This window comes from Dermacoccus sp. Tok2021 (assembly GCF_019895135.1).
Taxonomy (GTDB): domain Bacteria; phylum Actinomycetota; class Actinomycetes; order Actinomycetales; family Dermatophilaceae; genus Dermacoccus; species Dermacoccus abyssi.
Genome location: NZ_JAGTHU010000013.1, coordinates 57,672 through 98,154, shown reverse-complemented (window position 1 = coordinate 98,154; position 40,483 = coordinate 57,672). Strand labels below are relative to the sequence as shown.

The 40,483-nt window shown below is 66.6% G+C and carries 43 protein-coding genes (1 of these 43 running past the window's edge); 20 read left to right on the top strand and 23 right to left on the bottom strand.

What is annotated here, in order from left to right; all coding sequences use genetic code 11:
* Positions 1–189: 189 nt before the first annotated feature.
* From K9D12_RS09190 to K9D12_RS09120, 15 genes are all read right to left on the bottom strand, one after another.
* The gene (locus K9D12_RS09190) at positions 190–834 is read right to left on the bottom strand and encodes a hypothetical protein (RefSeq protein ID WP_223060064.1); all 645 of its coding nucleotides are present in this window, start codon (positions 832–834) and stop codon (positions 190–192) included.
* Entirely contained in the window at positions 831–3,749 is a 2,919-nt protein-coding gene (locus K9D12_RS09185) for a LysM peptidoglycan-binding domain-containing protein (protein ID WP_223060063.1), read from the bottom strand. The genes K9D12_RS09190 and K9D12_RS09185 overlap by 4 nt, the downstream gene beginning before the upstream one ends.
* Positions 3,750–3,764: 15 nt before the next feature.
* Positions 3,765–4,163, bottom strand: coding sequence for a hypothetical protein (locus tag K9D12_RS09180; protein WP_223060062.1), 399 nt, complete (start codon positions 4,161–4,163; stop codon positions 3,765–3,767).
* The gene (locus K9D12_RS09175) at positions 4,163–4,684 is read right to left on the bottom strand and encodes a pilus assembly protein (RefSeq protein WP_223060061.1); all 522 of its coding nucleotides are present in this window, start codon (positions 4,682–4,684) and stop codon (positions 4,163–4,165) included. The genes K9D12_RS09180 and K9D12_RS09175 overlap by 1 nt, the downstream gene beginning before the upstream one ends.
* Positions 4,681–5,064 carry a TadE/TadG family type IV pilus assembly protein gene (locus K9D12_RS09170; RefSeq protein WP_223060060.1) on the bottom strand — a complete coding sequence of 128 codons (384 nt, stop codon included), beginning with the start codon at positions 5,062–5,064 and terminating at the stop codon, positions 4,681–4,683. Before K9D12_RS09170 ends, K9D12_RS09175 begins: the two co-directional genes overlap by 4 nt.
* Before the next feature lie 71 nt (positions 5,065–5,135).
* Entirely contained in the window at positions 5,136–5,351 is a 216-nt protein-coding gene (locus K9D12_RS09165; protein WP_223060059.1) for a hypothetical protein, read from the bottom strand.
* A gap of 122 nt (positions 5,352–5,473) precedes the next feature.
* Positions 5,474–6,016 (bottom strand): A24 family peptidase, encoded by a 543-nt coding sequence (locus K9D12_RS09160; RefSeq protein WP_223060058.1) that lies wholly within the window; start codon positions 6,014–6,016, stop codon positions 5,474–5,476.
* 96 nt (positions 6,017–6,112) lie between these two features.
* The gene (locus tag K9D12_RS09155) at positions 6,113–7,018 is read right to left on the bottom strand and encodes a type II secretion system F family protein (protein ID WP_223060057.1); all 906 of its coding nucleotides are present in this window, start codon (positions 7,016–7,018) and stop codon (positions 6,113–6,115) included.
* Positions 7,015–7,890 carry a type II secretion system F family protein gene (locus K9D12_RS09150; RefSeq protein ID WP_223060056.1) on the bottom strand — a complete coding sequence of 292 codons (876 nt, stop codon included), beginning with the start codon at positions 7,888–7,890 and terminating at the stop codon, positions 7,015–7,017. The genes K9D12_RS09155 and K9D12_RS09150 overlap by 4 nt, the downstream gene beginning before the upstream one ends.
* Positions 7,887–9,482, bottom strand: a complete 1,596-nt coding sequence (locus K9D12_RS09145) for a CpaF family protein (RefSeq protein ID WP_223060055.1) — start codon at positions 9,480–9,482, stop codon at positions 7,887–7,889. The genes K9D12_RS09150 and K9D12_RS09145 overlap by 4 nt, the downstream gene beginning before the upstream one ends.
* A gap of 62 nt (positions 9,483–9,544) precedes the next feature.
* A complete protein-coding gene (locus K9D12_RS09140) occupies positions 9,545–10,369 on the bottom strand; it encodes a hypothetical protein (RefSeq protein WP_223060054.1) in 825 nt (274 codons plus the stop codon).
* A 3-nt stretch (positions 10,370–10,372) separates the two neighbouring features.
* Positions 10,373–11,101, bottom strand: a complete 729-nt coding sequence (locus tag K9D12_RS09135) for an SAF domain-containing protein (protein WP_223060053.1) — start codon at positions 11,099–11,101, stop codon at positions 10,373–10,375.
* A 2-nt stretch (positions 11,102–11,103) separates the two neighbouring features.
* Entirely contained in the window at positions 11,104–11,679 is a 576-nt protein-coding gene (locus K9D12_RS09130; protein WP_223060052.1) for a hypothetical protein, read from the bottom strand.
* Positions 11,676–12,653 carry a ParA family protein gene (locus K9D12_RS09125; protein WP_223060051.1) on the bottom strand — a complete coding sequence of 326 codons (978 nt, stop codon included), beginning with the start codon at positions 12,651–12,653 and terminating at the stop codon, positions 11,676–11,678. Before K9D12_RS09125 ends, K9D12_RS09130 begins: the two co-directional genes overlap by 4 nt.
* A 649-nt stretch (positions 12,654–13,302) precedes the next feature.
* Positions 13,303–14,055, bottom strand: coding sequence for an RNA polymerase sigma factor (locus K9D12_RS09120; RefSeq protein WP_223060050.1), 753 nt, complete (start codon positions 14,053–14,055; stop codon positions 13,303–13,305).
* A gap of 303 nt (positions 14,056–14,358) precedes the next feature.
* Between K9D12_RS09120 and K9D12_RS09115 the strand changes: the two genes are divergently transcribed.
* From K9D12_RS09115 to K9D12_RS09080, 8 genes are all read left to right on the top strand, one after another.
* Positions 14,359–14,574: a hypothetical protein gene (locus K9D12_RS09115; protein WP_223060049.1), complete on the top strand. Its 216-nt coding sequence runs from the start codon at positions 14,359–14,361 to the stop codon at positions 14,572–14,574.
* The gene (locus K9D12_RS09110; protein WP_223060048.1) at positions 14,574–15,746 is read left to right on the top strand and encodes a conjugal transfer protein; all 1,173 of its coding nucleotides are present in this window, start codon (positions 14,574–14,576) and stop codon (positions 15,744–15,746) included. The genes K9D12_RS09115 and K9D12_RS09110 overlap by 1 nt, the downstream gene beginning before the upstream one ends.
* A 25-nt stretch (positions 15,747–15,771) precedes the next feature.
* On the top strand, positions 15,772–16,098 hold the full coding sequence (locus K9D12_RS09105) for a hypothetical protein (protein ID WP_223060047.1): 327 nt from the start codon (positions 15,772–15,774) through the stop codon (positions 16,096–16,098).
* 64 nt (positions 16,099–16,162) lie between these two features.
* The gene (locus tag K9D12_RS09100; RefSeq protein WP_223060046.1) at positions 16,163–16,897 is read left to right on the top strand and encodes a hypothetical protein; all 735 of its coding nucleotides are present in this window, start codon (positions 16,163–16,165) and stop codon (positions 16,895–16,897) included.
* A 20-nt stretch (positions 16,898–16,917) separates the two neighbouring features.
* On the top strand, positions 16,918–19,419 hold the full coding sequence (locus tag K9D12_RS09095; protein ID WP_223060045.1) for an ATP-binding protein: 2,502 nt from the start codon (positions 16,918–16,920) through the stop codon (positions 19,417–19,419).
* 1 nt (position 19,420) lies between these two features.
* Complete coding sequence (locus K9D12_RS09090; RefSeq protein WP_223060044.1) at positions 19,421–21,769, top strand: hypothetical protein; 2,349 nt, start codon at positions 19,421–19,423, stop codon at positions 21,767–21,769.
* Positions 21,762–22,430 (top strand): hypothetical protein, encoded by a 669-nt coding sequence (locus tag K9D12_RS09085; RefSeq protein ID WP_223060043.1) that lies wholly within the window; start codon positions 21,762–21,764, stop codon positions 22,428–22,430. Before K9D12_RS09090 ends, K9D12_RS09085 begins: the two co-directional genes overlap by 8 nt.
* Complete coding sequence (locus tag K9D12_RS09080) at positions 22,427–24,145, top strand: NlpC/P60 family protein (protein WP_223060042.1); 1,719 nt, start codon at positions 22,427–22,429, stop codon at positions 24,143–24,145. The genes K9D12_RS09085 and K9D12_RS09080 overlap by 4 nt, the downstream gene beginning before the upstream one ends.
* Positions 24,146–24,163: 18 nt before the next feature.
* On the opposite strand, the gene K9D12_RS09075 is transcribed toward K9D12_RS09080, so the two are convergent.
* Positions 24,164–24,409, bottom strand: coding sequence for a hypothetical protein (locus K9D12_RS09075; protein ID WP_223060041.1), 246 nt, complete (start codon positions 24,407–24,409; stop codon positions 24,164–24,166).
* Between the two features lie 778 nt (positions 24,410–25,187).
* Here K9D12_RS09075 and K9D12_RS14915 point away from each other — a divergent pair.
* The 5 genes from K9D12_RS14915 to K9D12_RS09050 all read left to right on the top strand — a co-directional run bounded on the left by K9D12_RS14915 (position 25,188) and on the right by K9D12_RS09050 (position 29,731).
* A complete protein-coding gene (locus K9D12_RS14915) occupies positions 25,188–27,710 on the top strand; it encodes a DNA translocase FtsK (RefSeq protein ID WP_370633485.1) in 2,523 nt (840 codons plus the stop codon).
* A gap of 105 nt (positions 27,711–27,815) precedes the next feature.
* Positions 27,816–28,031: a WhiB family transcriptional regulator gene (locus tag K9D12_RS09065; RefSeq protein WP_223060040.1), complete on the top strand. Its 216-nt coding sequence runs from the start codon at positions 27,816–27,818 to the stop codon at positions 28,029–28,031.
* Positions 28,028–28,366 carry a hypothetical protein gene (locus K9D12_RS09060; RefSeq protein ID WP_223060039.1) on the top strand — a complete coding sequence of 113 codons (339 nt, stop codon included), beginning with the start codon at positions 28,028–28,030 and terminating at the stop codon, positions 28,364–28,366. The genes K9D12_RS09065 and K9D12_RS09060 overlap by 4 nt, the downstream gene beginning before the upstream one ends.
* 13 nt (positions 28,367–28,379) lie before the next feature.
* Positions 28,380–29,039: an HNH endonuclease family protein gene (locus K9D12_RS09055; RefSeq protein WP_223060038.1), complete on the top strand. Its 660-nt coding sequence runs from the start codon at positions 28,380–28,382 to the stop codon at positions 29,037–29,039.
* 50 nt (positions 29,040–29,089) lie between these two features.
* Positions 29,090–29,731: a hypothetical protein gene (locus K9D12_RS09050; protein ID WP_223060037.1), complete on the top strand. Its 642-nt coding sequence runs from the start codon at positions 29,090–29,092 to the stop codon at positions 29,729–29,731.
* A 216-nt stretch (positions 29,732–29,947) separates the two neighbouring features.
* On the opposite strand, the gene K9D12_RS09045 is transcribed toward K9D12_RS09050, so the two are convergent.
* The 3 genes from K9D12_RS09045 to K9D12_RS09035 form a co-directional block, all read right to left on the bottom strand.
* On the bottom strand, positions 29,948–30,754 hold the full coding sequence (locus K9D12_RS09045; protein WP_370633486.1) for a DUF4236 domain-containing protein: 807 nt from the start codon (positions 30,752–30,754) through the stop codon (positions 29,948–29,950).
* Positions 30,755–31,636: 882 nt separating this feature from the next.
* Complete coding sequence (locus tag K9D12_RS09040; RefSeq protein WP_223060035.1) at positions 31,637–32,068, bottom strand: helicase associated domain-containing protein; 432 nt, start codon at positions 32,066–32,068, stop codon at positions 31,637–31,639.
* Between the two features lie 38 nt (positions 32,069–32,106).
* Entirely contained in the window at positions 32,107–32,853 is a 747-nt protein-coding gene (locus tag K9D12_RS09035) for a hypothetical protein (protein WP_223060034.1), read from the bottom strand.
* Between the two features lie 429 nt (positions 32,854–33,282).
* Here K9D12_RS09035 and K9D12_RS09030 point away from each other — a divergent pair, with 429 nt between their 5' ends.
* From K9D12_RS09030 to K9D12_RS09020, 3 genes are all read left to right on the top strand, one after another.
* Positions 33,283–33,939 carry a hypothetical protein gene (locus K9D12_RS09030; protein WP_223060033.1) on the top strand — a complete coding sequence of 219 codons (657 nt, stop codon included), beginning with the start codon at positions 33,283–33,285 and terminating at the stop codon, positions 33,937–33,939.
* Between the two features lie 12 nt (positions 33,940–33,951).
* The gene (locus tag K9D12_RS09025) at positions 33,952–34,422 is read left to right on the top strand and encodes a hypothetical protein (protein WP_223060032.1); all 471 of its coding nucleotides are present in this window, start codon (positions 33,952–33,954) and stop codon (positions 34,420–34,422) included.
* A 98-nt stretch (positions 34,423–34,520) separates the two neighbouring features.
* Entirely contained in the window at positions 34,521–34,961 is a 441-nt protein-coding gene (locus K9D12_RS09020) for a hypothetical protein (RefSeq protein WP_223060031.1), read from the top strand.
* Between the two features lie 464 nt (positions 34,962–35,425).
* On the opposite strand, the gene K9D12_RS09015 is transcribed toward K9D12_RS09020, so the two are convergent.
* Positions 35,426–35,752, bottom strand: a complete 327-nt coding sequence (locus tag K9D12_RS09015) for an Lsr2 family protein (RefSeq protein ID WP_223060030.1) — start codon at positions 35,750–35,752, stop codon at positions 35,426–35,428.
* Positions 35,753–35,916: 164 nt separating this feature from the next.
* On the opposite strand from K9D12_RS09015, the gene K9D12_RS09010 reads away from it, so the two are divergent.
* From K9D12_RS09010 to K9D12_RS08995, 4 genes are all read left to right on the top strand, one after another.
* A complete protein-coding gene (locus K9D12_RS09010) occupies positions 35,917–36,126 on the top strand; it encodes a hypothetical protein (RefSeq protein ID WP_223060029.1) in 210 nt (69 codons plus the stop codon).
* Complete coding sequence (locus K9D12_RS09005; protein ID WP_223060028.1) at positions 36,123–36,659, top strand: DNA-binding transcriptional regulator; 537 nt, start codon at positions 36,123–36,125, stop codon at positions 36,657–36,659. The genes K9D12_RS09010 and K9D12_RS09005 overlap by 4 nt, the downstream gene beginning before the upstream one ends.
* Positions 36,656–37,429 (top strand): type I-E CRISPR-associated protein Cas5/CasD, encoded by a 774-nt coding sequence (locus K9D12_RS09000; protein WP_223060027.1) that lies wholly within the window; start codon positions 36,656–36,658, stop codon positions 37,427–37,429. Before K9D12_RS09005 ends, K9D12_RS09000 begins: the two co-directional genes overlap by 4 nt.
* A gap of 117 nt (positions 37,430–37,546) precedes the next feature.
* Positions 37,547–38,095, top strand: coding sequence for a hypothetical protein (locus K9D12_RS08995; RefSeq protein WP_223060026.1), 549 nt, complete (start codon positions 37,547–37,549; stop codon positions 38,093–38,095).
* A gap of 233 nt (positions 38,096–38,328) precedes the next feature.
* On the opposite strand, the gene K9D12_RS08990 is transcribed toward K9D12_RS08995, so the two are convergent.
* The 3 genes from K9D12_RS08990 to K9D12_RS08980 form a co-directional block, all read right to left on the bottom strand.
* A complete protein-coding gene (locus K9D12_RS08990) occupies positions 38,329–38,511 on the bottom strand; it encodes a hypothetical protein (protein ID WP_223060025.1) in 183 nt (60 codons plus the stop codon).
* Positions 38,512–38,636: 125 nt separating this feature from the next.
* The gene (locus tag K9D12_RS08985) at positions 38,637–39,341 is read right to left on the bottom strand and encodes a helicase associated domain-containing protein (RefSeq protein ID WP_223060024.1); all 705 of its coding nucleotides are present in this window, start codon (positions 39,339–39,341) and stop codon (positions 38,637–38,639) included.
* A 117-nt stretch (positions 39,342–39,458) separates the two neighbouring features.
* Positions 39,459–40,483, bottom strand: the 3' portion of a protein-coding gene (locus K9D12_RS08980) for an AAA family ATPase (protein ID WP_223060023.1). Its footprint extends 220 nt past the window's final position; the window shows 1,025 of its 1,245 coding nt (coding positions 221–1,245); its start codon lies beyond the right edge, outside the window; it ends in the stop codon at positions 39,459–39,461.

The window sequence follows — 40,483 nt, the reverse complement described above, 5'->3', positions numbered from 1 at the left end:
AGGCCGAGCGACCCCCACCCCCGCTGGCGTGAGACCCACCGCCTCCCCCACCGCCATGAGTGACCGTGATCTGAGCACTGCATAGACCGAAGGTGCACCCGCCGCTGGGACCGTCAGCTGAGGCCGAGGAGGCTCCAATGGTGGCGAGGGCAGCGCCGAGTGTCGCAGTGAGGACGCGCTTCATCATGATCAGCCCTTACTCGGAGAAGAGGGAGATGGTGACGAGGTTGACGCCTGCTCGCAGCCGAGCTTGATCGAAGAGGGCGCGTTGACGTCTGCCTGGTCCACCTTCCAGCTCTTCCCCTTGTCATCGCTCTTGAAGTACAGCGTCACAGGGGCTGTACTGCTGACGTTCTGCTTGCCCTTATCGGTGGTGAGAGACCCCTTGGTGGTACCGCAGGCACGCACAGTCATTTCGTAAGGCCGTGTCGGCGTGTCAAGGAAAATATCCATCCCCTGGTACTTGTCTACCGTGGACTTGGAGAGGTCGAAGCTCTTTACTTTGCCGAGGTCTGTCTTTCCACCAAACCAGTTGTCTTGCGTTTCATTCTGGTACCTGATCATCTTCTCAGTTCCGTACTTTGCGGCCTCAGCGGGCATGTGGCCACCCGTCCCAGGAATGAGCTTCTCGAAGGCGAGGTACGCATCCACGCCTTGCTTGTATCGAGGGTCATTGCCACCCTTGATGTGCTGGGTGGGCGTGCTGGTGGTGGGCGCCGGTTTGGCGGCGTCTTGTCCGCAGCCGGTGAGGAGCGCGGTGAGGGTGAGGGCGCCGACGGCGGCGGTCGTGATCGTGCGGTTCATGGTGTGGCCTTTCGTGTCGGCGGTGGTCATGATGCTTTTCGCTGCTCGTCGCGGCGTTGGAGGTCTGCGAGCAAGTTGAGGGTCTCGTATTCGAGTTCGCCGGCGATTTCTTCGAGCGTTTCGGTGAGTTGCTCGGCGACGGTTTCCACGCGTCCGGGGATCGCGGATTGCCACGCGGCGCGTAGCGCGTCTCGCCACAATGCTTCGTTCGCGGGTTCGACCATGATTCCCTTCGCTGCGGCCCAGGTCGCGGTGCGCGGGTCACCCGCGCGCAGGGAGCGCGTCGCGAGTTCGTGCGCGATGTCGGCGATCATCGCGATGATCTCTTGCCGGTCGACTTCAGCCCACGCCCACGCGCCTCGCGTCTTGCCGGCGACCTTGAGGGGCTGGTCGTCGACGAGGCTGAGCGCACCCGTGAGCTTCTCCGTCGGTGTTTGCGCGATCGTGTCGCCCATGTGGTCGAGGAAGGTGTGCCAGTCCACGGCTGTCTCGTCGGCGAGCGTGTAGCCCGTTTCGGGCGTGTAGTGCGCGAGGTAGGGCTGGCCTTCGGGTGTGGTGCCGAGCCAGGTGCGTGCGGCGGTGACGGGCCCGTTGCGTTTGGTGGCGGTGACGGGCTTGCCGGGCCAGATCGCTTCGTCGAGTGCTTCGGTGGGTGCGGCAGGGTGGAGTGCGAGGTAGGTGATGATCTCGGTGCTGCGCCCGGGAGCTTGGGGGCGTTTCCCGGTGGCGCCTTGGATCTGCACGGTGCCGAGCAGGCGCACGAGGGGCCCGTCATGCGGTTGCGGTGTGGGCGCGATGGGTGGGCCATCGAGCGCGTCGAGAACGTCCTCAACGCCGGGGTGCTCGGGCGCCTGCGTGGTGGTCGTGGGCTCGGGAGCGTCGTCGATCGTCTCGTCGACGGTGACTTCGTCGACGAGCTCGCCGTCGATGGGTGTGTCGTCGTGGTCGACGAGTTCGAGCGGCGCCGGGGCGTGGGGTGCGGGCAGCTGCTCGAGGTCGGTGTCTTCGGCCTGGATGCTCTCGCTGAACGCGGGTCCGGCACTGGGCGCGCTCGTTGTGGTCTCGAACAGGTTCAGCAGCGCCGCGTAGTGCGCGTCGTCGAGGTGTTGGGGGCTGAGGCGTAGCCCGATGGGTGCGAGGGTCGCGGCGTCGGTGCTGGTAGCGTTCAGGACCCACTCGCCGAGGGGGGTGCTGGTGTGGCTGAGGACGGCCACCGCGAGGCGCGGCTGCAGCTGCAGGATCGCGCTGAGCCGCTCACGCTGCGCGGGTGTGGGTTCGTGCGCGAGCAGCAGCAGCTGCGGCGTCCACGTGTCGGGGTGGTCACCGGTGAGGCGAGCAGTGGCTGCGGAGTCGAGGTCGTCACTGGCCAGGGCCTCAGCATGGGCGTGCGCGGCGACTTCGAGGCCGGCCAGGAGGTGGTCGAGGTCACTGGTGTGGGTGATGCGGTCGCTGCCGAGCGCGTCGGCGAGTTCGGGCAGGTAGTCCACGAGAGTCACGCGCAGGTCGTCGGCCCACGCAGAGGTGACGAGCTCGAGGATGATGCCGCGCGCGATGTCGTGGCTGAGCGCGGTGGTGGCCGCGTCGATGCCAAGGGCTTGGATGAGTTCGAGGTTGAGCAGGACCCAAGCGTTCTCGTCGTCGAGGCCGAGGGTGACCAGGCACGGGTAGGGCGCGGGCACGTCGACGAGGTCGTCGTCGGTGAGCAGGTCGGTGCGTGCGATCGTCCAGATGCTGTGACTGATGCGTGTGAACGGTGAAGGCACCTCGTCGGCGTCGGCGACGAGGTAGAGCTCGAGGCGGGTGGGCAGGATCCGGGCGGCGCGCAGGCCAGGCACCGCGACGTGGTGGGTGAGGCAGGTCTTGGCGAGGGTGCGCATGGCCCGGTCGAGGTCGCTGGCGTCGACGGTGTCTGCGTCGGTGAGAAGGTCGTGCTCGAGCTGGTGGGCGTCGCTGTGGGCTTCGGGCAGCGCGATGCGCGTTCCGGGGGTGCGACGTCGTGATTGGTGTCGGCGTCGGGACGCGAGCAGCGCGATGACCCCGGCCGCGGTCAGCGCGGACAGGCCAGTGGCGGTGATCCCGATGTAGTCGTGCTCACTGGTGACTTGATCGCTGTGCTGATCTGGCGCGGGCGTGGTGGCTGCGGGTGCCGGCGCTTGAGCGCGTGACGGCTGCTGCTGCGGTGTGGACGCGTGCTGCTGGGGCGCGGCCGTGTGGGTGGGTGCGCTCGAGGTGCGCGGCGTCGACGCGTGCGCGTGCGGCTTCGCGATCTTGGTGTGGGTGTTCGTGCCGGCCTTGGCCAGGTGGGCGGGCACGGTGATCTTCCACCCGGCCTGCAGCTGGTTGGGGTTGCTCAGGTGAGTGCCCCCGGGCTGGGCCATGGTGCGCGACGCGTCGTACAGGTGCGTCCAGTTCTTTCCCGCGCCGGTGGTGCGCTCACTGATCGACCACAGGTTGTCGCCTTGCTTGACGGTGACCTGCTGATCGTTGGCGCTTTGCTTCGGCGTGGCCGCGGTCGACGTCGGGGTGTGCGTCTCGGCGTGCTGCTGCGCGATGACCGGCGTGCTGGCGGGGGTGGCGGCGCTGGCGACCGTCGCGGCCGGTCCGGCGATCCCGGTCATGCCCAGGACGGCGCTGACAAGGATGCGTGCCCCGTGCTGTTGCAGGCTGAGGGCGGGCAGCGTGGGTGCGCGCACGCCACGTAGTTGAGCGAGCAGTTCGACCAGGACACTGAGCGCGAAGGTCAGCCACGCTGCCCAGGCGACGAACGTGATGATGGTCAAGACCAGCTGCACTCCGCCGGTGGGGTCGTTGAACGCGGCGGTGAGGTTGTCACTGGTCAGTCGCGACAGGGGGTTTCCGGCGAAGGTGATCAGCAGCCAGGGCAGGCCAACGATCGCGCCGGCCAGCAGGAGCAGGGCGGCGAGGCCTTTGGTGATGCGCTGCATGCGAGATCTCCTTCGTCAGGGGGTGACACGCTGGGTGTCGACGGTGGCGTTGCCATGCACCGGGCCGCCGAGGAAGGGCAGCAGGTGGGGGTGCCACATCTTCGTGGTCGTGATGCGGATCGTGGTGCCTTCGACGGTGGCGGTGCCGTTGACGCCGGCCTGGGCGAGGTAGCTCTGCGCGGCCGCGGCACCCTTGCCTGGGTCGACGGTGGAGGCGCGGCCGGTGATGACGTCGGGCGTCAGCTGCTGGCCGGCAGCTCGGCCGGCTTCTTGTGCAGCGCTTTGCGCGTCGTTGATCGCGGACAGCTTGCCGGCACCGTCGAGTAGGAGGCCACACATGAGCAGTACCGCGGCGGCGATGATCGCGATGTACGCGGCTGCGAGCCCGTCTTCGTTGTCTCGAGTGTGGCGCATCAGCGCTCCCGGTAGGTGTCGATGGCGCTGAGGGCGTCAGCGGTGAAGGTGACGCTTCCGGGCATGCCTGGCACGGAGAGGTCGCTCAGGGGCACGGAGCAGGTGACGTGAGAGCGTGCGGTCGCGGCTTGGCCGGGCTGGGTGGTGAAGCCGCTGGTGTCGATGCTCACTGCTGGGGCGCAGCTGACGCCCTTGGATTCAAGGGTCTGCTGTGCTGCTGAGGCTCCGGCGCTGGAGGCTGATCCGGCGTCGCGGGTGTGGGATGCGGCGCGGGCAGCGTTCTGGGCGGCTGCAGTGACGACGGTCTTGGCGGCGCTGGCGCGAGCGAAGCCGAGCAGGAGCAGACCGATGAGCAGGAGCGCCGCGGTGCTGATGGCCACTTCGGCGGCGGCGAAGCCGTCTTCGCGGGCGGTGGTGGTGAAGATGCCGCTGCGGGGCGGGTTGTCGGGGTCGATCCCGAAGGTTTCGCATGGGCAGGTGTCGCCGTCCCACATGGGGCACAGTTCGGCGCGGCAGGTCATCGGGTCACCTCTTCGCTGGCGCCTTGGGCGTGGGCGTGGATGGTTGGCATGGAGAACATCGGGATGATGCTGGCCGGTTGGGCGCTGATGTCGACGCGGGTCGTGGCAGCACCTCGCGAGATGCTGACGCTCGGGGTCCCGCTGAAGATGTTGGGGCTGGCTTGCGAGATGAGGCTGTTCGCGGCCATCTGGCCACTGCCGGCACTGGCGGTCTGGCCGCGCGCGGCTTGCAGCCCTTGCTGCGCGGCCGCGTCGACGACGTTGCGAGCGTGGAAGACGAGACCGGCTTGGAGCAGGAGCATGCCGAGGATGAGCAGCATCGGCAGCAGGATCGCGTAGGTCGCCGGTGACAGGCCGGCTTCGGGGCCGTGGGTGAGCACGCGGGCATGGCTTCGTTTCCACCGTCGAACGACGGTGGAAACGAAGCCATGCCCAGCGCGGGTGGTCATGATCAGGAGCCGCTCAGCTTGTTGCCGTACTTCGTCACGACGGTGGTGATGATGGCGGCGACTGCGATCGCAGCGACGATGCTCGCCACGGCGATGATCGCGACCGTTGCGGCTTCGAGGCCCGATTCGCGGGTGGCGAGGAGCTTGCGGTGGCGAGCGGTGAGGGCCTCGTGAACCTGCGAGGAGGCGATCTGCAAGGTGGTGAGGAACTGCATCATGATTCTTCCCTTTTCGGTGGGCGTTTCGGAAGCGCCGAATGCTTCCGAAACAGGAAATTTTATGCCACTGGAAATAGAACTCTCAGATAATTGATCTCTCAATTACTTTTCGGTAGGACGTTCTAGGCCATATCCACCACCACCGCGGCGATCAGGGCCCCGAGCGCGAGGCTGGGGCCGTAGGGCAGATGGGTTCGTGCGGGCCAGATGAGCTTGAACACGATGGCGGCTACTCCCCCGATGAAGATGGCGAGCACCGGGGACAGCGCGGCGGCGTCCCAGCCGCGGGAGCCGGCGTATATGCCGCACAGCAGCGCCAAGCGCACATCTCCCATGCCGAGGCCGCCGGTCAGGAGGGCGAAGAGGTACCAGCCGGCCATTGTGGCGGCGCCGGCCAGGACGCTGACGAGCAGCGTCGCGGGGTGGCTGGTGAGCACGCTCGTGAGCGCGATGACGCTGGTCAGTAGGGCTGAGGCCGGATAGACCAGGCGGGTGGGAATGCGGTGCGTGGTCAGGTCGATGCCGGAGGCGAGCGTGGCGGGCACGATGTACGCGACGTCGGCCGCCCACCAGTGCTGCGGGTTGGCGGTGAGCATGAGTGCGCTGACTGCCAGAGCGCCGGCGAGTGAGGCGACGTGGTGGCGTTCGAGTGAGTGATGGCTCATCACGTTCTGACCTCCTGCCACGCTCGGGTGTGGTTGACGTGAACTGAAAAGCCCATCGGGGGGCGCGGAATCGGACATGCTCGCCGGATCTTTTTTCTACGTGGTGAACATCGTGATGGAGACCGGCAGCAGGATCGTGATCATGAGCACGATGACCAGGGAGGTGATCGGCAGCGCCATGCGTTCGGTGCGTGACTTGGCGTCGGCTTCTTCTTCGGTCAGCAGTCGGTGCATGAGGGTGTTGGAGCGGGCGAGCAGCTGCTCGACGACTTGCGAGCCCTGTTCGGCGGCCATGCGCATGATGTCGCCGACTTCGGAGATCTCCTGCACGCCGATTGTTTCGGCGAGGTCGGTGAACGCGTCCCAGGGCTGCTGTCCGGCCCAGCGTGCCTTGACCAGGGCGCGGCGTACTTGCAGCATCACCCACGAGTCGGAGATCTGCGCGGCGCTCATGACGGTGTCGGTGGGTGCGCCACCGGAGGCGCGTTTGATGGCGACCAGCTGCAGGTAGGCGACGATGAAGTAGCGCCATTCCTGGCGGGCTTCGGCGGCCTTGGACTTGATCTCGAGGTCGGGCAGGAACCAGCCGGCGACGGCCAGGGGTAGGCAGATGACGGCGGGGATCATGGGGAAGGTCCAGCCGGTCAGGAGGCTGAGCGCGACGAGGGTGGGCACCAGCAAGAGGGCTGCGGTGGCGTAGGCGGCTTTCTCGCCGTAGTAGCTGGCGTGGGTGCGCTCGAGGAGGGCGAGGTCTCGTTCGGGGGCGCCGAATCCGACACGGTGACCGAGGGCGCGTTCGACACGAGCCCCGAGGCGTGTGGTGAGGCTGCTCGCTCGGGGTTGGTCGTCGACCTGCTCGAAGGTGGGGGTGGTGATGCGGGCGCCGGACAGGCGGTTGAGGGCGGGCCCGAGTGCCGGGCGTGGGCGGATGAATGCTGCGCTGAGGCAGACCAGGCCCACACCGATGAGGGCGCCGCAGGTGACGAGGATCGGCAGGGTCATGAGGTCGTCTCCTTCGTGCCGGGCGCGTGGGGCGTGGCGAGGAAGCGCGGTGAGGGTGCGCTGCGGGTGGTGGAGCGCAGCCAGTACAGGCAGCCGAGGAACATCGCGAGCACGATGACGAGCATGAACTGGCCGATGCCGTGCACGTAGAAGCGCCCGAAGTCGGTCAGGGTGATGAAGCCGATGAGCAGGAAGGTGAAGATCCCGACGAGCAGTTTCATCTCCTGGCGCGGCCCGGCCCGGGCTGCTTCGACGTCGCGGCGCTTGAGCGTTTGGGTCTCGACGCTGTCGGCCAGGGAGGTGAGGGTGGTGGCGAGTTTCGCGCCGGTCTCGCGTGAGCCCATGATGAGGGTCGCGGCGACGAGGTCGCCGGCTGCGTCGTCGAGGTCGTCGGCGAACGCGCGCAGCGCCTGCTCGGCGGGGCGGCGAGCGTTGAGGCGAGCTACGAGCAGTTCGACTTGCGGACGGATCGGTGCGGGAGCTGAGCGCAGCGTCGCGCCGAGCGCGTCGGTCAGGCCGACGCCTCCGCCGGTGAGGACCCCGGCGAGGGATCGGGTCCATTCCTTGAGTGCTTCGAGGGTGTCCAGGCGTGCCTTTTCGGGTCCGGTGCTGAACAGGCGCGGCAGGGCGATCACGACCCAGGGCAGCACGATGAGGGCGAGCACGAATCCGGTGAACAAGGCCACGAGCAGGCCGACGCCGGCGGCGATGAGCGCGCGGGTGCGTTCGGTGCGTGTCAGCGTCATGAACGCTGGCAGGGTCGTGGTGCGCCGTGGCCGTTTCGGGCTCGGTTCGTGTGGGCGTGCGCCGGCGATGAGCAGCAGCAGGCCGATGGCGACGGCGAGGCCGGCGAGGAGTCCGATGATCGTCATGCCGCACCGCCGTGTGCGCGCAGCATCAGCGAGTCGAGTTCGTCGGCCCAGGTCGCGTGTTGGTTCTCCAATGCTGAGGGGTCGTAACCGGTCAGGACGAGGTCGTCGATCCAGGACGGCAGGTTCCCGGTCGGGATCGCGCGCCCGTCTGCGCCGGGGGTGAACAGGTCGGTGATGCCGACACCGTTGGGGGCGTCGCTTTGGGGGAAGGTGGTGATGACGCCGTCGACGAAGCGCAGCTTCTTGCCGCCGATGCCGCGTTCGTCGAGGACCTTGATGTGCAAGATGATGTCGATGCTCGCGGCGATCTGGCGGTAGGCGAACGCTTCGGTCGAGGGGGGCATCTTGATCGCGCAGGTCACGATGCGCTCGATCGCGTCGCGGGCGCTGGTGGCGTGGATGGTGGAGACCGATCCCTTACCGGCTTGCATCGCCTCGAACATCGCGAGGATCTCCTGGCCACGGACCTCGCCCACGACGATGCGGTCGACGCTTTGGCGCAGGCTCTTTTCGATCAGGTGGATGAGGGTGACTTCACCGGCGCCGTCTTCACCGCCGGGGCGGTACTGGCCGGCCCACACGTTGCGGTGGCGATCGGGGGTGTTGTGCAGCGCGAGCTCGTACTCGGTTTCGATCGTGGCGATTGCGACGTTGGGGTCGAGTTCGTGCAGCAGGGAGCGGATCATCGTTGTCTTGCCGGCGGAGGGCAGCCCGGCGACGACGATGGATTTGCCGGCCTTGATCGCGGCGGACAGGAACTCGGCGAGCGTGGTGTCGATCGCGCCGAGTTCGATCAGGCGGGACAGGTCGGAATCGGTGAACCCTTGACGTCGGATCGTGACGGCGGGGCGCGGCACGAACCAGCCGCTGGCCGACAGGCGGTGGCCTTCCTTCCCGATGGACAGGTCGAGGGAGGGGCGCGCGGCGCTGAAGGGGCGTTCGCCTTCGGCCGCGGTCGCGGCGATGTGCTGCAGGTCCTCGAGCAGGTCTTCGTCGCTGTCGGCCACGGGCGGGCCGGCTTCGATACGGCCGTCGTTGTAGACGAGGGTGACGTTGTCGTGGCCACGCACGCTTATGTCTTCCAGCCCGTCGGTGTGCATATAGCGCTCCAGGCGCCCGAGGCCGAAGATCGAGTCCATCGTGGCGTGGCCGAGGGCTTCGGCTTCGGCCAGGGTCAGCGGGTCCAGCCCGCTGCGGGCCCGTTCGATCTGCAGGGTGCTGATCTCGGTGCGGATCGCGTCCCAGGCGAGCTGGCCGTGCTCGTCGCGCTCAAGACGTCGCGTGGCCGCGTCGTCGCGGCTTTTCATGAGCCGCTCGGACACGCGCAGGCGCAGCGTGCGCACCTGAGCCCAGTCGACGTCGGCGAGGTCGCTGACGCTCAGATCGTGCGAGTCCTTGGGCTGCTCGCGCAACTCGACAGCGAACGGGTCGTCGACGGGCTCGAGCGCGTTGACCGAGGTCTTGGCGCGAAACGTCTCGGCGTTGACCTGCTCGATCGCGTCGCGGAAGGGATGCTCCTTGGCGAGTGCTGCACTGGTGCGGCGTGCGCTGGTGTCACCGGCTAAGGCGTGCGCGGAGGAGAACAGCGGCAACCCGTCCAGGTTGGTGTCCGTGCTGGGGTCGCCTGGCCGCTCGGGGGTTTGGGGGCTCATGGTCACTCTCCGATCAGCGTCTCGGCGTAGCTCGCAGCGTGAGCGCGCAGGGCCTGACTCATGCTGGTTACGGCCTTGGTGTACTTCGCGATGTGGTCGGCCTTGGTGATCTTGTCCAGGCCGCGGCGGGTCGGGATGGGTGTGCCGAGGCTGAACGGGCGCACGCCAGCGGGCGTGTGGGGCACGGTGGCGACGAGCGGGACCGGCTTGATGTGGGCCTTGAGTGAACTGGCCGGGTTGCCTTCAGCGGGCGCGTCGACGAGCACGAGCGCGGCCCGGGTCAGGTTCGTCGCGATGCTGGGGTCCTCCCCCAGTTCCTTGCGCGCATTCGCGAGCCCGGAGACGAGCACGTGGAGGCTGGGCAGGTCCGAGCGCGCGAAGATGGCCAGGGCGTCGACGTGGTTGAGCAGCCGCGCGGTCGGCAGCGGGTAGGTCATGCGTCCAAGGTCGAGCAGGATGTCGTAGCCGCCCTCGAGGCTCATCTTCTGCAGGTGCGCGCCCAGGGAGGGCCACACGGCTCGCAGCGACGTGGCCTGCTCAGGGCTGGCGATGCCGGGCACGAGCAGCGCGTCGGTGCTGTTCGGGAACGGCAACGCCTGCTCCATGAGGCGATCCATGAGGGAAACCCCGGCGCGAGGGGTGGCCAAGTTGAGCACGCTGGTGGTGTGTTCGAGGCGAGAACCGAACGCGCCGGCGAGGATGGGTGAGCCACCGGCGGGATCGGCTTCGATGACGATCGTGGGGCGCGTGGAGGTCATCGCCCAGCACGCGGCAGCCGCGGTCACGCCAGGCGAACCGGACAGGCTGGTCAGCGCGTAGACACCCATGACTTACTTGCCTCCGGCCGCGTTGAGCGTGAGCGCGACCTGGCCGGTGCCGGCGGCCTCGGCGACCTGCTTGGCGGTGCTGGAGGAGACGCTGACGTCGACGACCTGCGTCGTGTTCTGCGCGGCGGTAGCTGCGTTCTGCTCATGAACGGACGCGACGCTCGCCTCCCAGCTCTGGCCGGGCTTGAGGTCGGCCGGCAAGTTCGACGATCCCGAGCCTGCGGTGAGTACGAGGGTGACGGGGTCACCGGCGCGCAGGCCCGATCCCGGCACCTGACCGACCTTGACGGGGATCGCGACGATCGTGGTGCCGGCGCGTACGTCGAGGGTGTTGGTCAGCATCGTGGTGGTCAGCAGCGTGCCGTTGGGCACGGTCGTGACTGGGTAGTCACCGACGAGGGAGGAAAGGTCCTTGTCGGCGACGAGTTGCGCGCCGTCGGCGCCGCTGAGCGTGGTGGTGGTCAGGTCGGAGCGTTCCACCTTGTGCCCGGGCTGAAGGTTGGTGCGAGCCACGACGACGGTGCGGTCTTCGTTGTGCGCGGAGAACGCCCACGCTCCCCCGAGGGCGCCGGTCGCAATGACGGCCAGGCCCAACGCGATCAGCGCCGGGCGCCGACGCGCTTTGACCGGCGCGGGTTCGGTGTTGGCGGTCGCGGTGCGTCGCGGCGCCGGCGTGGATCCGCTCTCGGGTTCGGGTGAGGGCTGATCCCTCTTCTTGCTGCGCAGTGCCATGGTCAGCCTTTCTGGGTGAGGAAGGTACGAAGCGCCACGGTGATCAGGTGGGTTCGGTTGCGGGCCCCGCTCGAGGCGGTGAGGTCGTTGAGCGCGCTGATCTGCGCGGCGTTGAGGCCGGAGAAGAAGACCTCCTTGGTTTCCTCGCGCGCATGGGTCACCGAGGTGGCCGGCATCTGCCACAGGGCGGCGGCGTCGTCGACGTCGGTGCTCAGGCCAAGGTCATCGCGTACGAGGTCGGGCAGCTGCGCGTGCGTGGCGGCCATCGCCTGCACGAGGACCATCCCGTTGCTCCACGAGTGCTCGACGGCGGTTGCCTTCAGTTGCTTGGCCAGGCTCGAAGGCAGGTAGGCGGTGATGCCTTCGCGCTTCTTCTTCGCCGGCATGCGCGCCGCAGCCGCGGGTGCGGGTGTGGGTGCGGCGACCTGCGCAGGAGTCTTGGGCGCGTTCGCAGTCGCGGCGGCCTCACCGGCGGGCTTCGTGGGCCGGGGTGCTCGCTTCTGCAGCTTGGGGCGGGTACCGAACGCGCTGGAGACGTCGCGGTTGGGGGCGGGTGTGAAATCGCCGTTGGTGCTCATGCCTGCGTCTCCTGCTCGTCTTCGGCCTTGGCCAGCGCGGTGATGATCTCGGTGGCCAGCGCTTCGTAGTCGCCGGCGACGCCGATGGCGGAGGTCGCCACGACTGGCGTGCTCTCCCCCGCTGTGTTCGTCTTGCCGCGGCGGCGCGCGGCCAGCGCCTGCAGGCGCACGTCCTTGTTGCTCTTGGCGTGCTGGGCGAGTTCGCGCAGCAGCTGACCTCGCTCGCGTGAGTCGAACGCGGCCGCGGTGGCGGTACGGATCGTGCTGGTGAAGATCGGTTCGGAGGTCTGCAGGCCTTCGGCGACGGCTTCGACGGCTGCGTTCTTGATGCGGCTGGCGTTGACGGGCACGTTGAACAGGACCACGCCGAGCAGCTCGAGCGCGTCGTTCCATTCGCGGGCTTCGATGACGAGGTCGGCCAGCAAGGAGAAGCCCTTACGGCTTCCCGCGTCGACGTGGGTCGGCACGAGCATCCAGCGCGCTGCGACGAGCGCGAGCTTCTGCAGCATCTCCAGGCCGGGCGGGCAGTCGATGAGGATGAGGTCGTAGTCGTCGGCGACGTACTCGAGGGCACGAGCGAGGTTGTCGGTCCACACGCTCGCGTCGTCCTCGACCTGGATCCACGAGTTGAGGCGGGCGACGACCTTGCCGCCGGAGACAACGTCGAGGTTCGGGCGGACGTCCTTGAGGGGGCTCAGCGGCTCTTGACCAAGGAGGGCGGCAGCGAAGTTCTCTCCCCCGTCGCCGCGGCCGGTGTGGGCGTAGCCGAGATCCTCACCGGTGTTGTCCTGAGGGTCGAGGCTGAGCAACAGCACGCGCATGTCGCCATCCGCAGCGACTTCGCCGGCGACGTTCGCGCTGATCGAGCTCTTGCCCACTCCCCCCTTGTCGTTGACGACAGCGATCACGCGTGCGAGCCGTGAGTAGTCGACCGGCTGGGTCTTGTCGAACACCGGTATGGGTGTTGCGTTCATGGGGCTTTCCCTTCAGTGGACGGCGAGGAACGTGTCCAAGATCCCTCGCGAGGATGCTCGCGCGCTTCTACGCGACCACCTAGCCGATAAGTTAGCACGGAGCTCGCGGGTTGTGCGCGGTATAGCACGCGCATATCCACGCGAACTGGCTAGCGCATGCTACGCAGATACTTACGTGCAAAAGTACGCGAGCAGAGCGCGCAGTGAACGCGAATGAGACGCGTATAACAACGCGCGGATTACGCGAGCGATTACGCAAACATTTACGCTGAAGTGCTAGCGCAATGATCGCCTACCAGTACGCACGCAGTACGCGCAGAGTAGGCCGAGGGTTCGCAGGGTGCCTGCGAAGACGCTGGTGGGTTGCTCGCGTGGGCCGTGCTCGTCCTGGCCGGGTGGCACGCATGCTCGATGCGTATCGGGCCGGCCGTAGCCACCTGCACAGGGGCCTCGTCGTCCTGAACCGCTGCGTCGAGGGCGTGGGCGGCCACGTGGAAGGCCGCACAGGTGCTCACGGTGATGGTGAGGGCCTGTGCGGCATCTGCGGCGGCGGGGCCTGTGTAGGTGACGTGAGTGATGGGCAGGTGGGCCAAGCGTGTGAGCGTCGTCAGTAGCAGCGCGTTCATGGTGCTCGTGCCTCGAGGGGCGCTCAGGCCAGGTAGTCGCTGGCGGCCTGGGTGAGCTTGGTGATGGCTCGCCCGTACCTGCGGTTGGCGGTGCCGGCGCTGATGCCGAGACGCTCACCGATCTGCGCGAAGGACAGCTCGACGTCGTCCAGGTGGCGCAAGGCGATGATCTGGCTGTCGGTGGGGGTGATGGCGTTGGTGCGCTGGGCCCAGGTGAGCAGGTCGATGATCTCTCGGGTGGGGGAGTCCTCCCAGCCGTCGACGATGGAGTCTTCGATGCTGGGCAGCGCGCCGGGCTGGCACGCCACGGAGCGGAAGCGGCGGGCCTTCATGAGCATGCGGGTGATTGCCTTGAGGGTGTCGCACTTGAGGTTGCCGGCGATGGCGCGGGGGCGGTTGTGCAGGGGGTAGGTGACGATGAGCTCCCACATGATGGCGACCGCTTCGTGCTCGTGGTCGAAGGTCTTGAGCTCGTCGTTGAGGTGGCGGTAGGCCATCTTGACGCACAGGCCGAGCATGGCCTGAAGGACGATGCGCTGCGCCTGGCGGTCGCCGTGCTGCCCGGCGTCGATGAGTGAGTGAAGGATCGGATCGCTGATCGTGCGGTCACCGTCGCTGGAGGCCAGAGCGTTGACGACGTCCTCAGCAGTGGAAAAGGCCTCGAGGTGGGGGAAGGCGTCTCGAGCGTGCACGCTCTGGTGCTTGAGGCTGGTGTCCCACTCGTAGTTGAGCTGGCCGAAGTAGCCGTGGTGGTGACGCGTAGCGGTCGTGGTCATGGTGATCTCCCTTCACGTGGGCGCCGGTTGCGGCGGCCCGGTGCGATCACCGTGCGAAACCACCCCTTGTCGTCGGTCTAGGAGTGCGGCGGCTCGACACGTCCTCGGCCCCTGTGACGTCCACAGTGTGAGAAGCGCAGATTCCCCGTCATGGCGCGGAATCTGCGGCTCCTGTGAGGGGGCGGGAAAACTTTTTTCGATCAATTTCTGCCGGGCTGTCCGATTCGGGGTGCCTCGGGGGGCTTTTTGCTGATGAAACCCACCGAGAGCGAGGAAGCGATGTCAGCGATTGCAGGAGTAGCGATGGACGAGTCCTTCGTCGAGGTCGACGAAGCGGCGTTGCAGGCTGCGGCGCATGCCTTGTCGGTGCGCGCACGTTTGGACTCGCTGCTGACCGAAGCGCTGGCGGCGCCTGGCATGGCGTGTGAGCAGGTGGAGCGGTTGGTGCAGTTCGCGAGCTCGGGTGAGCTGGCGCGCACGCAGCAGCAGCTCGACGAGCTGCGTGGTCGGGGCGCGTGATGAAGGTCAAGCGCAAGCAACGTGACGACGCGGCGCCGGATCAGGCCGCTGACGAGAGCAGCATCGACCTGGAGCAGTTCTTGCGTGAGGCCGAGCAGGAACAAGGCGACGACGTCGAGGCGCGGCCCGGTGTGTTCTCCGGTCTGCGCAACCGTCGGGGCGCGAGCAAGGCTGATGCCTCATCTGAGGGTGGCCGCCGGTGGGGTTGGCGCGGTGGTCGCGAGACCAGCACGTCGGATGCGCATCAGTGGACCAACGGATCTCAGTGGCGAGCTCGCGCTATGACAGCCGGGATAGTCGCGGCGATGGTCGCCGGGCCGGTGGCGTTGGGCATGCAGATGTTCCAAGGCGACCCGGTCGTGCGCAGCACCGCTTCGGGCTACGACGAGCGGATGATGAACCGCCGCGACGTGGCGGGTGAGCGCGCCCGTCAGACCGTGCGGGCCTGGCTGAGCGCTACCGCCTCTGACCAGGGCGCGGTCTCGCGGCTGGTTCCTGGGCTGGATCCGAACTCGGTGAGCTTTCCCGAGAAGGCTCCTCGCGTCGGTGACGTGCAGGTGACGCAGCTACTGCCGTCGGGCCCCGGGGTGTGGACCGCGACGGTCGCTGCTGATGTGACGGCCGAGGGGAGTAAGACAGCGGTGCATCGCTACTTCCAGGTGCCGGTCGCGGTCTCGGGGTCCGTCAATGCCAGCGCGCAGCCGCTCACGCTTCCGGCGGAGGTTCCGGGACCGGGGATGCGGGTGCCGCAGGTGCGCGCGAGCTACCCGAACTCGGTCGCGCAGAGCGATCCCGCATACGGGATGACCGCTCAGTTCCTGTCGGCACTGCTGACGGGCCAGGACAACATCGCCCTCTACGAGCGTCCGGGCACGTCGATCGCGGCGATCACGAACACGCCGTGGAAGAGCGTGCGCATCACGCGCCTGGACGTCGATGACTCCCGTGCTCTCGGGCTGGTGCGTGTCGATGACACGAAGGTGCACGTGTTGGCAACGGTCGCGCTCAGCGCGCAGGAGCCCAAGAACGGCTCCGTGGATGCCAAGAGCGAGTCGAGCGCGACGTACGCGTTGACGCTGACTTCACGAGCTGGGCGGTGGGAGATCTCGTCATTGGACGCCGCCCCACAACTGAATACGCCCTCGCCGACGCCGGCGAACAGCACCAAGTAACCCTCACGTGTGAAGGAGAACCCTCATGTTCCACACCCTCGTCACGGCCGGTAGCGGCGGAGACATCTTCTCGACCTTCGACAACCTCGCCGCGAACACCAAGAGCTCGGCGATGGTCGCCGGCGGCGCCATCATCATGGTCATCTTCATCTTCGGCGCCTACAAGGCGAAGGGCGCCATCGCTGGTCTCATCATGGCGTTCTGCTGCGCTGTCCTGGCCGGCTGGATGCTGACCACGGTCAACAAGGGCGGTCTGAACGACAAGATCGAGAACACCGTCAACAACGGCATGCCGGCCGTTGAACACCACCTGCAGCCCGCGCCGGGCCCGAGTTCGTCGGGTCTGGACTGAGCCCTTCCGCAACGCCCGACAAGAAACGTTCTGTCTCAATGCGCCCGGAGGGTGGTGAACGTCGATGAGTGACACGCTGCAGTGGTACACGCGTGCGCGTCGCCTGCCGCGTCTGATCGGCAAGGTTCCGGGAGGGCATGACATCCCCGGCGGGCCGTACACGATCACGCAGGCAGTCGGCACCGCCGTGGTCGTCGTCATGGGCTACGCCACGACGGGGATCTGGGGCACCGACAACGGTCTGACCAACTACGGGATCTTGTTCGTGCTCGCCTTGGTGACCTTGATCGGGTTGCGGTTCGTCAAGAACACGGGCCGCAACCCGGTCGCTGCCGGCGTGTCTCTCGTCGGCGCCTTCACGAGTCCGGTGCAAGGCACGTACCGCGGACGCGCGATCCGCACACCACGCCCGCACGGAGTGCAGCACCGCATCCTGGCCTGCGTGCCGCCGCCGGCCGCTGAAGTGGGGGCCGTTGCCCTCAGCATGCAGGCCGCACCTGAGCGCCGTGAGCAGGAGACCAGCTCGTCGGCGCCTACTCACGCAGAGCCCGCGCATGTGGGTGAGCAACTGCATGAAGAACCGTCACGGGAGACGGCAGCTGTCGCTTCGGGCGAGAGCGCACCCGCTGACGGCAAGGCCGAGCAGCAAACCCCCTCGAGCATCCACCGCACACCCGACGAGGAGCCCGTCGACGAGATCGACGACGTTGTGCTCACCCCTCCGGTGGAACAGATGAAACCGATGAGCAATGTCCAGCGGCTGCTGGCCGACTTCGATGTGAAAGGACGTGCATCGTAATGCGACACCCCGTCACCGACATGAGCGAGAACCTGACGTGGACCCGGTCGGGCACGGTGTGGGCCACGTTCCGCATCCAAGGCTTGGCCTACGGCCGGCGGCCGCAGAAGGACAAGGTTGCGGTCAAGAACCTGCATCGTGCGCTGATCCGCGCGTTCAAGGGTGAGGCGCTGCTGTCGGGGATGAGCGTGAGCTTGGACCCGGCGGAGGTCGTCAACGCCCAGATCGCTGGGGTGAACCTCGAGATGTGCCCGATGTGGGCTGAGGAGGCGCTGGAGAACCTCACCCGCCTCGACGAACTGCCGCTGGGGCAGCGCGTGTTCTATGTTTCAGTCCCGCTGGCCAACCCGGGCCGTTCAGCGTGGACGGGCCCGGGCCGCGCCGCGTTGTCGCGAGTGCAGGACGCGGTGGGTCTGCCCCGTACTCGCCCAAGCGACCTGGACATCGAGATGCGCCGGCAGCAGTCGCAGCGCATCAAGGAAGCCATCCCGGCGATGTTCGATCCGCAGGAGATCAGCGTGGCTGAGCAGGTGTGGATGTTCAGTCGTCACCAGTCGCGGGGTCTGCTGTCGTTCATGCCCGAGCGTGAGGTCGAGCTCGCGGAACTGGTGACGACGTCGGGAGTGTGCCTGCCGGAACCGATCCTCGATGAGGGGTGCGTCAGCGAGCTGGACTCTCGTCGTGCGTACAACCCTCTCAAGCGGCGTGTGATGAAGGTGACGAACGTCAACGCCACCGACCTGGACGATTCGCCGCCCTCGTATCAGGCGATGCTCGTGATGAGTTCGACGCCGGTGGCTGGGGTGGTTTTTCCCGGCTCGGAGTTGCTCGACCGTATCGATGGTCTCGGCCCGGAGGTCGACTGGGCGATCCGGGTGAAGATCAACAGCCGTGATGCGGTGATGAAGGCCAACCGCAAAGCGGTGCGCGAACTCAACGATCAGTATCAGCAGCGTGACAACGAAGCGACGCTGGGTTCGCACGATCTCGATGCGGCCGCGGACCTGCTGCGCGAGTACGAGCAGATCTTCGCTTCCGACCGTCTCGAGGTCGAGGTCGCACACACCATCATCCTCGCCGTCGGCGCCGACAGCTTCGAGGCTGCTGACACGCAGGCAGCCCAGGTGCAGCGGTTGCTCAACGCCGACGACTTCGAGTTCCAGCGCCCGATCGGGGATCAGGAGAGCTTGTGGTGGGCGATGCACCCCGGTGTGGCCGCAGGCCCGATCGTGCAGGCTTACGCGCACCCGACGACCTCGGACAAGTTCGCGATGCTCGTGCCGTTCACCACCACGCGTCTGGGCGGTTCGAAGGGGCCCGTCGCGGCGCTGAACACGACCAACCAGCGCCTCAGCATCGTGCACATCGACCCGGCGGGATATCCCGAGCTGGACAAGTCCGGTGCGGTCGTCGCAGTCGGTGAACTCGGATCGGGCAAGTCGTTCTTCCTCAAGACGATGAGTGCGCACCTGGTCAGCTGCGGCGCGAACCTGTTCGTCATCGACAAGGACGCCGGGGGAGAGTGGGCGCGTTTCGCGCAAGCGCTCGTCCCGGACGCGGTCATCGTCAGCAGCGAGGATCCCCAGTGGTCGATGGACCCGCTGCGGATCCTGCCCGACGTCCACGATGCCGCCAGCGTCGCGCACGCGTTCTTCACGACCTTGTTGAACGTCTCGCCCCGGGAGACTGACGGCGTCACGCTCGGCCAAGTCCTCGACGCGGAGTACCTCGAGCAGCATGAGCTCGACTCCTCCGAAGCACTCATGCGCTACCTCGAGACCGAGTGTGACCTCGAAGGCGCCAAGGACCTGGGCGCCCAGATGCGCAACTACGCACGCACCGCCCTCGGCCGGCTCGTGTTCGACGCGTCATTGCCACCGGTGCCCCACGACGCCGATGCGGTGGTGTGGCGCACCCACACGATGGACCAGCCCACCGCCGAAGAGATCAAGCACGCGCACCTGTTTCGCACCCTGAGTCTGACCAAGGTCTTCGGGCGCGCCTACTACCGGCTGCTGACCAGCACCGCCCGACGCTGGTGCTTCGCCGACCTATCCCGCGCCAGCGCGTTCGTCACCGACGAGGCCTACGACATCAACATGAACCCGGACAACGCCCTCGACCTGGAGCACTTCGTGCGCCAGGGGCGACGTCCCAAGGCGATCTTGCTGACCGGCTCCCACGACCCTGAGCGCGACTTCGGTAACGAGACCACCCGCAAGCTCATCCCGACCCGCATCGTGATGCGCCACACCGACGAGGACCTGGCCCGCGCGAGCGTCCGCTTCCTCGGCGTGCCCGAGGACGATCCGATGTTCGAGCAGCTGGTCGAGATCCTGCGCACCGACACCAGCCCCGTCGACGGCGACAGCAGCGGGGGAGTGCACCCCGATCGACGCGGCGAATGCTTCATCCGAGACGCGTTCGGCACCATCGGCGACGCGCGCATCCTCGGCCCGGCTCAACCGCACCTGGCTGCGGCCGTCACCTCGACCCCACCGAAGTCGAAGACGGTGATCTGAGATGCGTCCCGATCGTCAGATCCGCGCTGACCTGCTGCGGTTGAAGCGGGCACTGTGGGCCCTGCAGTACCGCGCGATCGGAGCTGCTGCCCGGTGGCGTCGTCGGGCGATGGCTTTCGCTGCCTTCGTGCTCGTGCCCATCATCGACGCCCCCGTCGCCGTCGCAGCCGGCGGAACCGGCAGCGTCTGGCTGTCCTGGATCGGACTGAAGGACAAGCACGGACTGAAGATCGACCAGTACCAGCTGTCGGTCAGCCAAGGTGGCGTGACCGACGTCGACACGCTCGGCGGCGCCCAGATCATCGGCTACTTCTGGGACTTCTACCGGCTGGGTATCGGCGTGTGCATCCAGATGATCGATTGGGTTCTCGGGTTCGAGTTCCTCGACATGCTGCGCGGCCCAGCGGCGAGCTTCGCCACGGTCATGGACGACCTCGTCACCACGATCGGGCTCATCCCGGTCCTGGGCACGATCGGTGTCGTCATGTCAATGGGACTGATGCTGAAGGGGCGCGAAGGGGCCGGGCTCGCGGAGATGGCCACGACCGTGGTGATCGCAGGTCTCGCGGGAACCGCGCTAGCCAACCCCGTCGAGCGCATCGCCGGCGACAACGGTGTCATCGCCGTGTCGCAGGACCTCGGCGCTGGAATCACCGCCAAATTGCTCGAAGACGGCGGCGGGCAAAAGGGCGGCACGGCCGGTGACGACCCCCACAAGGTCGTGCAGGACTCGGTCTCCTCACAGCTGATCGACGGCTTCGTGCGCAAACCCCAGCAGCTGCTCAACTTCGGCACCGCCATCGACGGCAAGGACGTCAGCGCCAAGTGCAAGAAGTCTTACGACGACTGGTTGCACGGCCACGGGATCTCCGGGATCAAGGACAACTGTGGCGACAAGGTCAAAGACACGATCGAGCACCCACAAAATAGCGTCGTCGGCGCGGTCGTCGTCGGCCCCGCCGTGGCGTTCCTCGGCGGCTGGGCGATCGTGCTGCTACTCATCACGATCCTCATGACAGCGCTGGCGATCTATGAGGCGGCCGTGTTCGGTCTGAAGCTGCTCAAGGCGATCTTGCCGGGCAGTAACCGCTCGGGGCTGTTCGAAGGGATCGGTACTGTCTTCCTGGCGATGGCCATGCTCATCGCCTCAGTAGTGGCCCTGGGCGTGTACGCCCTGGTCATCTCAGGCCTGTTCACGAACGCGAGCTCGGCTGGCATCGTCAAGACGTTCCTCATGGTCGACGCCTTGAGCGTCGCGTTCCTAGTCATGCTGATCTGGCAGGTCGCGAAGGTCCGCAAGAACGGCCGCAAAGCGGGCAAGAAGGCGGCCGGTGCGATGTCGCCGCGGCAGCTGTCGCATGCAAGCAGTGGCCGCAACGTCGGCACCCACGCGGTGCGTGCAGCCCGAACCGGCGTGGCAGCGATGCGGACCCGCAAGATGGTCAACACTCTCGCGACCGTTGGGACCGCAGCCGCAACCGGTGGTGTGGGAGCGGCAGCCGCCAAGGCAGGCATGATGTCGCGCGGCATGAGCGTGGCAAGCAAGGGAGCCAACGTCCTCGGCAAGAGCGCCCAGGGGGCTGCTCGAGGCGCCCGCGCGGCGACGAAGTACACCGTTGGTGCGCCGGTATCAGTGCCGCGCGCGGTCAGCAGCATGAAGGAATCCACCGGGGCCCGGAAGGAAGCCTTCACGCAGCACCGTGAACAGCTGGTTGACCAGATCCGGTCCACGGCAGAGCGGGGGCGCGTGCAGATGCGCGATCGCCGCCGCGCGATCGCCGATTACCGCGACGAGTACGTCGACAATCTCAAGTCCGGCGGCCGCGCGATCAATCGTGAAGCACGGACGATGGGCACCTATCTCAGGTCCGGTCCTAAGGAGGCCGTCCGTCGACGAGAGGAACTCACCCCTCAACCCGCGCCACGCTCCACGGAACCGACGTGGGTCAACGGTCGCAAGGTGGTCGGCTCGACGCCCATCACCCCCGAACAACGCGCTGAGCAGATCCAGGCGGAAAAGCGCGCACGAGCTGCTGAAGCCGACGCGATGCGTCGCGCTCGAGACGCGCAGCAGCGCCCTGCCGCGCGCCGCTGGAACGAGATGCCGGCGAATGCCCGCTCGCGGAGGGTCGTCCACACCCCCACAGCGACGTCGGCGCCCTCGGCTCCTACCAAGTCAGTCTCGCGCCCCTCGGCCCCTGCAGCTGACGCGCCCGGGGCCCCACGGCCCCGGGCGCAGGAGCCGACGTCGCGCAACGGACGAGACAGCGCGTCAGCGCAACGGTTGAAGAAGGAACTGTCCAAGCCGCAGGCGGCTCGCATCTCGGGTCGAGGTGGTCGTGTTGCTTAAGAAGCTCCTGGCGCTCCTCATCATCGTCGTCGTGGCTACTCTGGCATGGCGCGGTTCACATGCCGATTCGCAGTCAACGACGACCCCGCGGATCGCGCCGTCAGCGCAATCGGTGGCACCGCCGAGCGGCACAGCTACGGAATCCGGCCCAGCGCCGGCGACCTCGGGTGCGTCGAACGACGCGATGCGCAGCACCGACCCGAGCTCGCCCGTGACGTCGGTTCAAGGCCCACCCCCGCCCAGTGACAACGGCGCGGACAAGGGATCGCAACCCATCTTTACTGATCAGCCGCCCTCATGGCCGCGCTCGAGCAACGAGAAGCAGCAGCAGCTGTGGAAGCAGGCCGCGGCGTGCGCGGAGGGGTTCATGAAGGCGGCTGCCGACGGCCGACGCATCAGCGAACAGCAGTGGTGGTCGCGGGTGAAGCCGTTCTTGAGTGATCAGGCCCAGAAGTCGTGGCAGGGATACGGCTCGAGAGTGCCGTTTTCGAAAGTGAGCGGTGGGGGAGTGCCCATGCCACTGGACGGCACCCCAGCCAGCGAGGACCTACCGGTGTGGGTCAAGACCGACACCGGCGTGTGGATCGTGCACACCGCCACCGGTCCGGACGGAACCAAGGTCGTCACCGTTGTCTCAGCCGATGAAGGCGGGCAGCGATGAAGAAGGGCCTATGGATCGTGGCGGGCCTAGCCGCCCTCACGACACCGGTCGTGCTCGTGATGGTGTTCGTCATGTTCCTCACCACGGTGGCCGGCGCTGGCTATGAGCAGCAACGCGCACAGCAATGCATCGTCGGAGGACAAGACGGGGCATGGAATGGCAGTGTCCCGGCCATCGCCGGCCCGGTGCGCTGGCCGGTGACCGGCCGATGGACACCGACCAGCGAGTTCGGGATGCGCGTCAATCCAGGCGCGAAGGAGTACGGCAAGTACAAGATGCACAACGGGCTCGACATGGCGATGAGCGCTCCCGGCCCAGTGGTCGCTGTCAAGGATGGCGTGATCAAGCGGATCCTCGTCGACGGCCTCGGCGGCAACCAGGTGTACATCGATATCGGCGGCTCCACGATCGTGGGCTACAGCCACCTGCGTGATCGGCCCACCTTCAAGCCTGGTGATCGGGTCACCGCGGGGCAGACGGTCGGGATCGAGGGTGCGACGGGCAACGTGAGCGGCCCGCACCTTCACTTCAGCGTCCAGCAGGGCGAGGGCAACTTCATCAACGCGCGCACCTGGCTGGACGCGCAAGGACTCAAGGTTCCCGCGTTGAACCAGTGGGCGAGTGCCCCAGGCTCCGGTGTCGCCGCAGGTACGAGCGGTGCTCACGCCACGAACGTGACGTCATCCTCGAGTAGCTCCGCATCGTCGAGTGCCGATGGAATCTCGTCGGCCAACCTGCCCATGCCTGGAACGAACCGGTCGGCGTCGACGTCGAGCAACCCGAAGCCGATTCCGATCCCGGCGAACTGGAAGCGGGCCTACGACGCGGCCGCTGCAAAGTACGGTCTGCCGTGGACTCTGCTCGCAGGGATCGGGGCCGAGGAGACTCGTCAGGGGCAGATGGTGCGCACCTCGAGCGCTGGCGCGCAGGGGCCAACTCAGTTCATGCCGGCGACGTTCGCGGCCGAAGGCGTCGACGGAAACGGCGATGGCAAGAAGGACATCCAGAACGTCGACGATGCGATCCACTCCACCGCGGCGAAGCTCGTTCGTGACGGCGCGAAGCAGGGCCCGGGCGGTGTGCGCAAAGCGATCTACGCGTACAACCACGCCGAGTGGTACGTCAACGACGTGCTGTATTGGGCGCAGGTCTACGGGGGCGGCAGCGTTCCCATCAGCGGCGAAGCCTTGCCTGGGCAGGGGTGCGCCGATCAGGGCATGACCCTTCCCACGGTCGGCGGTGACCTTCCCCCGGTCCCCGCTGACGGTGGGAACTCCTCTCTCATCGTGCAAGCCGCTCGCAGCGCGCTTGGGACCCCCTACGCGTGGGGTGGCGGCACGATTCATGGCCCGAGCATGGGCACCGGCATCGGCGCCGGTGTTGTGGGGTACGACTGCAGTGGCTTGACCTTGTGGGCCGTCTACCGCGGCACTGGCATCCAGCTGCCTCACAAGGCCGACGAGATCGCCTTCACCTCGAAGGGGCAGGTCATCCCGGACAAGTCGAAGCTGCAGCCCGGTGATGTCATTGCCTTCAGCGAAGAAGGGTCTGGCCGGCGGGGCTCGTTCGGGCACATCGGCATCTACCTCGGGGGCAACCAGATGATCCATGCTCCCGTTCAGGGGCAGAACGTGAAGGTCGCTGACATCTCCACCCCGTACTGGTCCTCGATGCGCTGGTCGATTCACCGATTCGCACCAGCTCGCGCAGCCTGAGGGTTGTGCCGGGAGGTCTTAGTCCTCGACGGGACCCTCAACGGTGAACTCGAGATCACCGTAGGCGTAGACCCACGTCGTCATCGTCGAGTTCCACGCGGCTTCGCCGAGAAGGCTGCTGGCCTCGCGACGTCGTGGTGGGAGGGTGCCTTCGCACTGTGCCGTGATGAAATCGCGGGCTGCATCCCAGGTGGGAAACGAGCGTGTCGTTTCCCAGGTCTCGCCGTGGCGACTTTGACGGACCGTGATGTCTTCTTTGTTCATTGGAGAACCTCCATGGGGAGAGATGTTTTCTTCGTACACATTTATTATCGGCCGATTCATCTCACTTCGAAATGCAGCCTGGAGTGCGTTCTTGAAGTCAGTGTGCCAGCGCGCTGTGGGGGTGTGGCTGGCTCGCCGACGAGGGTGCTCACGGGGGTCTGTGAGCACCCTCGGTTGCTGTGGTGGGGGAGGTGGAGACGCTTGCACCCAGGCGAGCACCACGCGAGCGAAACCGCGTGTGAGGAAGCGTGCGGGTCGGCGCAGCGGCCTGCGAAGACTCCCTGGGAGGTACGTGCGAGCAGCCACTCTCGTCGATAGAAAGGGGAGGTTACGGTGTCCTGCTTCGCAAGCTACGCAGCCACCGTACCGCCACCGTCTAGCGTTACGAGCAAAGGGACATACCGCTTAAACGTTCGCGGCGAACTCGGCGAGCAGCACGCTGAAGTCCCCGCGAGCACTCCGCGAGCACCCAACGCGAGAACTCCTCGCGCACACCCAACGCGAGCGGGTACGCGATCTCGTGCGCGACAGATTGCGTCTGGACCTGCCCAGCTGGCCCAGCTGTCCGATTCTGGATGCGAGGTGGGCTTTCACGGAGTGAAAATCGAGCAGTCTCGTCACAGGAGTGATGGTTATGAAGCCGTCCGCGGCCCCGAGTACGCCGCCGCTGGGAAGGGTCCCCGTCGCGCGCAATGCCCCCGTCATTGAACCGGTATCTGGGTGGCAAACATTTGTGGGCCCCCCGGGTGCGCTCGGCGCCGCGGGAGTCGCTCTCCTGGTGTTCGCTTCGAGTAGCCCGTGGCCGTGGCGCACCGCCGCTGCAGCCTGCGCCGTGATCGTGGCGTCGTGGCTGTGGTGGCTGATCAGTGTGCGGGACGAGCGCCGCTCGCGGCTGGTGGACCTGTTGCGCGAGCGACTGCTGGCGGTGACGGGCCCGAGCGAGCTGCGCGTGCGCCGGTGGGTGGGCACCGACGCGTTCGGGAAGGTGCGGGTGCGCTACTCGCGTGGTGCGCACTCGACGCATCCGAACTTCGCTGCGAGTGTGCTGGAGGTCGTCGAAGGAGTGATTGGTTGCGACTACGAAGTGACCAAGCATTCGCCGAAGCGGTGCGAGATCGTGCTCGAGCTCGACATGTCCCCTCCGCCGCTGCCGGAAGCGGACGAGCGCAGCGAGAATCAGAAGCGCGGCGAGGTGCTGTTGGCTCAGCTGATTCCCGGCACGACGATCGCCAAGGTCGACTTTGACGCCGACGGTGAGGTGAACGCGTTCGAAGGGTCGTTCTCTTCGGAGGTCGGCGTGAAGATCGCAGCGTCCGGATACCAGCGCAAGATCGAGAACAGCTTCAACGGGATGATGCCCGGGCGCTGGCGGGCGCACTGGGACATGGTCAACGACGCCTACCGTGTGGAGATCCGCCCCTCGCTGCCGGACATGATGCCGTTGCAGGATGTGCGCTTCTGCAACGATCCGGTCGCCTCGTACAAGGGCGTCGAGATCCGGGTCGCACTCGATGAGGATGGGGAAGTCACGGTGTGGCGTCCCGAGGTCGACCCCCATCACATGCTCATCGGTGCCACGGGTACCGGTAAGACGAACACGATTCGCACCCAGATCTTCCAAGCCGCGGCGTTGAGCTGGGCAGTGTGGATCATCGACGGTAAGGGCACCGAGTTCCTGGGCTTGCGCACGTGGCCGAACGTGCAGATCGTCGCCAACCGCATCGCTGATCAGGTCGCGGTGCTCTACCGCGCCCATCAGCTGATGGAGACCAGGTACGAGCAGATCGAGACGGGCGAAGCGGCTCGCGTCGACTTCGAGCCGCTCCTTGTCGTGATCGATGAGTGGGCCGACGTGCGTGCCGCCTTGATCAGTTGGTACGCACGCACCAAACCCAAGGGCGCCCCGACGAAACCGCCGGTGCTCGACCTGCTCGGCTCGCTGCTGCGCAAAGGCCGCACCGCCCGCGTGCACGTCGTGCTCGGCCTGCAGCGCCCCGATGCCGAATACTTCGGTGGGGACATGCGAGACAACGTGCGCCAGCGCACGTCGATGGGCCGCCTGAGCGTCGAAGGTGCTCGGATGATGTGGGAGTCTCCCGCGATCGGTGTGAGTCTGCCGCGCGGTAAGCGTGGTCGAGCCACCAGCGTCAACCGTGCCGGCAAACCGGTCGAGGTGCTCACCTACTTCACCCCGGATCCCTACGAGGAACTGGCGGCGGAAGAAGAGGCGATTTTGGTCGCGCTGCGTCCGTCGCAGGTCACCCATGAGCGTTATGTCATCGTCCCGCCCGATGTCGACGATGACGGGGCGGACATCGATTACTACGACTACCTCGAGGCGCGTTGGGCGCTGGCCGCAGATCACCCCGAACTCGACCCCGTCGCGCTCAGCGAACGCGCTGACCGCTCCCGCGGACGCGAGGTCTCCTCGGCATCTGCCGTGCTCGGCCTGGACGCCGCAGCCCCCGCCCGTTCGACCTGGCGCGAAACTCTGAGCAGCACGCTCGACGACGACGGCGAGGAGGAGCAGTCACAACTTCCGCAGGACGGCGACGCCAGCACCGGCCTCGGTGGCGATGATGATGACGATCTGCTCGTGCAGGCCGCTGAGCTCGTCATCACGGCCCAGTTCGGCTCGACGTCCATGCTGCAGCGCAAACTGCGCATCGGGTTCGCCAAGGCCGCGCGCCTCATGGAGGAGCTCGAGCAGCACGAGATCGTGGGTCCATCCACGGGCTCCAAGGCGCGCCAAGTGCTCGTCGACGTCGACAGCTGCGAACAGGCGCTGACCCGGCTGCCCGGCAGCGACGTGGCCGGGGAGGCTGCCGTAGCGCAGCCCACCATCGACGACGACGAGCGCAACGACAATGAGGGCAGCGACCCGCAGCCGGCCCCCGCGGCCGGGGGGATGCAGGTCATCGAGGGCAACGGTGCCGGTCTCGAGCGGGACGTGTCCTGGCTTGAAGACGACACGTCGAAGTCGCAGCGGCACCTGCGCGTGGTCGGCGCCAGCGAGACCAGCACCGCCGTCTCCACACCGGAGCCTGCTGAGCCCGAGACGGCGGAGGAAGTCGACGGGTACGCCGACACCGACTCCTTCACCCCCCTCGAGATCCAACCCGGCTGGCTCGTCCTCGAAGACCCTGAGCTCGAGCACTGGGTGACGGTCGAAGACGTCGGGGAGGACCTGCTCGATCCCAACGCTGTGGCCATCAGTTGGCGCGACGACGAGGACGATTCCGGCATCTTTGTCGTCGACCACGACGACACCGTGCTCGCCCGTCCACCCATGGAGGAGTGAGCACGTGCGAGCGGCGTCGGAAGTTTCTTTCGACGCCGTGTCCGATTCCTGACCTCTAAGGGGCTTTTCAGTTGGTGTCACACCCCTGAGAGGAAAGGAAATGTCATGGACGAGTTGCCGTGCCAGGAGATCGACCCTGAGCTGTTCTTCTCCACCGCCTTGCATGACCGCGTCGTCGCGGTGAACGCGTGCCGCCGCTGCCCGAAGCAGGAGGTGTGCCTGCAGACCGGGATGCAGACCCGCTCGTCGGGGATCTGGGGCGGGCAGGTCCTCGCCGACGGGCGCCTGAAGGTCCGCGAGTCTCGGGCGGTGGCGGCATGAGTTCCAACAACAACGGCAACCTGTTCGGCGCCCGTGACGACTTCGAAGAGCTGCTGACCATCAAGGTGCTCATCCTCGGCGCGATCATGATCGGCCCGGCGCTGCTGCTGACCCTGGGCAAGAGCGCCCGTGAGAAGGCCTTGCAGTACCACCTCGTCGTCCCCGAACGTGACGCCCTGGTCAGCATCCCCACCTCGGGGGTCGGCTTCGACCTCTCCCGTCTGGCGGCGGTGCTGTTCTTACTCGTGGCCCTGATCTTCCTCGCCGTCCACGCCGACCGTAAGCGCCGCCGCCGCAAGGCCCTCGCCGAGGCGCTGGCGCGAGGCCTGAGCTGAAAGCGGCCGAGAGATGAGAACCGATCGGTTCCGTCGCGTCGCGGGTGCCGGCGTCGTCGTGAGCGTGGGCCTGGTCTCCGGGTGCGCCACCGTCTCGGCCACTCTGGAACGTCCCGCGGCGTCATCCTCCGCGCAGTCAGCCCAGCGCGGCCCGTACGTTCGTGCCGCGTACGGGCCGCGCTGGGCTGACGTCGATCACAACGGGTGCAAGACACGTGACGACGTGCTCTACCGCGAAATGCTCACGAACCGCGCTCACCGCGTGGTGATCAAGCGGCGCTGTCAGCACGACGTGGTCAGCGGCTCATGGCGCGACCCGTACACCGGGAAGCTGCTCACCGCTGACCTCGCCCGTGACCCGAAGGCGGTGCAGATCGATCACGTCGTTTCCCTCAAGGAAAGTTGGGTCTCGGGTGCGTGGCGCTGGTCGCCGGCCAAGCGCCTCGCCTTCGCCAACGATCCGGCCAATCTGCACGCTGTCGAGGGGCGCCTCAACCAGTCCAAGGGCGAAGACGACGCCTCCACTTGGAAACCAGCGCCCGCCTACTGGTGCCGCAACGCGCGCGAGATTCTCGCGATCAAGACGCGCTACCAGCTCAGTATCGACCCGGCCGAGCAGCGTGCCCTCAACCGCATGCTCGCCACCTGCCCGGATGGAAGGACAACCCCATGAATGCCACCACGCCCGTACCCGACGAACCGATGGCTCACGACCGAATGGTCGTGGTCGACGCCGCGACCCTGGCCCGTATCGCTGACAACGGGTGGGATCGTGACGTCACCGAGCGTTGCATCGTGCTGAGCAATCACCCTGAGCGTCTGCGCCGGGGTATCGCTGCGGTACAGGCGTTCAGGCAGGACCTGCGCAATCCGTCCCTGCTAACCGGCCGAGAAACGATCACCTTTCTCGTGGCTGCGGTCGGGCTTCTTCTGCTCATCTTTCGGGGGACGCACTCCTGGGTCGGGCTGACGGTGTTCATGGTCTGCTCCGTGGCGCTTATCGGCTCGACGAGGCAGATCATGATGATGCGCCTTCGTCGTTTACACGAAGGGTTGGAGTGCGCGCTGTTTGAGGTCCGTCGAGATCTGTCCTGGGTACCCAAGAGTGACCTCGAGAACCTGTTGCACGCCACCGCGAGCAGCAGTCACTGGTGGATGAGCGATGAGTCCGTCACCGCGTTCCTCGAGCAGCCTTCTCCTGAGCGCGACGCGTGGGTGAGCGCCTACCACGACGTCGTCTACGAAGGCGGCGGCTTGGTCCTCAGCCCACGTCATCACGGAGGCGCTCGACCGGAACAGCTGCAGGAGTATCGGCTGCGGCGTGGGATCGTTGACCAACTCATCAGCGCCTCGGCCCGCGCGTGACCGGAGGGGTGTCATGACCTCGCTCGTCACCCTGCTCGAGACGCCGAGTCGCACCGCTCCAGTCGTCATCGCCTCGCCTCGTGACGACGACAACCTCGTCTTCTCGGCAGTGGGAGCGCGTTGAGATCGTCGTCGTTCCCCTCTTCGTTCTGTGTCATGCTGCGGCCGTCGACCGCGCATCTGGGATGGAGCGGGTGTGCGCCTACCCAACGACGCTCAATCAGCCCCCAGCGCCGTCAGCATTCCTGCCAGCTCTTCCCACGGCTGGGCTGCCTGAGCCGTCTTGAAGTGAAGTTCGCGCACTTGCCCGGGTGTCGCAACCCGCACCATTCCGTTCGTCATGCGTCCCGGTGCTTTGTGCTCTGCCCACCCGACCTGATCGGACGTCAGCGTGAGCGTCTCCCCATTCTTGATCCCGAGCGCCAACGCCGACGCTCGGCCTGTCGGGGTGATCTGCAGCGTGGCACCATCGAATTGAACGTGCACTCCCTGACCCTCCATCAGCGGAAGTGGCCCTGGCTCGACCATCGGCAGCCCGCCCGGCGAGGGGGCCAACGTTGCTCGCGCCGCGGCGCGGCGCTCCTGCCACGCCGCGTCTCGCTCAACTCGTCGACGTTCAATCGAGTCAGCGCGCTCCTGCCACGATTCCGCACGTTCGTTCAGGCGATCCGTGGCCGCTTCTAAACGGTCCGCCGTACGCGCCGCGGCCGCGCTGATTCCTACCGCGCCAGTGGTCAATGCGTCGCCGGCCTGGTGCGCCAACTCGGCGCGCTGCTCGCGGCGCCTAGCCTTACGCTCGATCCTGTCTGCCGCCTCTGCCGTGGTGCGATTCTCGCGCTCGGCCTTTGTCTCGCCGCCCACGCGCTTCGTATCGGTGAAGCCCCCGCCGCTGAGCGTGCGGGTCACGGTTCCATCGGCGCGCCGTGTCATACGGATCGGACCGGCGCCCACGCTCGTGCTGACGCCCTTATTGCTGGCGGTGAAGCGAACGCCGCCCACCTTGAAGCTCTTGCGATACGACACCAAGACGTCACTCTCCTAATCGAATCGATTCCGAGAGCCCCGATCCGCCCCCGCAACGCAGGAAATGGCTCCCAGAACTCAAACCGTGAAGGGATCGTCTCACGACATCTGCGGGTGCGAGAGTCGCGGTTCCACGCGCAAGTCGGCACCTTCAGACTTGCCACGAAGCGTGCGCAAGCGTGGGCAAACCTGGGCAAACCTGGGCAAAGCGGCCACCGTTGGCTACCCTGGGGGTAGCTCGACGGTGTCCCCAGGATGCCTAGAGAAGTAGGAAGGCCCGCCCGGAGTTGCAGCTCCGAACGGGCCCCGCTGGTAGGCGTTAGCCCATCAGCATGTCGAGAAGCCGCTTCACGATCCAAGCGACGGCTCCTCGCACGACGCCGTGACCGATATCGGTAGCAAGGGGCTGAACCTCATGGTTCGGCCCCTTCGCCGTGTCACGACGACGCTGTGCGGTAGAAGGATTCTCCACCGTACTCACCTCCAATCCCCCGCTGAGATTCGCGCGTAAACCGTGCACGAGCGGGTCATCGAGGACCGAGGGGGAAGAGGCTCACTTAGAGTATCGGCCGATTCTCGACTAACGGGTGGGTGACCGCACAGCTCGACGACGCGTTCTCCTCGAGCGGATAGAGCGCAGCGAGCTCATCCCGACGCACAGAAGCAGCGCAAGCAACCGTATGGAGGGCTTCAGCAGCGACCCTGGCGATTACGGTGAAGCAACTCATGGCAGGCAGGTCGTTGGAGGTGGCCAGGGGCACCCAAACTCTCATCGGGGGCATATTCACGAGCTGACCAGACGTATCCCCTCGAACTCGTCCGGTTCGCTCGCAACGACGGCATGCACATCCGTTGAGGTGGCGAGGCGGGGCGACCGGTTGGCTACGGCAGGACGTCCGGCAGGGTCTTTCTGATCTGTCGTTCCTTGTCCTCGGGCAGGGTGCCCCGCCGGTAGGCGGCGCGTTGGTTCTTGACCCAGTTGGCTTCCCGTGGCGGCAGTTTCGCGGCGCTGAAGGGCGCCTCGCCGGTGTCGCTGGCTCGGATGCTTTCGGCTACCGACGTGAGCATCTGCTCGAAGGTTGCTTGTCGCGGGGTCCAGGTCCATCCGGGGATCTCTTCGAGGGCTGCGATGCGCTCGGGTGGAAGAGTGCCACGGCGGTAGCGCTGACGTTCGGCTCGGGCCCGCTCGCCGAGAGGGTAGCCCGCTTGCGTGACGGCGTTCTGCGGCACGGCCGGTGCGCCGCCGTCCTCAAGCCACTTCGTGACGGCGGCGAGGAAGGTGCGGAACTCGTCGTCGCTGCTGGGTTGTGCCATGGTGCCCACGATGATGCCGCATGGCTGGGGTTGGAGTCTCATAAGGCCCGCAGGCTCCGTCCAGACTTCAGGCGCTCGAGCAGCTCCACGGTGGCGTCCTCGAGCTCGCCGAGCGGGTCCAAGGTGGCGTGCAGGTGGGCGCGCACCTGCTCGAGCCGCCCGGGCTGCGCGGAGTGTGCTGCGCTGATGAGGGCGTGGCGCCACAGCGCTTCATTGTTCGGCTCCACCTGGAGGCCTTTGGCGACGGCCAGAGCGAGGGTGCGGTGGTCGGCTTGCTGGTGGCTGCGGCCGGCCAGTTCGAGGGCGATGTCGCCGATGGTGGTGATCATCTGCTGCCGGTCGACTTCGGCCCACCGGTAGCGCACGGGGTTGACGCCGCTGAGTGGCTGACCGGTGACGAGGTCCAGGGCTGCTGTCAGAGCGGGGGTGGGGCTCTCGCGCACGGGGTGGGTGAGCAGCTGCTGCAGCTGCTGCCAGTCGGAGGAGACCTCGTGCAACCGGTAGCCGTCTTGGGCGATGAAGGCGACGTGGGGGCGCCCGTCGGTGGTGGTGCCGAGCCAGGAGCGCGCGCTGTTCATCGGGACGTTGCGTGCGGCGGCGGTGACCCGCTTGCCCGGCCAGAGGGCTTCGTCGAGCAGCTGGCTGTTGTGCCACGGGTGTAGGTGCAAGAAGGCGACCAGCTCGAGAGCGCGTTCAGGTGCGCGAGGGCGAGCTCCCGCGGCGCCGTCGATGCGTACGGGCCCGAGCAGACGCAGCGTCAGGGACATCTCTTCACCTCCCTTCATGCGGATAAGTTATCACACGACGGTTTGGGTCGCGCTGTCCGATTCCGCGCGGGTTTCGGGCTTTCCGTAGGGGAATCACCTTTGAAGGGAGGCGAAGCTATGTGTCGGCCGGGGACGCGTCACTGCAGCGACGACCGGGAGTGTCACAACGCGCGCCGGCGTCATAACCGCCTCCTCAAGCGCGCCATCGTGGACTGGGCCTCCTCGCAAGATGACGTCGACGGCGACGTCGTGAGGTCACTCGAGCAGGGACCGCCGGCGGAGGCGAAACGCTGGATCGTGGCTCAGGGGCTCGAGGAACGCCTGCTGACGCACGAGCGCGTCCAGGACACCGATCGGTGGGCGGACGTCGACCTCATCGAGCAGTTGGCCGCGATCAATCGCGTCTCTCGCCCGGTCCACTCGCGGACGCTGGTCTTGGACGCACCCGTGCTCGCCGCCGATGAGGTCGTCGACGGTGCCGGGAACGAATCGAACCTCAGCGTCGTGGAGTTGGACGGCGGAGCTCGTGCCTTTCATCGGCCCCTTTCTCACCGGGTGAGTTCGTTTCACCGGTTCTTCGGACACGACCTGGCGCACCAGAGCGTGCACGAGGTGGCCGCGTGGAATCTCGCCGCCGGCCTGGGCTGGCCTTACGACATGATCGTCGCGCCGAGCATGCTTCGTGTCGTCGATGGTCGGCTGGGGTCGTTGCAGCTGACCGCCGCGGGGGAGGTTAACCCGCCGATCGAGCGCACCTCGTGGCACGAAGGCGCATTCTTCGACGCCCTCATCGGTCAGCAGGACCGCAACGTCGCCACCGTGCTGCACGACCGCGACCGCGCGGTGACAAGCCTGGTCGACCATGGCCTGGCGTTCGCCCGCCCTGGCGACGCCTGCGCCTCATCGCTGCTGCTGCGCCAGCGTCACTCTGTCGGCAGCGCGCGATTGACCACGAGCGAGCGCGCCTCGTTGCAGCGACTTCTCGACAATAAGCAGCTGCTGGGTGTGCGTGGCTGCCTCGAGGAGACCCGCGTGCAGGCGTTGCGTGATCGCGCTCGGCGCATGCTCGAGCGTGACTGCCTGCCCGGCGTCGGCGAGTTCTGAAAGGGAGCCAGCATGTTCATCCTTGAGATGCGCTACTACGACGTGCACACGGGAGAGTTCGACGTCGGCGCCACGCTGCGCGTCGACGCGACGGGTCGCGCCATGGTCAGCGGCGATCGCACGAAGTTGTTGATGGATCTCGACGCGATCGATGAACGCGGGGAGCGTCATGTGTTCGGTGATGACCCGGTGGCGTGGGGGCGGCACGTCAGCAGCCGGCTACGCAGCGGCCTCGTCAGTGCCGTCATCGTCACGGACCCGAACGCGCCTACGCGTGAACCAGTCCCGATCGACCGAGCTGAGGCCGCCGCCCTCGCGGGCCTCGCCACATCGACGTGGAGCTCGATGGTCTCCAGAAGGAGTGCGCCAGCGCCACTCCCGAATACTAAACCGGCGCGCTGGGACCAGCATGAGGTGCGCTCGTGGGTGAGCGCGCGGCAGCAAGCGAGGGGTTCTGGCACGATTCCTTTGGAGCTGCGATAGAGACCCGTCGGGGGTCAAGAATCGTTACCACCACGAGGTAAGTCCCTCTGAACTAGGCTCGCGTCAGACGCATATTGGATCCCTGTTCGGAGGCTCATATGAGTTTTCATTACAGCGTCGTTCCCGCGATCGCGCAGATTACGTACAGGCAGCGGCCGTTGTCTGCGGACGCTGAAAGTCTCGTCTACTCCGCCGACTTCTGGGGCGCCAGCGTTGGTGTCACAGCGGCGTTTATCTTAGGGCTGGGCATCATGTCGACGGCGCTGATCTATCACATGGAGGACGAAATCCAACGCAGAACTCCAAGGAAAGAAGTCGTGTGGTTCGGCAGTTTCCTCGTGCTCGCTCTGTGTGCTTGTGGCCTTGGATCGGTGTGGATGCTGTGGCGCTCTCTCATCTCGCTTGCCATTGGCGAAAACTCCATTCCTCTGCGCGATGCCATTGGAGTCCTGACGGGCTTGGGTCTGCTTTTCCTCATTACTTTCGTGATGACTGCGGCGACTGCTGTCGCTCGCGTGAAGGATGGGATCGATCTGTAAGGCAGGACGAGGCGGTCAGGTCACTTCGCCCGGCTCGGTGGTGTGGAAAGGGGGGCGGATGTAGGGGTAGGGTGCGCGCCGACTCGCTCGGTGGGAGGTTGTGGTCCTTGCCTCCATCGCCCGATGCGGTGACCAGGTCGCTAGTTCACCAGCTTGAGAGGAGGGGGGCGTTCAATGGCGCGTGTGACTCGTCTTGAACTTGTTGATGGTTCCACCCTTGGGGTCGAGGTCGATGGAACGGTCGATCTTGTGCGACGTGATTCCACAGGCGAGATGACTCTCGGCGTCATGCTCACCCCCAGGGAGGCGCGCCGCCTCGCGTGGGCCCTCATGGCTGCTGCGTCCAGGGCTGAGGCCTCGTGACGACTCCGGCGACCAATTCGTCGGCGTTCACCACGTCAAAGGTTGAACTCATGCGGCGCGGGCGCGCGTGTGACGTTGAGGTACGGGTAGACCGGCCCCCGTTATGACGAGGGGTGAGCTGCGTCGTAGGCGACCAGAACTTTGTCGGGAACGCGTCCGCGATCGCTGACGCTGTAACCGTTCTCGCGCGCCCAGGCGCGGATCTCGTTCAAATCGCCTCGGCGGGCTGGGGTCTTTGTTCGCTGCTTTCTACCGGCGACTCGGCGCGCGGCTCCGACCCAGGGTGAGAACGCGTCGCGTAGCTGCGTGGTGTTCCTCTCGCTCAGGTCGATCTCGTACGCCACGCCGTCGAGACTGAAGTGGATTGTCTCTGTCGCTGCCGTGCCGTCCAGGTCGTCGACGAGGGTGACGGTGACGCGCTGTGCCATGGGTGGCTCCTTCAAGTGCTCGGGTCATTGTTTCAATCCAACAATAAGGTCATTGACGAAGAAGTCGACACGCTCCTCTGAACCTTCCCAATGTCACCAATGGTGACATACAGTGGCGGTATCGGTCAGGGCGCGAGGCCCAGACCAGACCCGAAGGGGAAGTCATGAGCACGGTTACCGCGGCAGATATTCGCACCTACGTCATCGACGCTGCGCTCGATGCGGAGTTCGACTCCGAAACCCTCGACAAGGTGGAGGGCGCCGTGCTTGAGGCGGCGCCGCTGTCGACTTGGGAGCTCGTCAACCTCAACTACGAGTCCTCGGCGCTGAGCACTGACGAGTTCTGGGCGATCGTCGAGAAGGTCACGGCATGAGTGAAACCCCGAGTGGCGAAGATTGCGCGCTCCCTGTCGTGTTCAACCCTTGGCAAGCTCGGGGCGCGCTTCATGAAGAGAGATGGGTGCGGATTCAGTTTGATGAGGTGTGGGATCTGCGACCTTCGGTGACCATGACAGCCGCCGAGTTCCGTGTCGCGCGTGAGCGCCTCAATGTCAGCGGTGAATGGCTCGCCGCGCGTCTTGGTGTCGCGTTGCGCACGGTGCGCCGCTGGGAAGCTGGGGCGAGTCCGCTCAACGCTGGTGTCGAGCGTGAGGTGCTCGCTCTGCTCGATGCGACGGAAGCGTTCGTGCAGAGCGTCGTGCAGACGTTGAGGCAGGAAGGGCCTGACGACTCTCGCACGGGTGGTTGGCAGCTGCTGGTCTTTCTCGATGACGCGACCTACTTCGCGCATCATCCGGACGGGGAGTGGAGCGCGTCCTGGCACCGCGCCGCTATGGGCCGCGTGGCCGAGCAGGTGCCCGAGGTGAGCCTGGAGTGGGCGCCGAGCCACGACACGAGCGCGTCATGAGCGACCATGCCGTCATGCTGTTGCGCCTGGCGGGCGCGCCGACGCAGGCATGGAACACGGCTCGCCACGCTCACACGCCGGGAAGCTCACGCGGCCGGGCCCTGCCCGCTCTGAACGATGTCACCCCACGCAAGTCGAACCTCGTGGGCCTCTTGGGCACGGCTCTGGGCCGGCGCCGGGAGGAGGCTCCCGCGATCGGGCGACGCGCGCACGGCGACGTAGCCGACCTTGAGGCACTGCGCTACGTCGTGCGCGTCGACCTCGAGGGCCGACTGCGCACCGACTTCGCCACCTCGCGCGCGCGCACCACGACGGGCCGCCTCGTGACACGACCGATGAGCGAAGTCGTCGTCGACGACCCGGCCTACCTCGTCGGCGTCAGTGGCGACCGCGACCTCGTCGAAGCGGCCTGGGAAGCTCTCGCCCGCCCCGTCTTTCCGCTGGCCTACGGGCGGCGCGAATACCCCATCGTCCTGCCCGTGCGTGTTCATCTCGACACCAGCGCCGGCGTCGATGTCGTGCAGGTCGTGCGATCTTGGCCGTGGCTTGCGCCGGCCTGGGCGCGCCGCCGCCTGCCCCGTGCCGTGTCGCTGAGGGTGTACGAGACCCAGCACGCCCGCGTGCAGCGCGCAGGACTGCCCGCCTACGCCTCAGGAGCAGGGAACGTAGAACACCCGCCGTGCGAGTTCACCAACCTCGAAGGCAACGTCGATGCCGATCCAATCGATTGGATGCTTGGCCTCGATTGCTACGACATCGAGCGGAATTAATCAGCTCGTGCGTGCGGCAAGGCAGACGCGTCGAAGGAGCAGGGAGCCAAATTAGCCCGGTCTCGGGAGGTGTTCCTCCGGTGAATATGAGTAAGGATTGACGCAGACTCGCAGTTCATGACGTCGACGAGTGGGGAAGAAATACCGAAGAGCAAGGTCAGGAAGAAGAAGAACTCAAGCGCGAAGCGCGGTGTATGGGTTAACCCTGGCTCGAAGGGTCACGCTTCCACTCCGGTGCTTCCTGACGGTGCGCCTGGGGGTACGGCACAGCGTCTGGGGCTGGCGATTGCACCAGAGTCTTTGCTCATCTCCGCCTACCTGGTCCATTGGCAGCACTACATGAAGGGACAGCCCGCCAACTTGTGCATGACGGCTGTCATGACCCTGCAGCGCGCGCTCGAGCGGGTCGGCCTTCCGAGTGAGCCCGTTCCCGTGGTGGCGGAGGTCGATTTCCACGATGGTCGTCCACCGCTTGTCCTGGGCGAAGCCGTCCCCCAGCTACAGGCGGGTCAGTGGTCTGGCCACCTGGCGATGTGGCTGCCGACGATAGGCAGGTTCGTTGATCCCACGATCTATCAGGTGAACCGGGTCAAGCGTGGCCTGCCGATCAATAACGGAATCGCCATGAACACCGGGACGCTACCTGCTGAGCCGTTCGCTACATGAAGGAGGGGAGCGAGATCACGTACACGATCGTGACTGACCCTGCGGGACAAACGTGGCGGCAGGCCGCGCGCACCGCCAGCATGCAGAGGTTCGCCGAGCGGACGCCGTCTACTCTCCACGCCACGCTACGTGAGTGGAGTCAGACCACTGAGGGCAAAGAGATCGTGCAAGGAATCAAGCACCCTGAGATCGTCGCAGCACTGCAGCGCAACGGCTTCATGTAGGCATGAACCTTACTCGGTGCGTCCGCTCTTCTTCTGTTCCTCGTTCTTCTGTTGCTCGGCGATGAGTTCTCGGAGGGCGTCATCGCGTGCTTCCGCCAACCGCCGTCCCTGGGGTGAGTCGACGTCGCCGCCGTTCGCTTTGAAGTCGTCCCACGCCTTGGTTGCCTGATCGTATTTATTCTGCAGATTCATGGCTTCAAGTATGGCGTCTTCGTGCCTTCTGGTGACGGGTCGATCAGATTTTTCCTGGAGGCGTGCAGGGTTGAGGAGCGACAAGCGCGGTCGTCGTGAGCGCTGCCCGGTCTTCGGTTTCCCTCTCACCAGGTCCAGCCGTGCAGCTGTTCGAGGGCGGTGATTTCTTCGGGGGTGAGGGAGTTGTCGCCTTCGGGCCCGCGGCTGCGGTAGTAGAGCACCCGCTTGAGGAGGGCGACGTCGGTGCCGTCCCAGGGGAAGCGGTCTCGGGTGCGGATGTCGCTGATGTCGCGGTGGTGGTTGTCGAGCCAGGCGCTGAGGTCCTGGGCGAAGCGGATGGTGCGCTCTGGTCCGCGCTGGGGGACGTCGGGCACAGCGCCGGGGATGGCGCGCAGGGAGCGTTCTTGGGTGCTGTTGAGGGCGCCGGCTTCGAGGGCTTTGCGCTGGCGCAGTAGCCAGGAGTGCAGGCGGACGGAGTCCTTGCGCAGTTCGCTGAGGCCGTCGTGTTCGTGTGCGTAGGTGGCGAGCTCGTCGCGGGTGGCGGCCCAGCGGGTGGGCAGCTCGTTGCGGTCGCTGGCTTTGGTGGCGCTCCAGGCCCATCCGGGGCGTCGGATGAGTTCGGCTTGCATCTGTCGGGAGAGGAGTCCGTCGTGGTAGCGCCGGCGGATGCCGTGCACGCGCCGGCCGATGGGGTAGAGCTCGTCGCCGAGGGTCATGGTGGCGTGCTGGGGGATGTCGAGGTTGCCGTGCGTTGCGGCCCACTGGTCGAGGGCTCGCAGCAGGGTGGTCTGCGTCTTGGTCAGAGCGTTCGACGTCGTGGTGGGGGTCATGGTTGTCCTCTTTCGTGGTTGCCCTGTCGGCGCTGGCGTGAGGGGAAAGAGGTGGCGGCCTGTCATTTCACCCGGGTTTGTCGGAACACAGGAGGTGGCAGGCCGCCACCGCGGATTCTACGGGATGGCGGCGAGCACGTCGCGCTGGATGCGGGCGGCGTCGGTTGTTGCGGTGGTGAGGAGTTCTTCGGCGTGGGTGGTGGTCAGGATGCTGGCGTGGGCCTGGTGGCGGCTGAGGGCTACGCAGGTGCGGCCGAGGTCGGTGTTGAACGGGGTGACTTCGTGCGCGCCGGTCATGGGGTGGATGACGACGGTGGCGGCGCGTTCGGCTCCCTGCAGGGAGTTGGCGGTTCCGATGAGGACGCCGGGCAGGTCGGACAGGTGGTTGGCGATCTGGGCGGCCTGGGTGACGTGGGAGGTGACGACGGCGACGTCGGTGTCGAGGGTGGGGCGCGTGTCGGTGGCGGTGACGATGCTGGTGTGCAGCAGTTCGCGCACGCGTTCGGCGGCGGCAGCGGCGATGCGCGGGTCGTCTTCGGTGCCGCAGGTGATCGGCTGGCGGCTCAGTTCGTTCAGGGGCTGGCCGTCGTGGGCGTGCAGCGCGATGGGCGGGCGGGCGCTGGTGAACGGCAGGTCGGGGTAGAACGGCGCGATGAGGTCGGCGGTCGCCTGCCCGCAGCGCCAGGTCTGGGTCAGGTGGTGGGTGCTGAGGGTGTCGGGGTAGGCGCGTTCGACGCACACCGGCGCGCTCAGGTGCGGGCCGGTGGCGTGGTGGTTCCAGCGGGTGGTGTCGGCGCGCACGACCGGCGCGATCTGGCCGGGGTCGCCGACGAGGACGACCTGCGCGGCCATGCTGGTGAGGGCGGCGAGGTTGGCGTAGGTGCACTGGTAGGCCTCGTCGACGAGCAGCACGTCGGCGCGGTAGGACTCGGTGCTCGTCCAGATCCACCGCTGGGTGGTGGCGACGAGGACGCCGCCGGAGGTGTGCAGGCCACGCGCTCCGGCGATGAACGGCACGCCGGGGTTGAGCAGGTGCGGGCGGGTGGCCTGGTTGCCGGACAGCAAGGCGATGGGCGCGTCGAGCGCGTGGATGCGGTTGGCGACGTCGTAGGCCTGTACGCGCGTCTGCGCGGCGACCACGA

Excerpts from the sequence above, each read along its gene's own strand:
- K9D12_RS09190 (WP_223060064.1), bottom strand. The coding sequence starts at position 834 with ATGACCACCGCCGACACGAAAGGCCACACCATGAACCGCACGATCACG.
- K9D12_RS09185 (WP_223060063.1), bottom strand. The coding sequence starts at position 3,749 with ATGCAGCGCATCACCAAAGGCCTCGCCGCCCTGCTCCTGCTGGCCGGC.
- K9D12_RS09180 (WP_223060062.1), bottom strand. The coding sequence starts at position 4,163 with ATGCGCCACACTCGAGACAACGAAGACGGGCTCGCAGCCGCGTACATC.
- K9D12_RS09175 (WP_223060061.1), bottom strand. The coding sequence starts at position 4,684 with ATGACCTGCCGCGCCGAACTGTGCCCCATGTGGGACGGCGACACCTGC.
- K9D12_RS09165 (WP_223060059.1), bottom strand. The coding sequence starts at position 5,351 with ATGATGCAGTTCCTCACCACCTTGCAGATCGCCTCCTCGCAGGTTCAC.
- K9D12_RS09160 (WP_223060058.1), bottom strand. The coding sequence starts at position 6,016 with ATGAGCCATCACTCACTCGAACGCCACCACGTCGCCTCACTCGCCGGC.
- K9D12_RS09155 (WP_223060057.1), bottom strand. The coding sequence starts at position 7,018 with ATGACCCTGCCGATCCTCGTCACCTGCGGCGCCCTCATCGGTGTGGGC.
- K9D12_RS09150 (WP_223060056.1), bottom strand. The coding sequence starts at position 7,890 with ATGACGATCATCGGACTCCTCGCCGGCCTCGCCGTCGCCATCGGCCTG.
- K9D12_RS09140 (WP_223060054.1), bottom strand. The coding sequence starts at position 10,369 with ATGGGTGTCTACGCGCTGACCAGCCTGTCCGGTTCGCCTGGCGTGACC.
- K9D12_RS09135 (WP_223060053.1), bottom strand. The coding sequence starts at position 11,101 with ATGGCACTGCGCAGCAAGAAGAGGGATCAGCCCTCACCCGAACCCGAG.
- K9D12_RS09130 (WP_223060052.1), bottom strand. The coding sequence starts at position 11,679 with ATGAGCACCAACGGCGATTTCACACCCGCCCCCAACCGCGACGTCTCC.
- K9D12_RS09125 (WP_223060051.1), bottom strand. The coding sequence starts at position 12,653 with ATGAACGCAACACCCATACCGGTGTTCGACAAGACCCAGCCGGTCGAC.
- K9D12_RS09120 (WP_223060050.1), bottom strand. The coding sequence starts at position 14,055 with ATGACCACGACCGCTACGCGTCACCACCACGGCTACTTCGGCCAGCTC.
- K9D12_RS09115 (WP_223060049.1), top strand. The coding sequence starts at position 14,359 with ATGGACGAGTCCTTCGTCGAGGTCGACGAAGCGGCGTTGCAGGCTGCG.
- K9D12_RS09110 (WP_223060048.1), top strand. The coding sequence starts at position 14,574 with ATGAAGGTCAAGCGCAAGCAACGTGACGACGCGGCGCCGGATCAGGCC.
- K9D12_RS09105 (WP_223060047.1), top strand. The coding sequence starts at position 15,772 with ATGTTCCACACCCTCGTCACGGCCGGTAGCGGCGGAGACATCTTCTCG.
- K9D12_RS09100 (WP_223060046.1), top strand. The coding sequence starts at position 16,163 with ATGAGTGACACGCTGCAGTGGTACACGCGTGCGCGTCGCCTGCCGCGT.
- K9D12_RS09095 (WP_223060045.1), top strand. The coding sequence starts at position 16,918 with ATGAGCGAGAACCTGACGTGGACCCGGTCGGGCACGGTGTGGGCCACG.
- K9D12_RS09090 (WP_223060044.1), top strand. The coding sequence starts at position 19,421 with ATGCGTCCCGATCGTCAGATCCGCGCTGACCTGCTGCGGTTGAAGCGG.
- K9D12_RS09080 (WP_223060042.1), top strand. The coding sequence starts at position 22,427 with ATGAAGAAGGGCCTATGGATCGTGGCGGGCCTAGCCGCCCTCACGACA.
- K9D12_RS09075 (WP_223060041.1), bottom strand. The coding sequence starts at position 24,409 with ATGAACAAAGAAGACATCACGGTCCGTCAAAGTCGCCACGGCGAGACC.
- K9D12_RS09065 (WP_223060040.1), top strand. The coding sequence starts at position 27,816 with ATGGACGAGTTGCCGTGCCAGGAGATCGACCCTGAGCTGTTCTTCTCC.
- K9D12_RS09060 (WP_223060039.1), top strand. The coding sequence starts at position 28,028 with ATGAGTTCCAACAACAACGGCAACCTGTTCGGCGCCCGTGACGACTTC.
- K9D12_RS09055 (WP_223060038.1), top strand. The coding sequence starts at position 28,380 with ATGAGAACCGATCGGTTCCGTCGCGTCGCGGGTGCCGGCGTCGTCGTG.
- K9D12_RS09040 (WP_223060035.1), bottom strand. The coding sequence starts at position 32,068 with ATGGCACAACCCAGCAGCGACGACGAGTTCCGCACCTTCCTCGCCGCC.
- K9D12_RS09035 (WP_223060034.1), bottom strand. The coding sequence starts at position 32,853 with ATGAAGGGAGGTGAAGAGATGTCCCTGACGCTGCGTCTGCTCGGGCCC.
- K9D12_RS09025 (WP_223060032.1), top strand. The coding sequence starts at position 33,952 with ATGTTCATCCTTGAGATGCGCTACTACGACGTGCACACGGGAGAGTTC.
- K9D12_RS09020 (WP_223060031.1), top strand. The coding sequence starts at position 34,521 with ATGAGTTTTCATTACAGCGTCGTTCCCGCGATCGCGCAGATTACGTAC.
- K9D12_RS09015 (WP_223060030.1), bottom strand. The coding sequence starts at position 35,752 with ATGGCACAGCGCGTCACCGTCACCCTCGTCGACGACCTGGACGGCACG.
- K9D12_RS09010 (WP_223060029.1), top strand. The coding sequence starts at position 35,917 with ATGAGCACGGTTACCGCGGCAGATATTCGCACCTACGTCATCGACGCT.
- K9D12_RS09005 (WP_223060028.1), top strand. The coding sequence starts at position 36,123 with ATGAGTGAAACCCCGAGTGGCGAAGATTGCGCGCTCCCTGTCGTGTTC.
- K9D12_RS09000 (WP_223060027.1), top strand. The coding sequence starts at position 36,656 with ATGAGCGACCATGCCGTCATGCTGTTGCGCCTGGCGGGCGCGCCGACG.
- K9D12_RS08995 (WP_223060026.1), top strand. The coding sequence starts at position 37,547 with ATGACGTCGACGAGTGGGGAAGAAATACCGAAGAGCAAGGTCAGGAAG.
- K9D12_RS08990 (WP_223060025.1), bottom strand. The coding sequence starts at position 38,511 with ATGAATCTGCAGAATAAATACGATCAGGCAACCAAGGCGTGGGACGAC.
- K9D12_RS08985 (WP_223060024.1), bottom strand. The coding sequence starts at position 39,341 with ATGACCCCCACCACGACGTCGAACGCTCTGACCAAGACGCAGACCACC.